The sequence below is a fragment of the Mycobacterium sp. NGS51 genome (assembly GCF_059812525.1).
The window spans coordinates 1-54,552 of the sequence record NZ_JCALCV010000010.1 but is presented as its reverse complement, the minus strand read 5'-3'; the positions used below and the strand labels follow the sequence as shown (position 1 = coordinate 54,552).

The following is a 54,552-nucleotide window of genomic DNA, read 5'->3' as shown; positions in this document are numbered from 1 at the left end:
GTCCGATGTGACACTGGTCGGCAGCGATACCGGAGGAGGGTTGTGTCAGCTGGTGGTCGACGACTATCCGGACCGAATCGGCCGCCTAGTGCTCACCAACTGCGACGCCTTCGACCAGTGCCCGCCCTACCCGTTCGACATCGCGTTCGGCCTGCTTCGCGGACCGATGTCGATCAAGTCGCTGTTCGGACTAATGCGGTTGCAGACGCTGCGCCATTCGCCACTCGGCTTCGGCCTGCTGTCCAGCCAGCCCGATCCACACCTCACCTCCGCATGGCTGCAACCCTGCCTGCGGGACTCACGCATCTGCCGCGACCTTGCGGCGCTGCTGCGTCAGGTGGCCACCGCCGATCTCACCGACGTGGCGACGCGCCTCCCCCGGTTTACCGGGCCGGTGACGCTGGTGTGGGGCCAGCGGGACCGCTGCTTCACCCCGGACCTGGGTCGACGCCTGGCCGGGCTATTCAGCAATGGCAAGCTGATCGAGGTTCCCGACGCGAAAACCTTTGTTGCCCTCGATGATCCCTCCGCAGTCATCGAGGCGATTGCCGCGAGCGCTGCCTAGAAATCCGACTCCTCAACAAAGCGCTACAGCAGACCCGGCAAAGAGTCGGCCCCATTCATGACGAGCCGCTGACTGGGCATCGATGAAGCTGTGAGACGATTTTCCGCCGCCACCCGCGAGATGGACCAGCGCCCAAGCCATCGCGAACACCGGCATCTGATGACGTTGTGCCGCACCGAGCAGTTCGTGCAATGCCGTCTCCGAAGTGCACCGGCGAAGGCCGATCAGGATCCCTTGCGCCGTGTCCAGGATACGACCGCTCTGCAGATCAGAAGTCATTTGGGGGTGAGCCCAGTTCGTCATCATGCCGTGCTTACCTCCTGTTGATCCGTTCTGATGTCTGCTACCCGCATTGCGGACGAAGAATCCCCGTGCACGCCTGTCCCTCGCGCGCATGCCGCTATTGCACCCTGTGCCATGATTTGGGTATCGATGCCGTTGCGCCAGATCACCGTACGCATCGGTATGTACCTGTGATCGCCTTGAGACGTACCGGCAGCATCAGATAGGCCACACCTCGCGCCGCCAGGCGGCGTCCCAGAACATCCACTCATAGCGGACGGTGGTGGCGAAATGTGCCCGGGCGCGGGCTTCTTCGGTAGTGCATAGGGTCTGACCGACGTCGTCGGCCAGCGCCAGCACCTCGGCGACGGTGGTCCGATACTCGTCGTCGGCGTAGGTGTCGATCCAGCGCTGGTAGCGCGGATCGGGCGAGCCGCGCTTGACCAACTCGGACCCCACCTCCGCATAGATCCAGTAGCACGGCAGGACTGCGGCGAACCCCTCGGCGAAGGTGCCGCCGTACGCGGTGGCGAGTAAATAGCTGGTGTAGGCGCGGGTCGTCGGTGCGACCGGCATGGCGTCGAGGCTTTGGAGGCCCAGCTCGGGCAACAGCGATTCGTGCAGAGCGAGCTCGACGTCGACGATGCTGGCGGCGTGCCGCGCAAACATGCCGACACGATCGTGGGTCGGCGCCTTGCTGCCCACGATGGTCAGCGCGCGGGCAAAGTCGTGCAGGTAGTGCGCATCCTGGGCGACGTAGTGGGCGAAGATGGCCGGGTCCAGGCGGCCGTCGGTAAGCCCCGTTAGGAACGGGTGCTCCAGGATCGCCGCATAGGTACCGGCTGCCTCGGCCCACAGCCTTTCCGTCCAACCATTCCGCATCACAGCCCCGCTTCGGGTGGGTCAATCAATGTCCGAAAGCTCGCCGCCGGATAGACGGATGCGCCTGAGTTTCGGACTCGATCGGCCAACGCGATGTCCGATGTCACGACGGTGATTTCCTGGGGTTGACCGTCGCCGCGGACCAGCCGGACGATCTCGTCGTCACCGGAGTTCGCGGCCGCTTTGGGTGCGTGGGCTACCTCGATCACCGATGAGCGAATCGGCGGTGTGGTCGGGCGCTCGAAGACCACCGTCACCTGGTGGTCTTCCGCCGAGGCCCATCGCTCGAGCTGCTCGACGAGCCGGGCCATCGCCCGGGGGCGGTCCTTCCACCAACCGTCCGGGCGACTCCCGATCACGTTCATGGCGTCGACGATCCACCGCATCTGTGCGACGGTACGGGCAAAGGCTTTAACGCACACCCAATGCGCCGCTGAGGTATTCAGCGCGGCACGCTCGTCGAGCCAGTTTGCCGCTGGTCGTGCGTGGGATGGCACCTGCCGGACGTAAGCGCACATCGGCGGCGGCTAGCCCATGGCGGTCCGATACCGCCGCCCTGATCGCGTCGATCGCCGGCTGCGGATCAGCGCGGCTGGTTCCCACCGCGCGTTCGGCGATGATGACCAGGCGCGGGCCGGTGTCGCCGGTATCGGCTCCCGGCAATTCAATGGCCGGTGCGGAAAACGCCGCGACATAGCCACGTCGCACCATCGGCGAAGCCTCCGCGGTAGTGGCCTCGATGTCCTGCGGGTAATGGTTGCGGCCGTCAACGGTCACCAGGTCCACAATTCGGCCGGTGACGTAGAGCTGCCCGTCGAGATACATCCCCAGGTCCCCGGTCCGCAGCCAGGTGCCTTCGATCGGTGAGCCATCGGCGTGGCTGCCTTCCCTGAGCCGCAACTGCAGCTTGGCGCCGAACGCCTGCCGGGTATCGTTTGGACGCTCCCAGTAACCGCGACCAATGTTGTTGCCTTGCAGCCAAATTTCGCCGACCCGACCGTCAGGCAGTTCCTCGTCGGTGTCGTGGTCGACGATCACAGCCCACTGGCTGCGAGCGACCCGACCGCACGACACGTGTGCCACGGCGTTCTGGGCGTCCGCCGGCACACGCGTGGCGTGCCCGGCGGTCAGTTGCTCGCGGTCGAAGTAGGCAACGGTCGCCTCGGCAGTGGGGTCGATAGTCGAGACGAACAAGGTCGCCTCTGCCATGCCGTAGGAGGGTTTGATCGCCGTGGGTGGCAGCCCATAGGGGGCGAACGCATCGCGGAATGTGGTTATCGCATCGATGCTGACCGGCTCGGATCCGATGATCATCACGACATTGCTCAGGTCGACATTCTCCCCGGGTGCGGGCAGACCGCGCTGCGCCGTCCACTCGTAGGCGAAGTTCGGTGCGGCGGTGACCACACGCCCATGTCGCGATTCAGCGGCCAACGCGTGAATCCACCGCTGCGGCCGTCGGACAAAGGCAGCGGGTGACATTAGGGTGGAATGTCCGCCATATACCGCCGGGAAGCCGATCATCGACAGACCCATGTCGTGGTAGAGCGGTAACCAACTGACGCCATGGGTGTTTCGGTCAAGCAGGTCGATCGACAGGATCATCTGCAGCAGGTTGGTGCCAACCGCGCGGTGGGTGATTTCCACGCCCACCGGGGGCCGGGTCGAGCCCGACGTGTATTGCAAGTGGGAGATATCGTCGAGGCCCAACTCGACATCCACGAACGCATGCCCCGCGGAGTCGGGAATCTCGTCGATGACGATGACTTCGGGCCTTCGAAGATGCGAGAGCTTCTGCAGAAACGTCTGGACGGCTTCGATCGCCGCCGTTGTCGTGAGGACCACCGCGGGTTCTGAATCACGCAGCGCTGTCTCGAGCCGTTCGGCGTGGCCGGGTAATTCCGGCGCGAACAACGGCACCGCAATGGCGCCCGCCTTGACCGCTGCGAAGAAGCCGGCGACATAATCGATGCCCTGCGGTGCCAGGACCGCTACCCGATCACCGCACGCTGCCACGTGTTGCAGGCGTGCACTGATGGCTTGCAGTCGGACGCCGAATTGGGACCAGGTCACTTCGACGGCATGCCCGTCGACGGCGCCGGTGTAGTCCAAGTAGCGATATGCCACCGAATCGCCGACGTGGGCGATGTTGCGGTCGATCAGAGAGATCAACGTGACGCCTGGCGGCAACACAATGCCGCCTTGGGCATCCAGGCAGTCCTCGATCTGTAGCAGCCCCATGACCCGCAGTCTAGGAGCCCGAGCCGTCAGCCCCTGCTAGCTGCGAGGACCATGTGGCGCTTCACAGCGCCGACTCGTGGAGGACCAGACTGATGAAGACATAAGCCATGCACATGAGCAGGTTCATCGAGGCGAGCACCAAGCCGGCGACGATGAGCCACTGAATAGCGCTGCGCCGGCCGCGCGTGACCTTTGCGTGGCGCTGCTGGCGCTCTATCTCTGTTGCGGCCAGCGCGAAGTTCACATCGACGTACTCATCAGAAACCAATGGCGCACCGGCCGCGATTTCCAGCAGGCGCGTCGCTGGGATTCCAACTCCCACACCGGCGAAGCTCCGGCTCATTCGCCGCGCTTGTCTGCGGCTGAGCATTCGGTGTCGTGCGACGTGGCGTTGCGGCGGACTATCCCATTCGTCACCCCAGAGGTTCGACGAGACCGTCATGAGGGATGACTTTAACCGGGTTGGTCCGCAACGGGCTCGTTCACGGAGGACAAGTCGGGAAAACTGTCGGATCGGTCGACACATCCGCCACTTTGGCGTCCTTCTGTCTAATGCCGCCCCTCGCGAACCTTGTATGTGGCAGGCCACGACTTTCGAGACTCGTCTCCCACCAGCGGGGTTCCCAACCCGCCGACCTTGACGTCGTAGGCCTCCTTACCGGAACCGACTTCGCGGTTGGCGTGCTGCTGAGCCAGGTAGTACAGCTCATCAATGGTGGCTTCGTCGTAGGCGACGAAGGTCGTCTTACGGGGCGCGTTGTCGACCTCGGCGCCGAGTCGGTCGGTCAAGATTCTCGACGTCAGCGCTCCCAGCGCCAACAGCGAGAACGGGACCACCCAGTAGCAGGTGAACGCTCCAGTCGTCGTCGCGTCGAGAATCGTGGCGCCGCCGTGCACGATCGGCGGGATCAATGACGACACCGTCATGGCGCCGAAAATCGCGATCCAAATCCACGTCAGCAGCGTCGTTACCCGAACGAAGGGTTCGCTTTTGACCGCGTCGGCGGGCTGGTCAATCTCGGCCAACTCGCGCGCGAAGGGCTTGCCGACCAGCGCCCCGGCAATGGCCACCAGGAAGATCCCGGCGCTGCTCAGCGGCTGAATCCATCGCTCCAGGAACGGCTGACTGGACGTAAACGTCACAACCGCTAACACCAGAAATATGGCGACAGTGCCGATTTCGAACGTGCGCACCGGCATGCGTCGTCCCCATCCGGCCAAGACAGCGACAAGCGCGATGGCCAACGCAACCAGTACAGACGTACCGAAAGGGACGTTGCCGACAAGCACCCAATAGACGATCCACGGCGCAAAGCCATACAGAATGCCCACGAGGGGTCAGTGTATGGCCAGGCGTGAGCGCCCCATCGGGTGCGCCGGATATGGTTGGTCGGAGACGAATCAACTGTGGGGCGGTGACTGTCCATGCGCTACAACCCTCCGCCGAACTGGCCCAAGCCGCCTGAGGGTTGGGTACCGGCACCTGACTGGTCGCCGGACCCATCCTGGCCGTCTCCCCCGCCCGGTTGGAAACTCTGGATCGACGATGCCGGCAGCCCCCAGCGAACGAAGTCCGCGTTGAATCGGATTGAGCGGAGCGGCGACGATGTGGAGTATTTCGGCGATGACCGCGCCTGGTCGGAGGCTGCTGAGTCCGAGGCTTCGGAGCAGTCACTGTCTGCCGAGCAACTGAACGCGGAGCAGCCATCGGCGTCGTCGCGTCCTGTCGAGGTCGCGCCAGAGGACTTATCCGCGCATCACCTGGGCTGCCACACCGCGATCAGGTGGGACGATGAACACCGTTACGACATCGGGACGATCATGGCCATATCGGCAAATTCAGACGCGATCAGCGTCAAACTGGCCGGACTCGACTCGCCGGTGTCGTTCGTACGAGACGCGCAGCGCCGTGACTCCGCCAATCCCCGCCTGTACGTATGGCTTTGAATTTGACCCGGGATTAGCACGGGCCGTGATGGCATCATCGCCATATGGGCTTGCTGTTCCGGCTGGCGGAGCTTCTCATCGTGATATTGCCGCTGGCCGGCGTGGTCATCGCTGCAGTCAAAGCGTTCTCAGCCAACCAGCGGCGCGCCCGAACCAGATCGCCTGAGACCGGCGCCGCCGTCGAGCCTGCAGGTAACAAGGCCGGCAGCCAAGCCGCCCAGTGGGCGTCGATCAAACGCGTCATCGAAGAGCACAGCCGAACCGACGAGCGCTGGCTGGACTACGAACTCGACTTGAGCAAGCTGCTGGACTTCCCGCTCATGACCGACATGCGCAATCCGCTTACCGCGGGCTTCCACAAGGCCAAATTGAAAGCGGACTTCCTGCGGCCGGCAAAGGCCGAGGATCTCCTCGAAGATCGAGAAGCTGCAACGCAGTACCTCGCCGCCGTCCAAGAGTACGTAACCGCGTTCGACGTTGCCGAGTCCGAGGCCGTCCGCCGGCGACGCAACGACTTCTCCCAAGCTGCACAGCAGCGGATCGCCCGCGCGCAGAGCCTGTTTCGGGTGGCGTCGGACTCGGCCGCCACTGCGCAGGAGCGGCAACAGGCCTATGACGTTGCCCGCAAAGAGCTCGACGGCCTGATCGTGTTACCGGCCGCGGCGCAGAAAACGATCGAGCGCAGAATCTCCGGCGAGATCGACGGCTAGGTTTCAACCCGCTCGGGTTCGCTGATCTTGACCAGCATCTTGCCGATGTTGGCGCCGGTGAACAGCCCGTTGAGCGCGTCGACGCACGACTCGACGCCTTGGCACACCGTCTCGCGGTGCGCGAGGCGGCCCTCCTGCTCCCAGCGGCGAAGGTCAGCGAAGGCGTCGTCGAAGCGCCCCCACATGTCGAGGGCGTTGAACCCTTGCATGCGGGCGGTTTTGGCGAGCAGGTTCACGTAGTTGGCCGGCCCGGGATGCTCGCCCGTCAGGTAGCTGGAGATGACGCCGCACAGCACGACCCGCGCCTTGGGTGCCAGCCGGCCCAGCACTGCGTCGAGGATCCAACCACCCACGTTGTCGAAATAGACGTTCACCCCTTGCGGACAGTGCTGTTTGAGGGCGGCCGGTAACTCGCCGTCCTTGTAGTCGATGCACGCGTCGAACCCGAAATCCTCGACCACCGCACGGCACTTCACCGGACCGCCCGCGATACCCACCACGCGGGCACCGGCGATTTTGGCGATCTGGCCGGCCACCGAGCCGGTGGCACCTGCCGCCGCCGAGACCACCACCGTCTCACCCGGCTGGGGCTGGCCGATGTCGGTCATCCCGAAGTAAGCGGTGGCGCCTGTCGGGCCATAGACCGACATCACCGCCAACTGGTCGACCGCCGGCCCGGGAACCGGTGTGGTGAACACATCGTCTCGGACGATGACATATTCCTGGAAGCCCGACAGCGTAGTGACCACATCGCCGACCGCGTACGCGTCGCAGCGTGTTGCCACCACCTCGCCGATCCCGGCTGCCCGGATGACCTCACCCACCTGCACCGGCGGCAGGTAGCCCGGCTGGTCGTTCAGCCAGGTCCGTACGGCCGCGTCGATTCCAACGTAGGTATTGCGGACCAGCGCTTCACCCTCGGCGGGCTCGGGCGCCGGCGTGGTGACCAATTCGGTGTCACCGGGCTGCACCAGCCCGTTCGGGCGACGACGCAGCAGGATCTGGCGGTTGGTGAGGTCGGGCACGATGTGAACCTACCGAAGGCGGCGGTCGCATCGGCACCCGAACCGCGATCAGCAAGCCAGAATTTCGTCGTTTTGCTGCAGTGACAGCCGGGTACTGCGAGCAGGAATGAACGATATGGACCGACTCACGCGAACCGGCGCGCCTCAGCGTGGCCTTACGGGGTGTATCCCTTGTCTACCAAGGGTTTTGCGCACCAAGGCCGAACGTGGTCGATCCCGTCGCTACCGCCGTGACCTAGGCGCACAGGCGTCTATCACCGAAACAATCGCACCGCAATCCACCCGGGCTAGACTTCAATCGTCGGGGGGAATCGCGCTGGACAGGAGCGTAAAACCATGGCCACCACAGTCGAGACGGACGCAGAGACCCGCTCACCGTTCGAGCAGGATATTGCCGCTACGCAGCGATACTTCGACAGTCCGCGCTTCGAGGGGATCATTCGGCTCTACACGGCCCGCCAGATCGTAGAGCAGCGCGGCACGATCCCCGCCGACTACATCGTGGCACGAGAGGCCGCGACGGCGTTTTACCAGCGCCTGCGCGAGCTGTTCGCCGAACACAAGAGCATCACCACCTTCGGTCCCTACTCCCCGGGGCAAGCGGTGACGATGAAACGGATGGGCATCGAAGGGGTCTACCTCGGTGGGTGGGCGACCTCGGCGAAGGGCTCCACGACTGAGGATCCGGGGCCTGACCTGGCCAGCTACCCACTGAGCCAGGTGCCGGAGGAGGCTGCCGGCTTGGTGCGCGCTCTGCTCACTGCCGACCGCAATCAGGAGTACCTGCGTCAACGCATGACCGAGGCGGAGCGTGCGGCCTCTCGGGCTGTCGACTTCCGGCCGTTCATCATTGCCGACGCCGATACCGGCCATGGCGGGGATCCGCACGTGCGCAACCTGATTCGCCGCTTCGTGGAGGCCGGAGTGCCCGGATACCACATTGAAGACCAGCGTCCCGGCACTAAGAAATGCGGCCATCAGGGCGGTAAAGTTTTGGTTCCGTCGGATGAACAGATCAAGCGGCTCAACAGTGCCCGGTTCCAGCTTGACGTGATGGGTGTGCCCGGGATCATCGTCGCTCGCACGGATGCCGAAGCCGGCAACCTCATCGACAGCCGCGCCGACGAGCGCGACCAGCCGTTTTTGCTCGGCGCCACCAACTTGAAGATTCCGTCGTATAAGTCCTGCTTCCTGGCGATGATGCGGCGCTTCTACGAGTTGGGCGTCACGGCGATCAACGGTCACCTGCTCTACTCGCTTCCCGACGGCGAGTACGCCGTCGCGGACGCCTGGTTGGAGCGCTATGGCATCTTCGATTTGATCGGCGAGGCAGCCGCGTCCTGGCGGGACGACGGGGACCAATCGATCGACGCCCTCTACGACAAAGTCGAGGCCCGGTTCGTCGACGCCTGGGAAGACGCCGCCGGACTGATGACCTACGGCGAAGCCGTCGCGGAGGTGCTCGAATTCGGCGAGAGCGAGGACGAACCGCGCGACATGAGCGCCACGGAGTGGCGCCAGTTCGCCGAGCGGGCGTCGCTGTACACCGCCCGGGCCAAGGCCAAAGAGCTGGGCGCTGATGCCAAATGGGATTGCGAGCTGGCCAAGACGCCCGAAGGGTATTACCAGGTTCGCGGCGGCATCCCCTACGCGATCGCCAAGTCGCTCGCGGCGGCACCGTTCGCCGATCTGCTCTGGATGGAGACCAAGACCGCCGATCTCGCCGACGCCCGCCAGTTCGCCGAGGCCATTCACGCCGAATTCCCCGACCAGATGCTGGCCTACAACCTCTCCCCCTCGTTCAACTGGGACACCACCGGCATGACCGACGAGGAGATGCAGGCCTTCCCCGCGGAACTCGGCAAAATGGGCTTCGTCTTCAACTTCATCACCTACGGCGGCCACCAGATCGACGGCCTGGCCGCCGAAGAGTTCGCCACCGCGTTGCAACAGGACGGCATGTTGGCGCTGGCTCGTCTGCAGCGTCAGCTGCGCCTGGTCGAGTCGCCCTACCGCACGCCGCAGACCCTGGTCGGCGGGCCGCGCAGCGATGCCGCGCTGCTTGCCTCCTCCGGACGCACCGCCACCACCAAGGCGATGGGCAAGGGCTCCACCCAGCACCAGCACCTCGTGCAGACCGAGGTGCCGCGCAAGCTGCTCGAGGAGTGGCTGACGATGTGGAGCGAGCATTACCAGCTCGGCGAGAAGCTGCGCGTGCAGCTACGGCCGCAACGCGCCGGCTCGGAATTGCTCGAGCTCATCATCTATCGCGATGGCGGCGACGCCGAGGACAAGCTCGCCAACGTGATCTTCGGCCAGTTCCAAGACCGTCACGAAACCACCATCCTTACGGTCCGCGACCAGAACACCTTCGAAGAGAAGTTGCGTCAGAAGCGCCTGATGACCCTGATTCACCTCTGGCTGGTGCACCGCTTCAAAGCCGACTGGGTGCACTACGTCAGCCCCACTGAGGACAACCTGTATCAGACCGAGAAGATGAAGTCGCACGGCATCTTCAGCGACGTTCATCAAGAAGTCGGTGAGATCATCGTTGCCGAAGTGAACCGTCCGCGCATCGAGGAGCTCCTTGCTCCCGATCACGAGGCGCTGCGGCGGCTGATCGCCAAAGAAGACTAAGCGGCGATCGCAAGCGCGGCGCAGCGGGTCGCCGCCGATGGCCGCGGATTTGAAAGCCGGTTAGCCGGAACCGATTTCGCCCTGATATTTCTTGGTCATGTGGTCGATGGCCTGAAGTTGGGTCTGCGCGAGGTCATCTCGCACTTCGGTGGCCCGCGCAGCGGCGTCAATTGTCGGTTGCGCCTGGCCTTGGAAGTGGGGCATCACCTCAGCGGCGAACAGTTCGGCGGACCGCTTGGTCGCCGCCGGGTTCGCCCATTCGTGGCCCATCTGCAGCATGCAGCCGAAGCCGCCGGACTGATCCCACAGCCGCTGCACCTGCGCGCGCGCCCGCTCGGGCGTGCCGATCACGCCGGCTCCGTTGTCGTTGATCATGTCGATCATCTCGTCGAGCCGATCCCCCGGCATGGTCATCTGCGGGAAGGCCGCCACCTTCTGGAAGTAGTGAAACCACGGCTCGATACCGAATTTCACGTCGGCGCGGGCCTGCTCGTCGGTCTCGGCGATATGCATCGGCCCAACGAGGCTCCAGTTGGTGCGGTCGACGCGAGTGCCGAAGGCCGCGGCACGCTCTTCGACGATGCCCCAGTGATAGGCGAGCGCGTCGAAGCCTTCGATTGTCAGCGTCGCACCGATCGACAGCAGGCCGATGCCGTGTTTGCCGGCCAGCCGCGCGCCGGTGGGTGAGGCGACCGCAGCCACGGCCAGTGGTATCCCGCCATCGGAGTACGGCGCTAACTGCAACCGGGCATCGAACAACTCGTGGGTCGCGGTTTTTGCCGTCACTGTCTCCCCCGCCAGCAGGCGTACGACGATGTCGAGGTTGGTCTCCAGCAGCTCGCGGGTGTCGGTCGGATTGAGTCCGATCATCGCCGAATCGGTGGGCAGCGAGCCCGGCCCCATTCCGCCGATCACCCGGCCGTGCGTGAGGTGATCGAGCAGCATCAGCCGGTCGGCGACCCACAGCGGGTTGTGATACGCCAGCGAGATGACACCGGTGCCGAACCGGATCCGTTTCGCCCGTTGCGCGGCGGCGGCGATGAAGATTTCCGGCGAGCTGATGATCTCGCTGCCCGCCGAGTGGTGTTCGCCGAGCCATACTTCGTCAAACCCAAGGGCGTCGAGATGTTCTACGAACTCCAGGTCGCGCTGCAATGCCAGGGTCGGGTTGGTGCCGGCGCGGTGAAACGGTGCGATGAAGTATCCAAACCTCAGCTTGGCCATGACGAGTCCCCTTGCAGTGGAGTTGCCCGAACCTTAGACCGAGCGTCCAATGCAAGGGGACGTTTCGCCGGTAGCTCAATTCACTTGCGGCGTGCGATCACGGGTACCCGCCGCAGCCCACGCCGGGCACACAGCCGCCGCCACCACCGGGTCCGCCGCCGCCGCTAGGTCCACCGGGGATCTGGCCCCAACCGCCGCCGGGGCCGCCACCGCCGCTTGGCCCACCGGGAATTTGGCCGCCGCCGCCGCCGGGGCCGCCGCCGCCGCTTGGCCCGCCAGGAATACCGCCGCCGCCGCCGCCCGGTCCGCCGCCGCCGCCCGGTCCGCCGGGGACACCGCCACCGCCGCCGCCGGGGCCGCCGCCGCCGCCCGGTTCGCCAGGGGGCGGTGCGGGCGCCACGCTGGTCGTAGTCGTCGTGGTGGTCGTGGTGGTCGTCGTCGGACCGCCTTTTTCGCCCCCGCCACATCCGACCGCGAACGAAAGCATGGCCGCACCGCCGACGAGTGCGATCGCGATCCTAGGTTGGGATTTCATCAGACCCTCACTTTCATCTCAGCTGCGCACTGCCACTTCAAAAACTCGCGTGTTTGTACCCAGGATGTGTTACCGCAAAACCTGTGTCGTCAGCGGCCGGCAACCGCATCCGGGCAGCCCATAGCGCTCAAGGCAATTCGCGCCGCTGCACAATCAGTGTCGGCGTAGTCTCGCCCACCCAATCGCCAGCGCCATGCCCGGCGAACCCAACAACAGTTGCAAGGCCTGTATCGGATGTACTGCAGACCTTACTTTGAGGTAGCCGTAGAGGCGCTGGTCGAGTACTTTGCCGTGACAGTCGAAACGCCAGATCTCGATGCCGCAACCGTCGCGACGCCCTTCTGGTCCACCGCGCCACTCGTTGACGATGATGTCGTCGGTTGCGGCCACCAGGCGCTTCACGACCGTGCACGTCGGGATGCAGGGTTTGGATGTAGCAGACATCCGGGTGCGTCAAGGCATCCAGTCGTTCGACGCTGGATGCCGCCCACACCTCCCGAAATCTCTGCACGAAGGCTGCTGCATTATCTGCAGCAGTAGTCGTGGATTTGCTTGTCATGCGTCTCCTGTGCCGTGAAACAAACTGCCACTCAGGTCTTTTCGGCGGACGCAATCGCGAGCCAGTCGTCACCGGCCAGCCTGCTCAGATGCGCCGGGTCATAGCGCTGCAAAAGCGTGGAGACAGTCTCGTGTCCGCGACGAGCGAAGCCATGGGCGGCCAGCAGCGCCTCCAGACCGGCTTCGGTGAAGCCGCTTCGGTACGGTTCGCCGCGACGCGCGACTGCCCGGGCCACCCGGCGTGCGCTTTTCCACGGGGTCTTTGCGTTGACGACGTCGGCATCGATGTAGTCGACGATGAGTCTGCTGCCGCGAGCGCTTAGTGCCGCCAGGTCGGTCAGCGTGTTGTCGATCGCCTCGCCGATCGCGGCACCGACATCCTGGCTCAATTAGCGTTCGCAGAATTGATCGAGTCGGGGGCTCTCGACCGGCACATTCGCCGGATGCGGCGGCGCTATCGGCACCGCCGGGACGCGTTGATCGCCACCGTCGAACGCTATGCGCCTGCGATACCGGTGCATGGCGTTGCTGCGGGTCTTCATGCCGTCGTAACGCTGCCTGAAGGGGTTTCGGAGACCGATGTCCTGGCCGCCGCCCGCAAGCAACGCGTTGCCCTTACCGGGTTGGCGCCGTTTTGGCATCCCCAACATCCATGTCGCGCAGAAGGTCTCGTGCTCGGTTACGGAACACCGCCAGAGCCGGACTATCCGACGGCGCTTGACCGCCTCGGCCAGCTGCTGCGCCCCTTCTAGCACCCTCGCTCAGGGGGTGTGGATTTCCGACTTGAGCATCCACGCGTGCTTTTCCAGCGCATCGATGACCGCGTGCAGCAAGTCAGCGGTCGAGGGATCCGCGGCGTCGACGCCGTCATGCACGCTGCGCATGGTGTCGACGGCGGCATAAATCCGGCTGGCTATCATCTCGACCGCTTCCGCGCTGCTCAGTAGGCCGGGCGTTGCGACGGGAATAGTCGTTGTCGCCACCACCGTGTCGGAGCGGCCGTCCGGGACGGCGTCGAGGGCCCGCATGCGCTCAGCAATCGTGTCGCTGGCTTCGCGGGCGGTGTCGACGATGGTGTCGAGTTGCAGATGCAGGTCTCGGAAGTTTGTCCCAACCAGGTTCCAGTGCGCTTGCTTGCCTTGTAGATGCAACTCGATCAAGTCGACGAGTACCTTCTGCAGATCTTCCAGCAAGCTCGCCGGAGCTTGGAATGCCCGTACCTCGTGGACGTTTCGACGGTTGGCTGACAGCGAAGTTGTCATCGTGGATTCCCTTTCGTTGCGTTATTCGGGCCAGGTGTTGTTGAGGATCATCTCGACCAGATCGTCGCGGACGAACGACTCGTCGTAGTGTTCGAGGACGTCGGCGTTCATGGTGCCGAAGGTGGTGCGAGGGCGGTCCTTCATGCCGTCGGTGAAAGCGGCCAGGATGCGGCGCTTGAAATCGGGCCGCGGGTGTGCGGCGGTGACGGCCGCCAGCGCCTCAGGTGAAAGATCATCCCGACCGATGCCGACCACGTCGGTTTCGACGCCCGCGGTGACCAAAGCGATTTCGGGTTCGAGGAATTCAGTCACACCGGGCGTGGTGTGTAATGCGATGCTCAGCCATACTGTGCGAGCATCGCTTTCATCGACGCCGTGCTGCAGTAAAAAGTCGCGTGCTGCATTCGCGCCGTCTACCTCGAAGCGCAGAGTGGAAGAACGGTAGCGCGCGGTTAGGCCGAGGTCATGGAACATCGCGGCGACGTAAAGCAATTCCAGATCGGGCTGTATCCCCCGACGGCGACCCTGTAGCGCCCCGAAGAGGAACACCCGCCGGGAATGGTCGAACAGCACGTCGTCTTCGGCATCGCGAATGAAGTCGGTGGCGTCGCGTACCAGGGCGGTATCGGGGATCGCGATGCCGGCAATTCGTTCGATCGACTGAGTGTCCACGATGAACCTCCTTGGTTGGGTGCAGCCAGTTTGCCTGCTTGATGGCTATTCCGACCGTGGCCATTGAGCCGTGCTTCCCACAAAAAGCGACACAATGAGGTCTGTGAACGAAGCCAATTCGCGGGTGGTGGTGATCGTCGTCTTCGACGAGGTGACGCTGTTGGATGTCGCGGGCGCGGCCGAAGTCTTTGCCGAAGCCAACCGGTTCGGGGCCGACTACCGGCTCAAGATCGCATCGGTGGACGGACGCGACGTGACGACCTCCATCGGGACCCGGTTGGGCGTCACGGACAGCGTTTCGTCGATCGATTCGGCCGACACCGTCATGGTCGCCGGCAGCGACGACCTGGCCAGGCGAGCCGTCGATCCCACGCTCGTCGACGCCGTCAGATCAATGTCGAGCCGGACGCGGCGGCTGGCGTCCATTTGCACCGGGTCTTTCATCTTGGCCCAGGCCGGTCTGCTCAGCGGCCGGCGTGCCACCACGCACTGGCGAGATATCCGGCTGCTCGCCCGCGCCTTTCCTGATGTCACCGTTGAGCCAGATGCGATTTTCGTCCGCGACGGTGACGTCTTCACGTCGGCCGGGATCTCCTCGGGCATCGACCTTGCGCTGGCGTTAGTCGAATTGGATCACGGCACCGAGCTGGTTCGCGACGTGGCTCGGTGGTTGGTGGTCTACCTCAAACGGGCGGGCGGCCAATCACAATTCTCGGTGTTGGTCGAAGCGGACCCACCGCCGCAATCGGCGCTGCGCCCGGTCACCGATGCGATCGCAGCCGACCCGGCCGCCGACCACAGCATGAAAGCCCTTGCGGCACGGGCATCCTTGAGCACCCGGCAGCTGACCAGACTGTTTCAGTCCGAACTCGGCACGACGCCGGCCCGCTACGTCGAAATGGTTCGAATTGACGCTGCCCGCGGCGCACTCGATGCCGGCCGCAGTATCACCGACGCCGCGCACTGGGCAGGCTTTGGCAGCACCGAAACGCTCAGGCGAGCATTCGTCACCCACCTCGGCGTGTCACCGAAGGCCTACCGGGACAGATTTCGTACCGCATCCCGCGGTTGACCGCAGGTCACTTGCGCTTGGGCAGTTGGGCGCGGATCAACGGGGCAATCTTGTCCGCCATGTAGGCGTGCCCGGCGTCGGTGGGGTGTACACCGTCGGCGCCGATCAGATCGGGTCTGTCAACGAACCAGTGGTCGTTGATTGGGTCCACGAATGTCGCCCCGACGGCTCGCGCCTGGTCGGCGACCACGTCGCGCACTTCCAGTACTCCGTCGGGCGGGTCGGTCGTCGGCCACGGCGGCCCGATCACCAAAAGTTTTGCGGACGGTGCGATGTGGCGGGCCCTATCGAAAGCGTCACGGGTCAATTGGGCCAACAACTCGGAGTTGACACCCTGGTCATTGCGGGACCCGAAGAACACCACCAGCACATCATTGGGGTGGACGGCCCGGGCGGTGAGATCCCGAAAAAGGCTGCCATGGTCGCCGGGCACGCCATAGCCCGCTCGGCCTTCGGATGCCACGTCGGGAGCGACCTGCAGACCCTGGCGACCAAGTGTTAGCCAGGTGCGAGCGGTCCATGCCTTGGAGCCAAGGCCGCCCTCGTCGGTTCCGTTGGTGTAGGAATCGCCGATCACCGCGACGTGGTTCACCGGCGAACCGATACTGCGTGTCTGGTAGCGCGGCGGCGCGCCCGGTGCAGTGAGAATGCCGAACGCGAATGCGAGTGCGACGACCAACGAGGTCAGACGACCCACTGCTACCTCCACTGTTCACAAACGCCGTCTTAGCGGCATCGTACGAGCAAACGCAGAAAATTGCGGCCCGGGTGGCCGCGAAACCGTTCGGCATCCAGCAGCAATGACTCCTAGCCCGCGCGTACCGAAAGCGGGGCGCTGTGCTCTTCCCTCGGGCCGCCGACTGGTTGGAGCCGCGCCTTCGCCGGGTCGGCACGTAGGTCGACTCGCGTTCCAGCGCTCGGCTCCCCCACGTCGATCATCCTGCGCATCCACCGCCGAGCCGGCTCCTCCACGAAGTGAAACAGCACCGCGGCGATACCCGTGGCGAGCACGAGCAGACCGATGACGGTCAGTTTTCCGCCATAGCCGTGCAAGGTGAGCTCAAACTGCTGGGTGGCCCATATCCAGGCCGTGTGCACCAGTTCATGCACCATGTACAGGCAAAACGAGATTTGACCGCCATAAACCATCGCCCGGACCGACAGCAGACCCGGCAGACTGCCGGCGCCCATCGCCAGCGTCATCACCAGCGGCACGAACAAAATGTCGACCAGCCCGCCGCTGTCGATGACCCCGGGCACCGGGTAGGCGTCGAGCAGGTACAACAGCCCGACGATCGCCGCGATCAGCAAGCCGGAAAGGTAGCCGGCGCCGCGGCGTGCACGATCGGTCGGGCGCAACCTGATCACAGCGGCGGCAACCAGTGCGCCCGCCGTGAATTGCATGACAATGCGGGGCAGCCAGCTCCACGGCGTATAGAACTGGCCGCTGGCCAACAACAGCAGCACCGGCGGCAGCGATGCGCCGAACGCCAGCCAGATCAGGTTTCGTGCTCTCGTCGCATGCGCCATGCGGAAGATCACCAATATCAACGCACCGAACATCAGGTAGGCCAGCCACTCAGCGCTGATCGACCACGCCGGACCATCCCAGCTCGATCCGTCGAAGAACGGCTGAAACCACAGCTGCACCAGCAGGACTTGGCGCACATAGCTGACCGCGGTGAGCTGATTCACCGCCTCCGACGGCACATGGCCGACGTGCAGCGTGAAGATCAGCCACGCTGCGGCCAGGTGCAAGGTGACCAGGTAGACCGGCCACACCCGGGCCAGTCGCAGCCAGAGGAAATTGAGGGTGGCGCGGGTGGACCATGACCAGCCCATCCGATCGAGGTAGTTCCAGGTCAGCACAAAGCCGCTGAGGATGAAGAACAGGTCGACGCCCTGGGCGCCGCAGTTGAGGACCGGAGCCATTGCGTCGCTGAAGCCAGGTGCCGCATCTCGCAACAGCGGCCGGAAATGGAACAGCACTACCCAAACGGCGGCGATGATGCGAAGACCGGTAAGGGCCTTGATGTCTCCGCTGCGCACAACACTCTTTCCGGGAAGCCACTGCTGTTTCGGTCGCGCCACTGCGTCGATTGGCCGTGCGGGCCGCCTTCACGCGGCAGCGTTCGGAGGGTACCAGTGCAAGCCCCCCAATGGCCTGTCGGCAAGGCGGTGTGGCTGCGGAAAACTCAGGCGCGACACGGCCAACCAAACTATTGACTCATTCCAGAAAAAGGGGTCATATTGCTTGCGTGTCCTCGACGGCAGAGCTCGCGGAGCAACTGCGGATGGCCGATCTACGCGTCACACGTCCTCGCGTCGCGGTGCTGGAGGCGGTGCACGAACACCCGCACGCCGACACCGACACGATTTTCTCGGCCGTGCGGTCCGGCCTGCCCACGGTCTCCCGGCAAGCCGTGTACGACGTTTTGCACGCGCTGACCACCGTCGGTCTGGTGCGGCGCATTCAGCCGTCCGGCTTCGTCGCGCGCTACGAGTCTCGGGTCGCTGACAACCACCATCACGTGGTCTGCCGATCGTGTGGGGCCATCGCCGACGTCGACTGCGCCGTTGGCGAGGCACCCTGTTTGGCACCCGCTGACGACAGTGGCTTTCTCGAAGGCTTCACCCTCGACGAGGCCGAGGTCATCTATTGGGGTCAATGCCCCGACTGCTCGACTGCAGATTGAAGGATCACAGCCGTGATCACAGCCCGATTCACCACCATATGGAAGGAATATTGTGTCATCCGATACATCTCAAAGCCGTCCGCCGCACCCAGACACCAAGACGGCTAGCACTAGCGAGAGCGAAAGCCCGGCGATCCCTTCGCCCAAACCAAAGGCGAATGCTCCTTTGACGAACCGGGACTGGTGGCCCAACCAGGTGGATGTCTCGAAGTTGCATCCGCACTCACCTCAGGCCAACCCGCTCGGCGAGGACTTCGACTACGCCGCGGAATTCGCCAAGCTCGACGTCGACGCGCTCAAGGCCGACATGATCTCGATGATGACCACCTCGCAGGATTGGTGGCCCGCCGACTACGGCCACTACGGCGGCCTGTTCATCCGGATGAGCTGGCATTCCGCGGGCACCTACCGCACTCACGACGGCCGCGGCGGAGGCGGCCAGGGTATGCAACGCTTCGCCCCGCTCAACAGCTGGCCCGACAACGCGAGCCTGGACAAGGCCCGCCGGCTGCTCTGGCCGATCAAGAAGAAGTACGGCAACAAGATCTCCTGGGCGGACCTGATTGTCTTGGCCGGCAACGTGGCCATGGAGTCGATGGGGTTCAAGACCTTCGGTTTCGCCTTCGGTCGCGAAGATGTCTGGGAGCCCGAGGAAATCCTCTGGGGTGAAGAGGACGAATGGTTGGGCACCGACAAGCGCTACTCCGGTAAGCGTGACCTCGCGCAGCCCTACGGGGCGACGACCATGGGCCTGATCTACGTCAACCCGGAAGGCCCCGAGGGCAAGCCCGATCCGATCGCCGCGGCGATCGACATCCGCGAGACGTTCGGCCGGATGGCGATGAACGACGAAGAAACCGCCGCACTCATCGTCGGCGGCCACACCTTCGGCAAGACCCACGGCGCCGGCGACGCCGATCTGGTCGGTCCCGAACCGGAAGGTGCCCCGATCGAACAACAGGGACTGGGCTGGAAGAGCTCCTACGCCAGCGGTTCGGGCAAGGACGCCATCACCAGCGGCCTCGAAGTGGTCTGGACGCCGACACCGACCAAGTGGGACAACAGTTACCTGGAGACCCTGTACGGCTACGAGTGGGAGCTGACCAAGAGCCCCGCCGGAGCCTGGCAGTTCACCGCCAAGGACGGCGCCGGCGCGGGCACGATTCCCGACCCGTTCGGCGGTAAGGGGCGCGCTCCGACGATGCTGGTCACCGACCTCTCGATGCGGGAGTCACCGATCTATGCCGACATCACCCGGCGCTGGCTCGACCACCCCGAAGAGCTGGCGGACGCCTTCGCCAAGGCCTGGTACAAGCTGCTGCACCGCGACATGGGACCGATCAGCCGCTACCTGGGCCCGTGGATCGGCGAGCCGCAGCTGTGGCAGGACCCGGTTCCGGCGGTGGACCACAAGCTGGTCGACGACAAGGACGTCGCGGCGCTGAAGAAAAAGGTGCTCGATTCCGGTCTGTCGGTTCCCCAGCTGGTCAAGACGGCGTGGTCGGCGGCGTCCAGCTATCGCAACACCGACAAGCGGGGTGGCGCCAACGGGGCACGGCTGCGCCTCGAACCACAGAAGAACTGGGAGGTCAACGAGCCCGCGGAGTTGGACAAGGTGCTGCCGGTTCTCGAGCAGATCCAGCAGGACTTCAACGGCTCGGCGTCCGGCGGCAAGAAGATCTCGCTTGCTGACCTGATCGTGTTGGCCGGTTCTGCGGGGGTGGAGAAGGCGGCCAAGGACGCCGGCTATGAAGTCTCGGTGCCGTTCGCGCCGGGCCGGACCGACGCGTCGCAGGAGAGCACCGACGTGGAGTCCTTCGCGGTGCTCGAGCCGCGCGCCGACGGGTTCCGCAACTACATCCGTCCCGGCGAAAAAGCTCCGCTGGAGCAGCTGCTGGTGGAGCGAGCCTACCTACTGGGTGTGACGGCTCCAGAGATGACGGTGCTTGTCGGCGGGCTGCGTGCTCTGGGGGCCAACCACGGCGGCAGCGAGCACGGTGTGTTCACCGACAAGCCGGGCACGTTGACCAACGACTTCTTCGTCAGCGTGGTGGACATGGGTAATGAGTGGAAGGCATCCGGGTCGGCGGAGAACGTCTACGAGGTTCGTGACCGCGCCACCGGGAAGGTCAAGTGGACCGCGACCGCGAATGACCTTGTTTTCGGCTCGAATTCGGTGCTGCGTGGATTGGTCGAGGTCTACGCCCAGGACGACAACCAGGGAAAGTTCGTGCAGGACTTCGTCGCGGCGTGGGTCAAGGTGATGAACCAGGACCGGTTCGACCTCGTTTGATCAACGTTGACAACAGCGCATCGGCACCCCGCAGCCCAACACGGACTGCGGGGTGCCGTGCGTCCGAAAGCGACTGGAGGAGTGCGGTATTCATGGCTGATCGTCCCGATGTTTCGATGAACCCTGCGATTGTCGACGAATTTCGCGCCAACGGCGGCAGGGTCGGTGGACCGTTCGAGGGCGCGACGTTGCTCCTGCTGCACACGACCGGCGCAAAGTCGGGCAAGACCCGGATCAATCCGGTGATGTACTTCCGCATCGACGGCACGTTGAGCGTTGTCGGTTCCTATGCCGGAGCCGACGTCGACCCCGCGTGGGTGCACAACTTGCGCGCCCATCCGCGGGCGCACATCGAGATCGGCACCGAGTCCTACGACGTCGAGGCCCGCGAGATGGCGCGCGACGAACGCGACGCAGCGTTTCGGCACGTGGTGACGGCGGCACCGGGCTTCGGCGACTACCAATCCAAGACGGACCGCGTCATCCCCATTTTCGAGTTGCGGAAGGTATAAAGCTCGGCTCGCCGGCGACGGCTGGCCGGCCGGTGAATTGACGAACCAGACGTTGTCCTCGCGAAGGCTTCGGCTGCGCCAACCGTCGGCGGTGCGCACCAGCTCGTGGTAGTAATAGCCGCCGCAGTAGCTCAAATCGGTCATACCCGGGAGCTGCATCGGGTTGTAGAACATCGCTCGCACCTGCGCGGTATCGCGGTGGATATCGGCTTCGATGTTGGTGATGTAGTGCATGCTCATCGGGATCGCGGCAAAACCCTGCGCCAGCCACTCGGCGACGTCGTCGCGCGACCCGGCGAGGGCTCCGGCCGATGAATAGTCGATGTGCGCGTCGTCGGTGAATACCGACCGGTACAAGTCCCAGTCCCTGGTGTCGACCGCGCGTGCGTATCGGCTGAGCAGTGCGGCGATCTCGAGTTCATCGCTGATCCGCTGGGTGTCCATGCACGCTCCAAAATTGTTTCTTAGCAAAGTATTAAACGCTGCTCCCGGTGACCTTAGAGTAGCCAATTACCGTCGTGAGCAGGTTGAGGTAAACCCTGACCCGCAATGTCAGCAACGTGATCGAGAAATGAGGCCGACGTGACCGAGTCGATCGACACCGCAGCTTTGTTCGCCAGCCCGCGCCGCGCGACTGCCACCTTCGACTGCGGCGGTGCCCATGTCAGGGCCCAGTGGCGCCACCTGGCGACCGTGGTCACGATCAGTGGGGCAATCGATGCGCTGAACATCGACCGGGTCAGCGAGTACAGCAGGCATTTCGTTCTGCCGGACCAGCCCATTGTCCTGGACATGAGTGGCGTCGATTGCCTGGGAGCCCAGGGTATTCGCCTCCTGTACCGCATCGACGAAGACTGCCGCGCCGCGGGAGTGGAGTGGGTACTGATCGCCAGCCCCGCAGTCAGCCGTCTGCTGGGCGTCACCGGTGACGAGGACATGTTCCCCGTCGTCGGTTCTGTGCCTGAGGCGCTGCACTACTTCGCCGACGCGATCTCGGCACGCCGCCGGATGCTGATGCCGCTACTGACTAAGACGGCCTAACTACCCGGTACGCCAGTTACCCGTATGCTGCTTCTCATGAGGTCGAAGCCACTAGCAATCGCCGCGGCGACGCTGCTTTGTGCCGGCTTGGGTGCGTTCTCCGGAGTGGCGAGCGCCGATCCCCCGGCTCCTCCTGCCCCGCATACTCCCGGGCCGGCGCCGGGGCCCGGGCAGACCGCACCTGCGCCGGCGCGGACCGCACCTGCGCCGGGGCAGACCGCACCCGCGCCGCAGGCGGCGGCGGGACAACCCAAGACGATCATCGACGCCGACGGCACCTATGCGGTCGGAACCGACATCGTCCCGGGGATTTATACCTCGGCCGGCCCCACCGCAAAGACCACGTGTTACTGGAAGCGGGTCGGTGGCATCGAGGGCAAAGAGATCCTTGACAATGCGATGACCAAGAAGCCGCAGGTCGTGGAGATCCAGCCGACCGACAAATCTTTCAAGACGGACGGCTGTCAGCCGTGGCAGAAGAACGACTCGGCAACCGTCGATCCGGGCAAGTCGATGGCGGAAGCCAAGCTGCAGTTGGGCATTCTGAACGGGATAGTCGAGCAGCATCGCAACGAGCAACCGCCCACGCCGTGACCACCCCGTTCACGTCCTAGCCGGTGCCGGCTTCGCCGAGCAGTTGGTCCGCCGGCAGGTCCCAGCGATCGAGGTTCACCTTTTCGCCGAGTGGCCGGCGGCGGACCGGTCCATGCCGGCCCTTGGGCCAACCGACTACCACGTGTCCGGCCAGCATCCAATCCGCGGGTACGCCCACCGCGTCGCGCAGCAATTGCTCACCGCCATAGGAAGCCCAGCTGGTAAGGCACGCACCGAGCCCTTGGGACCGCGCAGCCAGCAGGAAGTTCTGCATTGCCGGGAAGATCGAGCCGCCAAGCAGGAGTTCCGAGGCCGTTGGATAATGCTGCTGGGCGAACAAGACTGACGTGAATTCTCCTGCCCGATCGTGCAATTCGTACGTTGCGCGGTGTGTACGGGCTTGCCTGCTGTGGTCGTCGTCGGCCGGCCGGGTCATGCCGTAGACCGGCTCGATGACCGCCAGCGCCTGGGCGGCGGCTTTGGCAACGACGGTCCGTTGTTCCGGTGATTGCAAAACAATGAACCGCCAGCCCTGCGCATTGGCACCCGAAGGCGCCCAGGTGGCAGCTTGCAGGCATCGAGTGAGCGTGACGTCATCAACCGGCTCATTGGTGAACCGCCGGATTGTCCGAGCGGTCGACAGCACCTCCCAGACATCACTGCTTGCCGCGCTCATGGGGCTCCTTCCCGGCATGTTCACCGCAAAACCTACTGCGTTACAACCCGCGTCGCTCGGGCACACTTGCGGTATGCAGACCGTTGAATATGCCCCCGGTCGGCTGGTCGACCTGGTCGGTGAGCCGGCACCACGAACCGTGCTGCTGTGGCACGGTCAGCAGAGCAACGCCCGCACCGCCGTGCGGCCGCTCGCCGAGCTGGTGGCCGGCCACGGGCTGGCCGTTGTCGCGCCCGATTGGAATTCCCACGCTGACGACGGTGGGCGCGAGGATCTGTTGCGATCGGTGGATTTCGCGCGGGAGCACGCCGAGGACCCCGACAAGCTGGTGCTGGTCGGTTGGTCGTTGGGCGGTGCGGCAGCGGCGGGGCTGACGACGCAGGCAAGCCAGTACGGTCTCCGGTTCGCTCATACCGTGTGTTTGGCCGGAGCCTTCATGGCACCGGACCCGATATCAGGGCAGCTTCCGACTGCGAGGCTGCACGATGCGGAGCATCGCACGCCATTCACGCTGCTCCACGGCGTTGCCGACGACGCCGTTCCGGTCGCATGGAGCCGGGAATTTGCGTCGGCGCTCGACCAGAACGGCTGGCCGGTGGAGTTGGTTGAGCTCGGTGCCGACCACGGCTCGATCGCCGGCGCAACGTACGACGCGGTCGCCGACCGCTACTCAGCTGCCGAAGATGGCGCCACCTTGAGCATCGCAGCCGACGTGGCTGCCCGCATCGCCGCCGACCCATGATTTGAAGATCAGTATACAAGTGTTTACTGTGCTCATGGCGCCGCTACGCAGGCACGGCTGACAGGAGCAGTTATGGACGCATTCTCATTGAAGTTGCCCGAGGAAGTCGCCCACGTCCGGGACTGGGTGCACGAGTTCTCCGAGTCCGTCATCCGGCCGGCGGCGGCTGAATGGGACGAGCGTGAAGAAACGCCGTGGCCGATCATTCAAGAAGCCGCCAAGGTCGGGCTGTACACGCCCGACCTCTTCGCGCAGATGGCGGGCGAACCCAGCGGGCTGGGTCTGCCGGTGGTGTTCGAGGAAATGTTTTGGGGCGACGCCGGGATAGCACTGTCCATCCTGGCCACGGGACTTGCCGCGGCCGCATTGGCGGCCAACGGCACTCCCGAGCAACTCGGCGAGTGGCTGCCGCAGATGTTCGGTACCCCGGACGACCCGAAACTCGCAGCCTTCTGCTCATCTGAACCCGGCGCCGGCTCGGACGTCGGGGCGGTGCGCACCCGGGCAAAGTACGACGAGGCCACCGACGAATGGGTGCTGAACGGAACCAAGACGTGGGCCACCAACGGCGGCATCGCCAACGTGCATGTGGTGGTGGCGTCGGTGGATCCGGACCTGGGCACTCGCGGCCAGGCGACTTTCATTGTGCCGCCTGGGACCAAAGGTCTGACGCAGGGACAGAAGTTCAAAAAGCACGGTATTCGCGCATCGCACACCGCCGAGGTGGTGCTCGACGACGTTCGCCTCCCCGGCGAACTGATTCTGGGTGGCAGGGAGCGTTTCGAGCGTCGACTCGCCAAAATCCGGGCGGGCGAACGGACGTCCAGCCAGGCGGCGATGATGACGTTCGAACGCACCCGGCCCGTGGTCGGTGCGATGGCACTGGGCATTGCCCGCGCTGCCTACGAATACGCGTTGGATTACTCGTGTCAACGCGAGCAGTTCGGGCGGAAGATTGCCGAATTCCAGGCCATCGCGTTCAAGCTGGCGGACATGAAGAGCCGCATCGACGCCTCCCGGCTGCTGGTCTGGCGGGCCGGCTGGATGCAACGGAACGATCAGCAGTTCACCTCGGCCGAAGGATCGATGGCCAAACTGTTCGCCAGTGAAACCGCGGTGTATGTCACCGATGAGGCAATCCAGATTCTCGGCGGCAACGGCTATACGCGGGACTATCCCGTCGAGCGCATGCATCGAGATGCCAAGATTTTCACTATTTTTGAAGGCACCAGCGAGATTCAACGGCTCGTCATCGGCAGGGCACTAACCGGACTGACCATCCGCTGACTTCGTCGGGCCAGCGTCGGGCTTTCGGTTGGTCCGGGGCTAGTCACCGACGGTATGAACATGGGGGGCCATCGCGCCGGGATCCACCGGTGTGTGGTTGCCGCTGCTGTGGGCGGCGTGGATCTTGCGCACCCACGCACACAGCGCATCGATGGTGTCCTGGCGCGTTTTGGACAGGGCAAGCACTGGTGATCCGGCACGGGCGGCCATGGCGTCGGCGACCATCCGGTCGACGTCGACGTCGACGTGCGGTGCCAGATCGGTCTTGTTGATCACCAGCAGATCGGCGCGGGCAATGCCCGGGCCGCCTTTGCGAGCGACGTCTCCGCCTCCGGCGACGTCGAGGACAAAGATCTGCGCATCGACGAGGCCCGGCGAGAAGGTAGCGGTGAGATTGTCGCCGCCGCTCTCGATCAACACGAGATCCAGTGGGGCATAGTCTTCCTCCAGGTCTTCGATTGCGATGAGGTTCATTGTGATGTCATCGCGGATCGCGGTGTGCGGGCAGGCGCCGGTCTCGACGGCGCGAATCCGTTCGGCGGGCAGCACTCCGGCAGCGCGCAGGAACCGCGCATCTTCATCGGTGTAGATGTCGTTGGTGATCACTCCGATGTTGAACTCCGCGGCCATGTTCCGGCACAACGTGGCAATGATGGAGCTCTTGCCCGTTCCCACCGGCCCTGCCACGCCAAGCCGCAAGGACCGCGTCGACTGCTCTGTATCAACCATGAAGGCCTCCTTCTGTCATGACCTCAGTTAGCCCGGCTGAGCCCAGGAAATCAGCCGGGAAAGCGCCTGATTAAGACCGCGCCGCAGTTCCAGGGTGTCGGCTGCCAATGCCGTGACCACCACGGCCGGCCCGGCGAGCGGCAGGATCGCGAGGGTATCTGCCAGCGGACCGCCCGGCGGAAGATCATCCACCCACGCGGGATCGACGACGAGCATCGAGCCGAGGGTTCGATGCTCACCGACCACGGCAGGCGTGTCCCAGCCGGCCGAGGCTGGGCCGACGCCCAGTTGCTGGTGATAGAGCGGTGCACCGTCGCGCCGTACTCGAATACTTTGGCGGACGTCGCCTGCACGTTCGCCGTGACGACCGAGCAGCAACTCCTCGCGCATCAGCAGTCGGGCGCCCGCTTCGAGTTCGACGCGCACGTCGTGGCGGTGATGACACCCTGCTGCGGCGATGATCGGTTCGGGCAGCCAGATCAGCGTGGCGCCGTCGGCGACGCGGATATCGATTGCCATAACTGATTGTTCGCCACCTGGTCCGGGCAGCAGTACCGTCGACGAGACATCTGCCAGGACCAGCGCGCTGTGCGCGCCGACGTCGACGCTGAGGCTAAGTTGATCGCCGCCAACCGGCCCGGCGGCTGCGGCGGCGATACAGACGTAAACCGCATCAGGGTTTTCGCTCGCGCACTGCTCGCGAGCCTTCGGCATGGTGAGTCGAAGGCTCAATGGTGCCTCGCAACATAATTCGGAGACGAAGCTGCCGCTCGCGTCGCGTGCGGTGGCGAGGCGAGCGTGGGCAACCATGCCGCGGCAGTGATACCGGTCAAGAAGCAAACAGCCGCACCGCCTCTCGAGCATGGTGTTCCGCGGCGATGTCAAGCAGCGGCGCATTGGCCGCCGGTAAGTCGGCCACCGGGGCGTCGACGTAGTGGATTGCCTGATCGGCTAAATCGTTAAGCAGCCCGGTGAGGTTTGCCAAAATGGCATGCACGTGGAATGGGTCGAGGCTCAGCAGCCGCACCGCCGCGGTGGCCGGACCGACCACATTTTCGTGCAGCGTCCACAATCCGGCCTGGCGCGGATCCAGCGCGAACAGTGTTGCGGCAACGCCGATCACGATGGGTTGATGCGTATTGTCGTCGAGTCCGTCGAGCCCGGAATGCGGTCGGACGCGATGGACGGCCCGGGCCAGTTGACGGCCGAGGGCGCGCGAAACTGCGCGCACCGCCGGCGACGGTAAGCGGGCATCGAGTTCGAGATCCAGTCCTCGCAGGCGGCTGGAGTCGGTAGTCGCGCAGGCCGCCGCGGCGAAGGCGGCGGCCACCACACCTGAGGTCGCGGCACGACCGCGCAAGAATGCTTCCAGACTCGAAATGTCGTGTGCGCGTCCGGCCAGAATGCTCGGTTCCACGCCGCCGGAATGCGCGTATCCCCCGGACGGGAACCGGCCGTCGGCCAGCAGCAAAAGCGCCGCGGAATTCGTCGGCATGATCAATAGAGAAAGTAGCGCCGGGTCATCGGCAGTTCGCTGAGCGGCGAGTGGTTGGCCGGTTGGCCGTCGATGCGGACCTCAAACGTGTTGGGGTTGACCTCGATTGCCGGCAAGGCATCGTTGAGGGGCAGGTCGGCTTTGGACAGGTCGCGCATGTTCTTGACCGGCACCAGTTTTCGGTCGATGTTCAGCCGGTCTGCCAGGCCGTCCTCCAGCGCGGCCGGCGCGACGAACGCGACGCTGGTGGCCGCCGCAGCGCGGGTATGGGCGTTGTAACCCAACCGCGGCAACACCGGCTGAGGTGTCGGCACCGATGCGCTCGGGTCGCCGAGCAATGCCATCGCCGCCATTCCACCCTTGAACACCACGGTCGGCTTGACCCCGAACAGCGCGGGTGTCCACAACACGAAGTCCGCCAGCTTGCCCGGCGCGATCGACCCGATCTCGTCATCGAGGCCATGGATCACCGCCGGACAGATGGTGGTCTTGGCGACGTAGCGGCGGGCGCGATCGTTGTCGGCCAACTCATTTGGCGACAGCGGGCCGCGTAGCTGTTTCATCGCGTGCGCCGTCTGCCAGGTACGCAACACCGTCTCGCCGAGCCGTCCCATGGCTTGGGCGTCCGACTGCATCGCGGAGATCGCGCCAATGTCTTGCAAAATGTCTTCGGCGGCGATGGTGCCGGCGCGTACCCGACTCTCGGCGAACTGCAACTCCGCGGGGATCTTTGGGTTGAGTTGATGCGCGACGAGGACCATGTCGAGTTGCTCGTCGACGGTGTTGACGGTGAACGGGCGGGTCGGTGTCGTCGACGACGGCAGCGCGTTGGATTCGCCGGCGAGCCGAATGATGTCGGGCGCGTGTCCGCCACCAGCGCCCTCGGTGTGGAAACTGTGAAAAGACCGTCCAGCCACCGTTTCGATGAGTGTCTCGACGAACCCAGTCTCGTTGAGGGTGTCACTGTGGATGGCCACCTGCACGCCGGCGTCGTCGGCGACGCGCAGTGCAGCGTCGATCACGGCCGGGGTGGCTCCCCAGTCTTCGTGGACCTTGAAGCCGGCCGCCCCGGCGCGCAGCTGTTCCCACAGCGACTCTTCCGAGATTGTGGTGCCGCGACCCAGGAACGCCACATTGACCGGCCACGGGTCGAAGCCCTCGAACATCCGTGCCAGCCACCAGGCACCCGGGGTGGCCAGGGTCGCCTTGGATCCGTCGGTGGGTCCGCTGCCGCCGCCGACAAACGTGGTGATCCCGGCCTGCAGCCCGACCAAGCACATGTCGGGGGAAACGGTGTGCACATGGGTATCGATTGCGCCGGCCGTCATGATCATGCCGGTGCCGTTCATGATTTCGGTGGACGGACCGATGACCAGGTCAGGATGGACATCATCCATGATGTCGGGGTTGCCCGACTTGCCGATCGCGGTGAAGCGGCCGTCGCGAACGCCGACGTCGGCCTTGATGATCCCCCAGTGGTCCAGAATCACCACGTTGGTGATCACCAGGTCGGGAGTGCCCTGCGAACGCGGTGTGTGCGATTGGCCCTGAGACTCCCTGCCGGATTTGCCGCCACCGAAGACGACCTCGTTGCCGCCGACGCAGCGGTCTTCTTCGATTTCGATGAACAGATCGGTATCGGCCAGGCGAAGCCGGTCCCCTGCGGTGGGGCCGAGCATTGACTCATAGAGCGGCCGGGGAACTTCAGCCATCCAGCGCTCCCCCGCATTCGTTGCGGAAGCCGGCGGCAATTCGCCTGCCGCCGAAGGGAATCAGCTCGATTTCCTGGGTGACGCCGGGATCGAAGCGGGTCATACCGCTGGAGATGATGTTCTGCCGTTTACCCCACGCCGCCTTGCGATCGAACTCGAGTGCGGGGTTGACCTCGGCGAAGTGATAGTGCGACCCGACCGAGATCGGGCGATCGCCCGTGTTGACCACTTTGATCGTGGTCACCTCGCATCCGACGTTGATCGGCACCGGCTCACGGCCGAAGATGATGCAACCGGGCGCACCAGGTTTCATGCTGGAGTCCGCCCCAGGCTGCACGAGGGCGATCGCGCCGCCTTTGCCCGACCCCAACGGAACCGTCTTGCCGGTGCCCGGACGCTTGCGGCTTGGCGGCGGGGCATGCCGATCCACAGTCTCAACGACTCTGTCCAGAATCGGAGTGCGCGCAAGTATCCGTTGGCCGGCGGCAACCGCTTTGGTCGCGACCCCTTGCCCCTTCCCGGCGGCCAGGGCCCGTTGCATCTGGTTGGTGACGGTGTCTTTGATCTTGTCGGTGAAGCGGCTCATCGTGTCCTCAATGAATCGGCTCGGGAACGGTGATCAATTTGGTGCCGTCGGGAAAGGTTGCTTCCAAATGGAGTTGCTGGAGCATCTCCGGCACGCCGTCCATGACATCTTCGCGCTTGAGCACACTGCGCGCGGCATCCTGCAAATCGGCCTTTGTGCGCCCGTCGCGAGCGCCCTCGAGCAAAAACTGAGTGATCACCGCGGTGGCTTCCGGCAGGTTGAGCTTGAGGCCACGCTTGCGCCGTTTCAATGCCACTTCGGCTGCGACGTGAATCAGCAGGCGTTCCTGCTCCCTGAGTGTCAGCAGCATGACGAAGTGCTTTACCCGTTCCGACGACCGCCAAAACGCCACGTCGAGCGGGGTCGGTCTGGTGTCAGACGGTGACGGACTCGCCGCGGCCCACCTCGACGATGCGGTCGGCCGGTCCGCGTTGCTTCATTTCGTCGATGAAATCCGAAAGAGGCGAAGCGAATACCGTGTAGTCGTCGAAGTGAATCGGAGCCACCTTGGGCAGCTTCAGCCGGTCAACCACCTCAGTGCCTTGGCGTCCGTCCATGGTCACCGTCAGACCGGGCAGTCGGGGGCCGGCCGGCAATCGACTACCCGCATCACCTGGGTTCAATCAATCGATTGGTCAGGGCGCTGCTGCTGCCTCGGGCTCATGCTCTGCGCCGTTGGTGGCCGCCGCATCATCCCAACCGTTGGCATGCGGCTCGGCCGGCTGGGCGAGGTCTTCCGAGCTGGTCACCTCGCGAAGCGCGGCGATCAGCTGGTGGACTTTGACCACCTCTTCCTCGGTCGGAATGGCGCCGGCCTCGAGTTCGTCGGGCAACTCGGCCCGAAGGCCCACTCCGTTGGCCGCCTCTGCCGCCGACAACTTGGCGCGGATGCGCGCGGTGTAGAGCTGCTGGCCCAGTGTCGATCCGGGGGCGGCGGCAGCGCGCTCCATCAGGTCGTCATAGCGTCGCCGGACGTCGCTGAGCGCCACGATGACGGTGGAGGTGGATCGGCTCTGTGTTGCCGCGTTACTCAGTGCCGCGCGGAGTTTACGCAGACCGGAAAGAACCACTTCGGCCCGTTTCTGGAACTTCTTGTCTTCGGGGAACGGCAGCGAATCAATGGCGGCCCCGTACATGTGCATGGCCGCCTCGGCGAGACTGACAATGACTTGCGCTTCGCCTTCATTCGGATCGAATTCGCCCATGGCCCCTCAATTCTGTGCTGGTTCAGCTTTCGTCGCTTCGACTGCACCGAAGAGAGTATCGGTAAGAGGCGCATAACAATAGCGGTGCTGCAGGCTGGGCTGGTCTCGTCGGCTGTTAGCCGCGCGAAACTCTGCGGACCTCGAGCCGGCCGTCGTTTTCGCGCACCTCCAGTGCCGGCTGGCTGACGATCGCCGGCCCCTGCAGCAAGGTGCCGTCGCGGATGTCGAACCGCGAGCCGTGGCAGGAGCAGGTGATGACGTGGCCGTCGAGGTCGCCCTCGCTGAGCGGGCAGCCGCGATGGCTGCAACGGTCGTGGATGGCATAGATGCGTCCGTCGCGACGAACCAGCAGGACCGGCGTGTCGTCGACGTCGGCGGAATGCGGTTGCCCATCAGCCAGATCCGCGCCTGAATCGACCGCCGTCCAGTCCTCAGGACCGGGATTAAAGGCGGTCTGGTTGACGCCGACACCGCGTACGTAGGCCATGTGCCCACCCAGGTAGCCGCTGCCGCCGAGCACCCCTGCCCCGGCCAGTGCCAGGAATGCGCCCCGAATCCGGGCTCCCCGTCGACGGGCCATCAACGACGCGCCGTAGAGCAGCAGCGCGACGGAGTTCGCTTCGGCATGGATCAACCCGACCCGGCGGACGCCCTCGTCGGACAGCTCGGTGTCGGCCCAGTCGCTGAGCCCGGTGACCGCGGTGGGTACCGCTGCTGCAATGCCGATTGTGATCAACCGCTGCGCCGCTCGGGCGCCCGCGCGTGGGGCGAACAGATCCAGCAGGGATGCCGACAGGAATGATCCGATCACCAGGTCGGTCATCGGCGGGTGCGCCGGGTGACCTAGCCACGTTCCGCTGATCGCGTCTTTGAGCGGTTCGGCGCTCAGCAACCCGCGGGCCTTTTTGGCGATCCACTGTGCCGGAACGTCGAGGACGCTGGTGCGCTCGAGCGCATCGATCAGCGGTCGGCCTGGCGTGGAGACGGACACGGCGGGACCTCCCTTGAGCGGCGATCCCCCTGCAGTACCCGGCTGCTGCTGGCTCTACACGCCCTTCTGAGCGCGTCCGCCAGAAATCGAGTAGTCGCCTACTCTAGGTGCCCGTCTGCTTCGCGCCCGAGACTGCGCACAGCCGTTGTCACGTCAACCGCGCGAAAGGGCATGAACCGATGATTCCGGAGGGGTTCGAGACGGGCTCGTTGTACCAGTCCAACGTGCGCAGCGCAGACAAACTGGAAGTGATCGACAAGGGTGTTTGCACGCCCGCGCATCCGGTGCCGCTGCTGTTCGTGCACGGCGCCTGGCATGGCGCGTGGTGCTGGGACGAGTACTTCTTGGACTTCTTCGCGGACAAGGGCTTTCGGGCCCTCGCGGTCAGCCTTCGCGGCCACGGAAAGAGCCCGGCGGCCACACCGCTGCGCAGTTGTTCGTGCGCAGACTATGTCGACGATGTCCGTTCGGTCGCCGACGACTTGCCGACCCGGCCGGTGGTCATCGGCCATTCGATGGGCGGTTATGTGGTGCAGAAGTATCTGGAATCATTCTCCGCGCCGGCCGGCGTCCTGGTCGCCCCCATGTCCCCACGGGGTACGTACGGTTTAATGTTCCGGCTGGCGCGACGACACCCGTGGCTCTTGACGCAAGCCCTGCTCCTCGGCAAATCGTTGCCGTTTGTCAACACTCCTGACCGTGCGCGTGAACTGTTGTTCTCAGCGCAGACTGCCGACTCCCACGTGGTGGGTTACGCGACACGGCTGGTGGAAGAAAGCCAACGAGCCATATTCGACGGGTTGCTGTTAAATCCGCCCAGGCCCAAGCGGGTGACCACGCCGCTGCTCGTCGTGGGCGCCGAAGATGACGGTTGTTTCATCGTCGACGACGTACGCGCACTGGCGCGCGCTTATCGCACCGAAGCAGAGATCATCCCCGGTTTGGGCCACGACATGATGCTGGAACCCGAGTGGGTGGTCGTTGCCAACCGAATTCACGAATGGCTGGACAGTCGAGGGTTGTGAGCTGACACCATTGACCGGTGAGCATCGACTATGTGCCCAACGGCCACATCGTCACGATCACCATCAACCGTCCCGAGACGCGTAACTCACTGGACATGGCGCATTTCCGCGACCTTGCCCACGCCTGGGCCACGTTTCGCGACGATGCCGACGCCTGGGTCGCCGTCGTCACCGGTGTCGGCCGAGACTTCTGCACCGGAGCCGATCTCAAAAAGTTCATCCCGGAGCTGACCGGTGAGCTGCCGCGGCCCGACGGCTGGGACGCCAACGATGCCATCCACGCCGTCTTGCACCGCTTCCCGGTCTACAAGCCGATCATCGCCGCGGTGAACGGCACCTGCGTTGCGGGCGGCTTCGAGATGTTGAGCTGCACCGACATTCGCGTAGCCGTGCCGGAGGCGCGGTTCGCGGTAATGGAGCCCAAGCGGGGTCTGTTCGCGGGCGGCGGCAGCACGGTTCGGCTGCCGCGGCAGTTGCCCTACGCGCTGGCGATGGAGTTGCTGCTGACCGCCGACATGGTCGACGCCGAGCGTGCGGTGGCGATGGGTCTGATCAATCGCGTCGTCACGCCCGACCGGTTGATGAATACCGCCTATGACTACGCCGAGCGCATCGCTGCCAACGCGCCGCTTGCGGTCTGGGCAACGAAACAGTCGGCCGTCGAAGGGCTGGCACTTGACCTGCACTCGGCATACGACAACGAAACTCGGCACAGCGACCGTGTTTTCGCGACCGAGGACGCCAAGGAAGGGCCGCGCGCCTTTGCGGAGAAGCGACCGCCGAACTGGCGATCGCGCTAGTTCAAACCATAGAAGCGTTGCGCGTTCAGTCCGGCGATCTTGGCGCGGGCCTCGTCGCTGATGTCGGGACGCGAGCGTAGGTGCTTGGTGCTCTCCGGCCACTCGCCGTCCCAGTGCGGGTAATCGCTGGCGAACATGATGAAGTCGGCGCCGAGCACATCGATGACGCCCGGCAGAATCGGCTCCTCGGGTTCACAGGTCACCCAGATGTTGCCGGCCTGGACATACTCCTGCGGATCCCGCTGCCAGCCACCCTCGATCCAGTCGCCGCGCTTTTCGTAATGCTCGTGTAGCCGGTCGATGAAGAACGGCACCCAGCCCACGCCAGCCTCCAGGAAGGCCACCCGCAAGTCTGGGTGGCGATCGAAAACGCCGCCTGACACCAGTGCCGTCATGGCCGTCATCTGGTCGAACGGAAAGCTGATGCAGTGCACCTGGATGTAGTTGGTGAACCGGTCGACGCCGATTTTCGGTAGATGGAAGCCGGGAACGCCGTGGATGCCCAGCGGCATCTCGAGTTCGACCGCCGCGGCGTAGAACGGGTCGAGGTCGGGGTGATCGAGGTTGCGAGTCTTCAGTGCCGGCGGCAGCAGTGTGGCGGCCAGCCCCAGATCCTTCGCCTCGCGCATGATGTCGATCGCGACCTGCCCGTGCTCGATCGGTGTGACCGCCACGCCGCGCAGCCGACCGGCCGTCGGTTCGCAGTAGTCGGCGATCCATTGGTTGTAGAGGCGTCCGAACCCGGCGGCGAATTCGGGATCCTCCAGAGTTGGGGCGCAAAGCCCGAGACTGGGGTAGAGCACCATCGCGTCGATGTGATCGCGATCCGCGTCGCCCAGCACACCGTCGGCAGAGGAGCAATTGATCCCGACCGCTCTGGTGAGGCCGTGCTCGACCGGCACACCGGCGCCGGGACCGTGGTCCTCCGGGTAGTGGCGGCCCTCGATCAGCAGCCTCGGGCGGCCGTCGGTACTGGGTGTGACGTGCTGCGGCCAGCGCTTCATTGCTTCGATCGCCAGGGTGGGGCTCTCGGCGACGTGGCCGTCGGCGTCGATGATGCGCATGTCCCGAACCGTAACCGCTCGTGAAACACTCTCGTCATGGTTATCGCGATTGCTCGGCCCAAGCTGGAGGGCAACATCGCCGTCGGCGACGATCGTCAGCTCGGCTTCGCCGAGTTCGGCGACCCGCAGGGACGGGCCGTCTTCTGGCTGCACGGCACCCCCGGCGCGCGCCGGCAGATTCCGACCGAGGCTCGCGTCTACGCCGAGGAGAACAACATCCGGCTGATCGGCGTCGACCGGCCCGGGATCGGCTCGTCGACGCCCTACCAATACGACACCGTCGTGGCATTCGCCGACGACCTGCGCACCATGGCCGACACGCTCGGCGTCGACAAAATGACGGTCATCGGCTTGTCCGGCGGTGGCCCGTACACCCTGGGGTGTGCTGCGGCGATGCCGGATCGGGTCGTAGCGGTCGGAGTGCTCGGCGGCGTCGCACCGACGCGCGGCACGGACGCGATCGGCGGCGGAGTGATGGCACTGGGTTCGCTGGTGGCGCCGCTGCTCACCGTGGCCGGCTGGCCGATCCGGATGGCAGCGATCGGTTTCATTCGGATGATCCGTCCGGTCGCGGAACCGGCGTTGTACGTCTATGCGCACGTATCGCCGGAGGGCGACCGGCGGCTGCTGGTGCGACCCGAATTCAAGGCCATGTTCCTCGACGACCTGCTTAATGGCAGTCGCAAGCAACTGGCCGCCCCATTCGCCGATGTGGTGGTCTTCGCCCGGGACTGGGGTTTTCGGCTCGACCAGGTCAAGGTGCCGGTGCACTGGTGGCACGGCGACCGCGACCACATCGTCCCGTTCTCCCACGGTCAGCACGTGGTCGAAAGGTTGCCCGATGCCAAGCTGCACCCGATACCCGGTGAAAGCCACCTGGCCGGGCTGGGCCGCGCAGAGGAGATTTTGCGGACCATGATCGAAGTCTGGGACCGCGCCGAGCAGAAGTGACTCGACAACGGCTCACCAGTGATCAGCGGAATGCTTTCGTCGCGGCGCTACTGGGCTGGACGATGGATGCCTTCGATTACTTCCTTGTGGTCATGGTGTATGCCGATATCGCAGAAACCTTCCACCACACCAAGACCGAAGTCGCGTTCCTCACCACCGCCACGCTGATGATGCGCCCGGTGGGGGCGCTGCTGTTCGGTCTGTGGGCCGACCGGGTGGGACGGCGACTACCACTGATGGTGGACGTGACGTTCTACTCCGTGGTCGGCTTTCTGTGCGCCTTTGCCCCCAATTTCACCGTGTTGGTGATCCTGCGGCTGTTGTACGGCATTGGGATGGGTGGCGAATGGGGACTGGGTGCCGCGCTCGCGATGGAGAAGGTGCCCGGCGAGCGCCGCGGCTTTTTCTCCGGCCTGCTGCAGGAGGGCTACGCCTTTGGCTATCTGCTGGCAACCGTGGCGTCGCTGCTGTTGATCGACTGGCTGGGGTTGTCGTGGCGCTGGCTGTTCGGTCTGTCCATCATCCCGGCACTGGTCAGCCTGATCATCCGGTACCGGGTGCGCGAATCCGAGGTATGGGAGTCGGCGCAGCAACGAATGCGCCTGACGAACACTAGGATTCGCGATATTCTGCGCGACGCCAAGGTCATCCGTCGGTTCATCTATTTGGTGGTGCTGATGACTGCGTTCAACTGGATGAGCCATGGCACTCAAGACGTCTATCCCACGTTCCTGTCAGCTTCCGACGACGGCGGCGCTGCGTTATCGGGCGGGACAGCGAAGTCGATCGTGGTGATCTACAACGTCGGCGCCATCCTCGGCGGCCTGGTGTTCGGCACGCTCTCCCAGCGGTACGGTCGCCGTCACACCGTCGTCTTCTGCGCAATCCTCGGGCTACCGATCGTGCCGCTCTTCGCCTACTCGCGCAGCGCGGCGATGCTGTGTCTTGGCGCTTTTCTGATGCAGGTCGTCGTGCAGGGCGCCTGGGGCGTCATCCCGGCGCATTTGACCGAGATGTCGCCGGACGCGATCCGAGGCCTCTACCCCGGCGTCACCTATCAGTTGGGCAACCTGCTAGCTGCGTTCAATCTGCCGCTGCAGGAGGCGCTGGCCGTTTCCCATGGCTACCCCTTTGCGTTGGCCGCCACGATCACGCCGGTGCTGATTGCGGTCGCGCTGCTCACGGCGATCGGCAAAGATGCCACCGGAATCAGGTTCGGCACGCAGCGGACTGTTGTCGGTGGCGTGAACTAACCTGTGGCCGTGGCGCAGGTTCCGCGAACTCGCTACGCCAACACCGGCGGCATCGACATCGCCTACCAGGTCTTCGGCGACGGCCCGACAGATCTCCTCGTGCTGCCCGGACCGTCGATTCCGGTCGACACCATCGACTCCGAGCCGTCGATGCATCGCTTCCATCGGCGCTTGGCGTCGTTCAGCCGAGTGATCCGGTTCGACCTGCGTGGGATGGGTCTGTCGTCGCGGGCGCCCTCGGTGGATGCGCTCGGGCCGCAGTTTTGGGCCGAGGATGCCATCGCCGTCATGGACGCGGTCGGGTGCGCCCAGGCGTCGATTCTCGCACCGAGTTTCAACGCGATGATCGGCTTGGTCCTGGCCGCCCGTTATCCCGAGCGGGTGCGCAGTCTGGTCATCGTCAACGGTGCAGCGCGTGTGCTGCAAGCAGCGGACTATCCGGTGGGCGCCACGCCGAGCACCGCCGAATCGTTCATGACCGTCGGCATCGAGGCCGACGCCGTGGAGCGGGGTTTCGACATGCTGGGCATCGTCGCGCCCAGCGTTGCCCGCGATGATGCTTTCCGCGCGTGGTGGGATCTTGCCGGTAACCGGGCGGCGTCGCCGAGCATGGCCCGTATTGCCACCAAGGCCGTGATCGACTCCGACGTACGCGACACTCTGGCTTGTGTCGCGGCGCCGACACTGATCCTGCATCGCAGCGGGGTGGACTTCATTCCAGTCGGTCACGGCCGCTACCTCGCCGAGCACATCGCCGGATCGCGCTTCGTGGAGTTACCTGGCGCCGATTCGCTGTATTGGGTCGGCGACGCCGCGCCGATGCTCGATGAGATCGAAGAATTCATCACCGGCGTGCGAGGCGGCTTCGAGGCCGAACGGGTGCTGCTCACCGTCGTATTCACCGACATCGTCGGCTCCACCGAGCATGCCGCTGCGCTCGGCGACGATCGCTGGCGCGACCTGCTCGACAATCACGACAACATCGTCCGCCACGAACTCGAGCGGTTCGGCGGCCGTGAGGCCAACACAGCCGGCGACGGATTCGTCGCGACGTTCACCAGTCCGAGCGCTGGACTTGCCTGTGCGGCCGCCCTTGTCGACGCGGTGCAGACGCTCGGTATCGAGGTACGGATCGGCATTCACGCCGGCGAGGTGGAGGCGCGAGGTACCGACGTCGCCGGGATGGCCGTGCACATCGGTGCGCGGGTAGCCGCACTCGCCGGACCAAGCGAAGTGCTGGTGTCCTCGACGGTGCGCGACATCGTCGCCGGCTCGCGTCGCAGATTCGTCGACCGCGGCGAGCACGAACTCAAAGGCGTGCCCGGCCGCTGGCAGCTGTGCGCGCTGGTGCGCGACGAGGCAACGATCCGGCAGTAGCCAACCCGCAACGCTTTGACCACCTACCGTCGTAGCCTTGCCAGGGGACCAGCAGGCCCGCCATCGACCGAGGAGCGGCAATGAGTTCGCCCCCCAGCGCAGCCCTACAAGCGCTCCGTCATGCCGTTCTCGACAGCGGGACTGACACCTCGAACACGCAGGTTCTGCTGCCGGGTGTATCGGTGCACCGGCATAACGGGGATGTCGTCACCATGCCGAGCATCCAGGCCCCGTTCGTGTACCTCGTCCTTGACGGAACGCTCACGCTGCACCAGTACGGCGGGATCCGCCAGATCGCACCGGGACACTTCGTCGTGTCAGAGATCGACACCCCGGCGTCGGGGTATGTCACCCGGCGGCCTTTCGTGGCTTTGATGGTCGAGTTCGCCCTCGACGAAGTCGCTTCCGTGCTCCTGGAATTCGACGCTGGCCTGCCCGGCAGCGTCTTCACCGGCAATGGCGACCCGGGTGACGAAGAGGGCTTCGATGAGCGGCTGCTGGAGAGCCTTGGCCGATTGGTCGGCCTGCGTGAGCACTCCGACGATGTCGAATTCATGGCGCGGCATCTGAAGCGGGAGATCATCTACCGATTGGTCACCGGTGCGCAGGGACGGGCGATGGTCAGTGCGGTGACGAATCTTTCAGACGCTGCGGAGATGTACTATGTCAACGCCTGGATCAAGCGCAACTACCGTAAGGCGTTCACGGTGGAGGCATTGGCCCGGCAAAGTGACATGAGCCCGTCCGCGTTCCACCGCAAGTTCAAGAACGCCGTGCAGATGGGTCCGCTGCAGTGCCAGAAGCAGTTGCGCCTGACCGAGGCGCGCCGGCTGCTGCTGGAGGGGACGATGAGCGTCACGGATGTGGCTGTGCAGGTCGGGTACGACAGCGTCTCGCAATTCAGCCGGGAGTACCGTCGTGAGTTCGGCAGCCCGCCCCGGCAAGACATCGCGCGTCTGCAGGAGCGTCTGCGCCGCCTCGCAGATAACCCTGAGCGCGAAATCAACTGACGGTCTCGGCGCAGTCCTGAGCCCCAGCGGCAGGATCGTGCATTCTTCGGCCAGGAACAGGCAACCATGCTCGGCCCACGGAGTGGGACCGTCGAGCGCGGTCGACCCGGCAGGCCGCGAGAGCAAGGAATAGCGACGATGACAACGATGAAAGCAGTCCAGGTTCCCGTGCAGGGACATCCATTGGAGCTGACCGAGGTTCCGGTGCCAGAGCCCGCCGCTGCGCAGGTGCGCATCAAGGTCGAGGCGTGCGGGGTCTGCCATGGTGAGGCCAAGATCGTGGATGGCGAGGCGTCCTCCTACCCGCGAATCCCCGGACACGAGGTTGTCGGTGTGATCGACAAGCTCGGTGAGCAGGTGCAGGGCTGGGCGGTCGGTCAGCGGGCGGGCATCGGCTGGCACGGCGGGCATGACAATACGACGGGCATGACCATAGACGGCGGGTACGCCGAGTACATGGTTGCGTTCGCCGATGCTCTGGTCGAGATTCCCGAGGGCATCTCCCCGGAAGAAGCCGCCCCGATCTTGTGCGCCGGTGAGACCGTGTTCAGCGCGCTGAAGAACAGCAAGGCCCGCATCGGTGACGTCGTCGCCGTGTCCGGTATCGGTGGGCTCGGTCACCTCGCCGTGCAGTACGCGCGCAAGGCTGGTTATGAGGTGGTCGCAATCTCCCGCGGTGCCGACAAAAAACAGCTCGCCCACCGGCTCGGTGCACACCACTACACCGATGCGGAGGCCGGCGATGTCGCCGAGCAGTTGACGGCCCTCGGTGGCGCGACGGTCATCATCGCCACTGCACCGGATCCCGATGCCATTGCGCCCCTCATCGGTGGTCTGGCTCCCCACGGCGAGCTCGTCCTCGCCGCGGTGTCCGACGACCCCATCGGCTGGTCGGCGCTGGACTTCCTCGGCGGACAGGTGACCGTCAAGGGCACCTTCACCGACGTGAACGCGATGGCCGATGCCATCAAGTACAGCGTCCTGACCGATGCGCGCCCCATGATTGAGGTCTTCCCGCTCGAGAAGGCGCGGGATGCCTACGACAAGATGATGAACGCGACGGTCCGCTTCCGTGCCGTCCTATCGATGGCCTGAGCCACCCACCATCACGTAACAGGCCGACATTGAGAACGCGGAATTCTGGTTCAGAGAATCGTCAGCAGCTCAACGTCGCTTCCCTGCGCGAGTGTGATCACGGCGGCATCGAACGTGACGAGCCGAACACCCGAGCGCTGGGCAAGTGTCAGCAGATGTGCGTCGGTTACTTGACGGTGACCGGTAATCCGCGGAACGTCGTCGTCGACAAGCGACACATCGTCGAGCAGGAAGTCGTGTCCCTCGGTCGCTCGCAATGCCGCAAGGACATGCCGCGCGTCGGCAACGCCGATCGGGGTGGGCAGCACTCTCGGGTTGGTCGACACGCGAACGAATCCGCTTTCGGTGATCGGGCAGGTAGCCCAGCCCCCGGATGCATTGGCGGCAAACCATTCACGCATTCGTGCGTGATGGATATGAGTGTCCCACGCCAGTGCGATCAAGGCGTTAACGTCGAGCAGCGCCATCGCTGAGGTCAGTCCTCATCAAGCGCACGCCGAACCATTTCGGGCGTGATCGGCGGTGTGCCGGCCGGAACACGGATCACCGGCAACCCGTTACCGGTCTCCACGCGTGCGGGCGTGAGACCGCGTCGGGCCAACTCGGAGATCACCGCGCCCAGTGACCGCCGCTCGCTGGCGGCGAGCTCACGTGCCGCCGCGACAACGTCCTCGTCGATGTCCAGTGTCGTACGCACATGCTGATGCTATCGCATCAACGCATCATCAGTCAGCGCTCAGCACGTGCCGCAGCAGGTGCATGGCCACCGTCGTCGAGCGCTCCCGAATGTCGGCGCGGTTGCCGGGCAGCTGCACCGTGCGGGTCAGCGACCGGCCGTCGGCCAGCGCGACCGTAAAGCAGACCGTGCCGACCGGCTTGTCCTCGGTTCCGCCGCCCGGCCCGGCGATCCCGGTGATCGCTATTGCGGTGTCGGCCCCGAAACGGCGCAGCGCACCTGCGGCCATCGCTTCGGCCACCGGCTCGGACACCGCCCCGTGCGCGTCGATCAGCGCCGAATCCACACCCAGCAGCTCGGTCTTGGCGTCGTTGGAGTAGGCCACCACCCCACCGGCGACATAAGCCGACGAACCGGCCAGATCCGTCAACCGTGCTGCAAGCAGCCCGGCGGTACACGACTCCGCTGTCGCGAGCCGCCGGCCTGCCAGTAGCTGTGCGACCTGATCGTCCACCCGCGAGCCATCTTCGGAAAAGATTTGCTGCCCATGCTTTTCGCGCAGCAACTCGAGCAGTTGCCGGTACACGTCGGCGGCGTCGGGCTCGTAGCGCGTGACCATTTCAACCTCCCCGCGCCGCAGGCAGGTGGTGATCTCCAGCGAGCCGAAACCGGGAAGGCGCTCCTCGGCGTCGCGCAGTGTCTCGGCCAGTCCGGATTCCGGTAACCCGAACATCCGCACGGTGTCCTGGCGATACACCGTCCGCCCCGCGAGGGCCTCCTGCACAGCGGACGTCTGCACCGCGGTCCGCCACATCGGCTGCAGCTCCCGCGGCGGCCCGGGCAGCACCACCACGGTGGGCGCGCCGGGCACGATGACGCCCGGCGCGGTCCCCACCGGGTCCATCACCACCGCCCCGACCGGGATCATCGCCTGCTTGCGGTTGGCCGCGCGCACCGCGTCGAAATCCCCGCCGCCGACACGCTTCATCAGCGATTTCAGGATCGCGGCGATCTTGCCCTCCAGCTCCGCGTCCAACACCAGCTCACGCCCGCAGAACCGGGCCACCGTCGCGACGGTCATATCGTCGGCCGTCGGCCCCAATCCCCCGCTGGTCACGATCAGGTCCACGCCTTGATCGGCCAGGAACCGCAACTGCGCCTCGATGTCCTGCTGCCGGTCCCCGCAGATCGTGATGTGCGCCAGTTCGACACCCAATTCGAGCAGCCGATCGGCGATCCAGGGGCCGTTGCGGTCCTGTACCCGTCCGGTCAAGACCTCAGTTCCGGTGACGACAATGCCCGCACGTGCGCTCACTGGTATGACCTTAAAGTGTGGAAGTTGAGGTACTTCAAGCCGACGTGACCAAGCTCGAGGTTGACGCAATCGCCAATGCGGCCAATACCCAACTGCGTCACGGCGGCGGCGTGGCCGCGGCCATCTCCCGCGCCGGCGGACCGCAGGTGCAGCGCGAGTCGAACGAAAAGGCGCCAATCGGCCTCGGCGAAGCCGTCGAAACTACCGCCGGCGACATGCCGGCACGCTTCGTAATCCACGCGGCCACGATGGAACTCGGCGGGCCGACATCGGCGGCGATCATCACCAACGCCACCCGCTCGACGCTACGCAAGGCCGACGAGCTTGACTGCCGCTCGGTGGCGCTGGTGGCTTTCGGCACCGGAGTCGGCGGGTTTCCGCTCACCGAGGCGGCTCGGCTGATGGTCGCCGCGGTTCGGGAGCACACGCCGAGCTCACTGCGACGGGTGGTGTTCGCCGTCCATGGCGACGAGGCCGAGCAGGCGTTCCGCGCGGCGGCGCAGGCCTAAGCCTCCGGCGAGAGGTACCGCTCCACCGATTCGGTCTTGTGCGTCATCGCATCGCTGACGCCCGACCGCCAATCCGCTTTGATCACCACACTGACTCGGGTAGCGCGGGCGGCTACCGCCTCGACGGCGCGCTGCACCACCGCCATCACCTCGTCCCAGGAATCGCCTTCGACCACGGTGAACATCGCATCGGTCTTGTTCGGCAACCCGGAGTCGCGGACTACCCGCACGGCTTCGGCGACCAACTCACCGACTCCCTCACCGACACCCAATGGGGTGACGGAGAACGCGACGAGCACTGACACAACTCAAGTTTAAAGCGCGGCGCATGGCAGCATCGGCCTCATGCGGGTTCTGGTGCAACGGGTCTCATCGGCATCGGTGACAGTGGACCGGCAGGTCGTGGGCGCGATCCGGCCAGAGGGTCAGGGGCTGCTCGCCTTCGTCGGTGTCACCCACGACGACGACGTCGACAAGGCGCGGCGACTTGCCGAAAAGCTTTGGCAACTCCGCATACTCGACGAGGAACGGTCCGCCGCTGATATCGACGCACCGATCCTGGTGGTCAGCCAGTTCACGCTGTACGCCGACACCGCCAAGGGCCGGCGGCCGTCGTGGAACGCCGCCGCGCCGGGGAGTGTCGCCGAACCGCTGATGACGGCATTCGTGGAACAGTTGCGCAGATTGGGTGCCTCGGTGCAGACCGGGACCTTCGGAGCACACATGGAAGTCGAACTGGTCAACGACGGCCCGGTGACCGTATTGCTGGAATTGTGATGCCTGTTTTCGGCGGCGGCGGTGAAGCGTAGCGTGACTTGACGTAACCAACGCACCGATCGATCACCATGCCTTCGCGCACCCGGCGCTGTTTTATCGCACCGCCGGGGAGTACCGCGACTGCTTGCTGCCGTTCGTCTCGGATGGGCTCAACGCCGAACAACCCGTGTTGGCCGCGGTTCCCGAGCCCAATATGAAGCTGTTGCGGGACGGGTTGGGGCCGGCTGCTGCCCAGGTGACGATGGTCGACATGACCGAAGCGGGACGCAATCCCGGCCGGATCCTGGGCGAAGTATTGAGTGGCTTCCTGGAACGGCATCCGGATCAGCGGGTCCGAATGATCGGTGAACCGGTCTGGCCCAGCCGATCTGAGCTGGAGTATCCGGCATGTGTACAACACGAGGCGTTGATCAACCACGCGTTCACCGGCCGTGATGTCACGCTGGTATGCCCATACGACGTGGCGCGCCTGGAGCCCCAAGCTCTCACTGACGCCCGCGCCACCCACCCAGTGCTCTGGCAGGCTGGATCGCCCGCCGAAGCCAGCGCCACATTCGCGCCCGACGCGGCATGGGCGCATTACAACCAACCGCTGTCGAGCCACGACGCCGCGGTCAGATACACCGCCCGCCGGCTCGCTGACCTCAGCGGGGCGCGTGCTTTCGCGGCCAGCTACGGCGAATGGTTCGGGCTATCTCCCGAGCGAATCGCAGACCTGCAATTGATCGTCAATGAGTTGGCCACCTCGAGCCTGATGCAAGCCGGCGCCTGCCGGCTTGCCCTGTGGCAGAGCGACGGTCATCTGGTCTGCGAAGCCCGCGACAGTACATATCTCGACGACCCGCTCGCCGGTCGGCGCCCGTATGACCGCGACACCAGCAGGGGGCGCGGTCTTTATGTGGTCAATGCGGTCGCCGATCTGGTGCGCACCCACACCACCTCCGACGCGACGACGATCCAGGCCTACCTTCGGATGGAAGGGGCGGCGTAATGCGCGGGCATGCTGTGCTGCATTCCGCCGCTGGATTGACGCCGTTCGGGCACTTGGCGTGGAGCTATACCGACCGCACCGAATTCCTGAACCGCGCCGCCGAGTACATCGCTGACGGGCTGCGCCAAAACCAATACATCGCCTACGCGGGCGAGGGAACGCGCGACGTACTGCTGTCCGAGTTGGCCACAATCCCGGGTATCGCCGAACATCTCGATTCCGGCCGCATCGAGGCGATTTCGGCAGACGACTACTACACCTTCTGCCCCGGCACCGACGTCATCGACGGCGATGCGGCAGTGGCTAAATATCTCAGCGCCGCCCGCCAGGCAATCGCCAACGGCTACAGCGGATTCCGGGCGGTATCCGATGTCACGTCGGTTGCGCGCACCCATGCGCAGCGCGACGGGCTGGCCCGTCTGGAGTACCTCGTCGACCAGCAGATGGCGGTGCTGCCGTTTTCGGCGATGTGCGCCTACAACGCACGTGAACTCGGTTCAGCGGCAGACGAGTTGATGTGCCTGCACCCATTCGTCAACGCAGGGACCGTGATGTTCCGGCTCTACGCCGACCCTGATACCGGCACGGACTTCACGCTGGCCGGCGAAATCGACGCCGAAACCAACGACCTGTTCGACACCACGCTGCATCGCGTCTGGCCACTGGTCCCCGGCCACACCATGCGAATTGGCGCCGATGAGTTGCAGTTCATCAGCCATCAGCAGTTGTGCCTGCTGGAAACGCGAGCCCAACAACAGAACCGCAACGTGATCCTGTCGACGAATCAACCCACGATCAGTCGACTCGTCGATCTGCTCGACCTCACCCATGTGCAGGTGACTGCCGCGCGATGACCCGCTCCGATGACGACGAGTGGGACATCGTCAGCAGCGTCGGCTACACCGCCCTGCTGGTGGCCGGGTGGCGCGCGCTGCACGCCGCCGGTGCGCAACCGTTGGTCCGCGACGACTACGCGAAGCATTTCATTACCGCGTCAGGCGATCCGTATCTGACGGGATTGCTGGGCGAACCGGGGACGTCGGAGGGCGCGACGGCGTTTCCGCGACTGTACGGCGTGCAAACCCGGTACTTCGACGAATTCTTCGTGAGCTCTACCGGTGACGGCATCCGACAAGCGGTGATCGTCGCGGCCGGTCTCGACTCCCGGGCCTATCGCCTCGAATGGCCTAGCGGCACAACCGTGTTCGAGCTCGACCGGAGCCAAGTCCTCGAATTCAAAGCCGGAGTCCTCGCTGGCCACGCAGCCGAACCCACCGCACGCCGCGCAGCGGTTGCGGCGGATCTGCGCGACGACTGGTCGATACCGTTGCGTGAAGCCGGTTTCGATCCGCGACAACGCACGGCCTGGTCGGTCGAGGGTGTGCTGCCATACCTGACCGGCGAGGCGCAAGACGCGCTGTTCACCCGTATCGATCGACTCTCGGCATCGGGCAGCCGGATCGCGATCGGTGCGCTCGGGTCGCGTCTGGACCAACGCTGGCTCGCTGACTTGGAAGCGACGTATCCCGGGCTCAACAGGTCGGGCGATGTGGACTTCTCAGCCCTGACCTACGACGACGAGGACAAGACCGATCCGGCGCAGTGGCTCGCCGATCACGGATGGAGGGTCGAACCCGTCCGCACCAACCCGCAGTTACAAGCGGACTATGGGCGCACCCCGCCACACGTCGACACACAGATCGACAGCATCATGCGCTCCCGGTATATCGCGGCAACGCGCTGAGCCTGCGCGATTCCGGTCAGAGCTTGTGCGGAACGTCGAGGATCAGGCCACCATCCATGACGTATTCGCTGCCGGTGGAGTACGACGACTCGTCGCTGGCCAGAAACAGCACAAACGTCGACACCTCGCTCGACGCAGCGGGGCGGCCGAGCGGGATGGTGAGCATGTTGTCGGGAAAGTGCTTGGTCATCGGAGTGCGGATAAAGCCCGGATGAATCGAGTTGACCCGGATGTTGTGCGGCGCCAGCTCCAATGCGGCGGATTTGGACAAGCCGCGCACCGCCCACTTGGAGGCGACATAGGGGTGCACCATTTGCGCGCCACGTAGCCCTTCGATCGACGAGACGTTGATGATCGAGCCGCCGCCCGCGGCGATCATCGGCTCGACAGCCACCCGCATGCCCAGAAACGTGCCGGTGAGGTTGACGTCGATGACCTTCTGCCACTTGGCCATATCGAATTTGTGAATCTGGCCCAGCGCGACGATGCCGGCGTTGTTGACGAGGACATTCAACGTGCCGAAGTCCTGTACCGCGGTGGCGGCGGCTGCTTCCCACTGCTCGAGTTCGGTGACGTCGAGGTGCACGTAACGCGCAGCCTCGCCGATCTCATCGGCAAGCGCCTTACCCTCGTCGTCGAGGATGTCGCCGATCACCACTTTGGCGCCCTCGTCGACAAGCATCCGGGCGTGGGCAGCGCCCATGCCGCGGGCGCCGCCGCTGATCAGTGCAACTTTTCCGTCTACGCGTCCCATGACGGGTCAGGCTACCTCAGCGGCATAGACGCCTTTTCCGGTGATCAGCGGCAGGTCCAGCGTCGTGCGGATGCCCGGATCGGCGGCCACTACCGCCGGGATGGCATTCACGATCCGGCCCGCGGCCGCGACAATTGCGGCGTGGTTGTGGTCGCCCCTGCGGCTGGACGGGCAGATGTCCACCGCGTAGGACGGCTCGCCGGTGATCTCGACGCGATACGAACCGCCGGGCTGTGCCGGCCGCGGCCAGTCGGGACGCAGGTCGTCACGCAATCTGGTGACATGCTCGATGACGATCGCGGGCCGGCCGTTGACCATGCCGCTGATTTCGAAGCGCATCGCCGCCACGCTGCCCTTGGGCACATGGCCGACAGCGATGTCAAAGGCCTCCGGCGCCGGCTCGCGTTCGTAGGTTTCGGTGATGCCGTCGACCTCGATGCCCAGCCCGGCCGCCAGCTGCCGGATGGCGGTCCCCCACGCGATGCTCAGCACGCCCGGCTGCAGCAGGATCGGCAGTTCGTCGAGCGGCTTACCGAAGCCCATCACGTCGAACATCACGATCGCGCCGTCGTAGGTGGCGTAGTCGGCGATTTCCATGCAGCGCACCTGCTCGATGTGCTGACAGGTGCCGGCGAACGCGAACGGAATCAGGTCGGTGGCGAAACCGGGGTCGACTCCAGTGATGAACAAGCTCGAATTAGCCTGTCGGGCAGTATCTTCCATCCGCGCGATGTATTTGTCGGGCATCACCTGCCACGGGTACTGCAGCAGACCAGGCGCGGAGCCGACGACGTTGACGCCGGCAGCCAACAGACGTCGGACGTCACCGATCGCCTCCACCAGGCGGTCGTCGCCCATCGCGCAGTACACCGCGCACTGCGGCTCGGTGGCCAGCAACGCGTCCAGGTCGTTGATCGCGGTGACGCCGGTGGAGACGTCAAGCCCGGCCAACTCCCCGGCGTCCTTGCCGATCTTGGCATCCGACGAGACGCACACGGCGGTCAGCTCGAACCGGGGGTCGGTGACGAGCTGGCGCAGTGCCAGCCGACCAACGTTTCCGGTGCCGATGTGAGCGACGCGGATTGCCATGCTGCCTCCCTAAACGATGGGGTCTCGCCGGGCGAAACCGTACCGCGTAGTGGCTGCCGGTGTAATCCGTACTAAACTAGAACACGTTCCAGTTCGCCTACCGTCCCCCGAGGAGCAGGCATGCACACTCCCATCTGCGACGAGCTCGGCATCGAGTTCCCGATCTTCGCCTTCACGCACTGCCGCGATGTCGTCGTCGCCGTGAGCAAAGCCGGCGGTTTCGGGGTGCTCGGCGCGGTCGGCTTCACCCCGGAGCAGCTCGAGATCGAGCTCAAGTGGATCGACGAGAACATCGGCGACCACCCCTACGGGGTCGACATCGTGATCCCGAACAAGTACGAAGGCATGGATTCGCACCTGTCGGCGGAGGAGCTGGCCGACACCCTGCGCAAGATGGTGCCGCAGGAGCACCTCGACTTCGGAAAGAAGATCCTCGCCGATCACGGGGTGCCGGTCGAGGACAGCGACGGCGACAGCCTGCAGCTCCTCGGTTGGACCGAGGCGACGGCCACGCCCCAGGTCGAGGTGGCGCTCCAGCACCCGAAGGTGAAGATGATCGCCAACGCGCTCGGCACCCCGCCGGCCGACATGATCAAGCACATCCACGACGCCGGACTCAAGGTGGCCGCACTGTGCGGCTCCCCCTCGCAGGCGCGCAAGCACGCCGACGCGGGCGTCGACATCATCATCGCCCAGGGCGGCGAGGCCGGCGGACACTGCGGCGAGGTGGGCTCGATCGTGCTGTGGCCGCAGGTCGTGAAGGAGGTCGCCCCGGTTCCGGTGCTGGCCGCGGGCGGCATCGGCAGCGGCGAGCAGATCGCGGCGGCGCTGGCGCTCGGCACGCAAGGCGCGTGGACCGGATCGCAGTGGCTGATGGTCGAGGAATCCTCGAACACCCCGGTTCAGCAGGAGGCCTACGTCAAGGCCGGCAGTCGCGACACCGTCCGCAGTCGCTCGTTCACCGGCAAGCCGGCCCGCATGCTGCGCAACGACTGGACCGAGGCATGGGAGGCGCCGGACAACCCGAAGCCGCTGGGTATGCCGTTGCAGTACATGGTGTCTGGGATGGCCGTCCGGGCCACCAACCGGTACCCCAACGAATCGGTCGACGTGGCGTTCAACCCCGTCGGTCAGGTGGTCGGGCAGTTCACCAAGGTGGAGAAAACGGCGACGGTCATCGAGCGCTGGGTGCAGGAGTACCTGGAGGCGACGAACCGCCTCGACGAACTCAACGCCGCAGCCGGCGCCTGATCGCTCGCGGCGCGTTACTCGCCGTCAGCGCGCGGACCGGTGAAAACCTCTTTGGTCCGGCCGACGGCGTACGTCGCGATGTCCAGCGAATTGTGGACGATGTCGCCGGTGCCGCCGGCGATGTCGCCGCGGATGATGTCGCCGGCATTGTCGACGATGTCCGAAACCCGCTCGACGGCGTTGGTGGTGATGTCCCGTGCGGCGGTCAGCGCGTCTCTCGGGTTGAAAGGCATCAGAACCTCCATGTGATCTGGATCGGCATTATGGGTTCGGGTTATCGGTGGTGATGCTTGTGTCTGAGGGGAACCCTCCGCTTTGAAGCGGGAACCCGCCGTTGGTCAGCTGGCCGATCTGCCAGCCGTGCTCGGTGCACATCATTGGATACCCATCCGGTGACTGGGCCGCCGATCCGCGGGGATTAGCGCACGGTGCGCCGACCTCCTGGACTCCGTTCAACGGGTAGGAAATCACCCAGTAGCCGGTCTGGGCGGCTGGGAACTGATGGGTGATGAAGTGGCATGCCTCGACCTGGCCGCCGGAAGTCCGGCCGAAGATGAAGCGCTCGTAGTTGTCGCACGGTGCGCCCATCGACGCGTCGTAGCTCATTCCCGGCACGTCACCGTCGTAGTGCGGCGGGTCGGCGGCGGCGGTCGGAGCCATGCTGATCGCGGTACCGCTGATGACTGCAGCGAGGAACAGTTGACGATTCATGATCCACCTCGGGTCCCGGTTTGGACCAAAGCATAACGAGTGGACGCCGGGCCACAAGGCCGATTGCCCCCGCCGATAGCGAGAACACGTTGCAATCCGGGACCGGCAATCCCGCGAGAAGACGTTCCATCTCCGCGGTTCCGATGCTTTACTGAGCCAGACGCGCTCGTATCAGCTCGTATCAGGTCGTATCAGGTCGTATCCAAGGAGTGCATGGTGCCTTCTCTTCACACGCACGCTCCGAATCTGCCACCCGGGTTCGATTTCACCGATCCAGACATTTACGCCGAGCGGTTGCCGGTCGATGAGTTGGCCGAAATGCGCCGCGTGGCACCGATTTGGTGGAACGAGCAGCCGCTGGGCAAGGGCGGCTTCGACGACGGTGGCTTCTGGGTGGTCACCAAGCACAAGGATGTCAAAGAGATCTCGCTGCGCAGCGACGTCTTTTCCAGCCTGAAGAAGACCGCGTTGCCGCGGTATAAAGACGGCACGGTCGGTGAGCAGGTCGAACGCGGCAAGTTCGTTTTACTCAACATGGACGCGCCCCAACACACCCGGCTGCGAAAGATCATCTCGCGGGCCTTCACGCCCCGAGCGGTGGAACGCCTGCGCGACGACCTCAACGAGCGTGCCCAGCGCATCGTCGAGGCGGCGGCCGCACAAGGTTCCGGCGACTTCGTCGAACAGGTTTCCTGTGAGCTGCCACTGCAGGCCATCGCCGGGCTGATGGGCGTGCCGCAGGAAGACCGCAAGAAGTTGTTCCACTGGTCGAATCAGATGGTGGGCGACCAGGATCCGGAGTTCGCCTCCAACGACGCCATCACCGCGTCGGTGGAGCTGATCATGTACGGCATGCAGATGGCCGCCGAAAAGGCCAAGAACCCCGGGCAGGATCTTGTCACCACGCTGATCCAGGCCGACGTCGACGGCCACAAACTCTCCGAGGACGAGTTCGGGTTTTTCGTCATCCTGCTGGCGGTCGCCGGTAACGAGACCACCCGGAACTCCATCACCCAGGGCATGATGGCCTTCGCCGACCATCCGGATCAGTGGGACCTGTTCAAACGTGAACGTCCGGCGACCGCTGCCGACGAGATCGTCCGGTGGGCCACTCCCGTCACGTCGTTCCAGCGCACCGCGCTGGAGGACTACGAACTGTCCGGTGTGCAGATCAAGAAGGATCAGCGGGTGGTGATGTTCTATCGCTCCGCCAACTTCGACGAGGACGTGTTCGACGATCCGTTCACCTTCGACATTTTGCGTAATCCCAATCCGCACGTCGGATTCGGTGGCACCGGCGCTCATTACTGCATCGGTGCCAATTTGGCCCGGATGACGATCGACCTGATGTTCAATGCGATCGCCGACCAGATGCCCGATCTGGAATCCGCGGGCATACCCGAGCGACTGCGGTCGGGTTGGCTCAATGGCATCAAGCATTGGCAAGTCGATTATCAGAGCGATGCTGCGGCGAAATGCCCTGTCGCGCATTGACTCTGATATACATAACGCATGGCGACTCATCGCGCAGTCCACGTCAATACCGTTGGCGGCCCCCTGGAAGTAGTCGACGCCGAGACGATCCCGCCGGGCCGCGACGAGGTACGAATTGCGGTGTCCGCGTGCGGCGTATGCGGCACGGATCGTGCGTTCGTCAATGGCGGCTTTCCGGACATGTCGTGGCCACTGACGCCGGGCCATGAAATAGCCGGAACCATCAGCGAACTCGGTGAGGCAGTCACCGAGTTTGCCGTGGGTGATCGCGTCGCAGTCGGCTGGTTCGGCGGAAACTGCAACCGCTGCGTCCCCTGCCGGCAAGGCAATCTCATTCACTGTGAGAACGGCAAGGTGCCCAGCTGGCATTATCCCGGCGGCTACGCGGAGACGGTCACGGTGCCGTCCAGTGCGCTGGCCCGGATACCGGCCGAGCTATCCTTCGCCGAAGCCGCCCCGATGGGGTGTGCCGGCGTCACCACCTACAACGCGCTTCGGCACACGAAAGCCCTGCCCGGCGACCGGGTCGCCGTTCTCGGTGTGGGCGGCCTCGGACATCTGGGCGTTCAGTTCTGTCGAGCGATGGGTTTCGAGACCATTGCGGTTGCGCGGGGCACCGACAAGGCCGAGGATGCTCGCAAACTGGGCGCGCATCACTACATCGACTCCACCAAAAACGACGTCGCCGAAGCTCTCCGGGCGCTCGGCGGCGTCTCGGTAGTCCTTGCCACAGCAGGAAACTCACAGGCCATGGCCGACACGGTGGGCGGGTTACTCCCTCGCGGTGAACTAATCACCATCGGCGTCACCGCCGAACCGTTGCCGATCAGCCCGGCCCAGCTGATCATGCCTGGCCTCAGCGTCACCGGGCACCCGTCGGGCACCGCGCGCGACGTCGAGGAAACCATGGCTTTTGCGGTGCTGTCCGGCGTGCGGGCATGGATCGAGGAACGCCCCCTTGCCGAGGCCGCTGACGCTTACGCAGCCATGGAGCAGGGCCGGCCGCGTTACCGCATGGTCCTTACCACCTGACCGCACCCGGTCGATACGGTGAGGTGTGACCGCCGAAACCTGGACCCTGACCGCCGCCGACGGCGAACTGCTGGTCCACACCGGGGTCACCGGCCGGGCCGCGAAAATGGGTCACCGTCTCACCATCGCGATGCGGCATTGGCAGGCCGCCGTGAAGTGGACCGACGGCGAACCCACGGCGGCGGAAATTGTGGTCGACGTGCGGTCGCTCGACGTATTGCGAGGCGACGGAGGCGTCACACCGCTGTCCGCGCCGGAGAAGACGCTGGTGCGGTCGAATGCCTTGAAGTCGTTGCACGCTGAGCGATTTGCCGACATCGGCTTCACCGCCGATGCAATCGAGAAAAGCGACGCCGGCTACCGATTGGGTGGAAGGCTCCGGATCCACGGAAAGACGCGCGGGCAGGTAATCGACCTGTGCACAGCGGATCTCGGCGAGTCGTGGCGAATGTCGAGTAATACCACCGTTCGCCAATCCGACTTCGGCGTCAAGCCGTACGCACTGCTGCTGGGTTCGATGAAAGTCGCCGACGAGGTGACCGTGTCGTTTACCGCGCAGCGCGCCAAGAAGAAGCCCAAGGAATAGGAGCTGCCATGCGCATTGGAGTGGTATTCCCCCAGACCGAGATCGGTGCCGACGCCGGTGCGGTGCGGGCCTACGCCGAGCATGTCGAAGGGCTCGGATTTGCCCATCTGCTCGCCTACGACCACGTGGTGGGCGCCGATCCGCAAATCCATCAGGGTTGGAACGGGCCGTATGACCTGCACAGCACCTTCCACGAGCCGTTGGTGACCTTCGGCTACCTCGCGGCGGTCACCACCTCGCTCGAGCTGGTGACCGGCATCGTGATCTTGCCCCAGCGGCAGACCGTTCTGGTGGCCAAACAGGCCGCGGAGGTCGACCTGCTCAGCGGTGGCCGGTTGCGGCTCGGCGTCGGCCTGGGTTGGAACGCGGTGGAATACGAGGCGCTCGGCCAAGACTTCTCCAACCGAGGCAAGCGCTCCGAAGAGCAGGTGGAGTTGATGCGCCGACTTTGGACCGAGGAGACCATTACCTACCGCGGCACCTTTCACCAGGTCACCGGAGCCGGGTTGGCCCCGCTGCCGATACAACGGCCGATCCCGGTGTGGTTCGGCGCATCCTCGCAGCGCGCCTGCCGGCGTGCCGGACGCCTCGCCGATGGTTGGTTTCCCATGGTTGGGCCCGGACCGAAACTTGACCAGGCGTTGCAGGCGGTACAGGAAGCGGCGACCGAGGCCGGCCGCGACCCCGCCCAGATCGCCATGGAGGGCCGGGTCTCCTGGCAGGGCAACCCCGACGAATTCGTTGCCGCACTGCGCAGTTGGGTCGACGCCGGCGCCTCACACGTGTCCATCAATACGATGGGCGCCGGGTTGGCATCGGTCGACGACCACCTGACCGCGTTGACGACTGCCGCTCAAGCCGCCAAAGCAGTCGCGCC

63 protein-coding genes and 2 pseudogenes (1 of these 65 only partly in view) are annotated in these 54,552 nt (G+C 64.9%); 30 read left to right on the top strand and 35 right to left on the bottom strand.

Annotation, left to right across the window (positions count from 1 at the left end; genetic code table 11):
- A protein-coding gene (locus tag AC5Y5W_RS14030) for an alpha/beta fold hydrolase (RefSeq protein ID WP_500010228.1) crosses the window boundary here: on the top strand, window positions 1-565 show its 3' portion. It extends 269 nt beyond the left edge of the window; the window shows 565 of its 834 coding nt (coding positions 270-834); its start codon lies off the left edge, out of view; its stop codon occupies window positions 563-565.
- 12 nt (window positions 566-577) lie between these two features.
- On the opposite strand, the gene AC5Y5W_RS14025 is transcribed toward AC5Y5W_RS14030, so the two are convergent.
- The 6 genes from AC5Y5W_RS14025 to AC5Y5W_RS14000 form a co-directional block, all read right to left on the bottom strand.
- Entirely contained in the window at window positions 578-871 is a 294-nt protein-coding gene (locus tag AC5Y5W_RS14025; protein WP_500010227.1) for an ANTAR domain-containing protein, read from the bottom strand.
- 195 nt (window positions 872-1,066) lie between these two features.
- Complete coding sequence (gene tenA / locus AC5Y5W_RS14020; protein WP_500010226.1) at window positions 1,067-1,729, bottom strand: thiaminase II; 663 nt, start codon at window positions 1,727-1,729, stop codon at window positions 1,067-1,069.
- Window positions 1,729-2,115: an NYN domain-containing protein gene (locus AC5Y5W_RS14015; protein ID WP_500010225.1), complete on the bottom strand. Its 387-nt coding sequence runs from the start codon at window positions 2,113-2,115 to the stop codon at window positions 1,729-1,731. The genes tenA and AC5Y5W_RS14015 overlap by 1 nt, the downstream gene beginning before the upstream one ends.
- Window positions 2,116-2,140: 25 nt before the next feature.
- The gene (locus AC5Y5W_RS14010; protein WP_500010224.1) at window positions 2,141-3,970 is read right to left on the bottom strand and encodes a fatty acyl-AMP ligase; all 1,830 of its coding nucleotides are present in this window, start codon (window positions 3,968-3,970) and stop codon (window positions 2,141-2,143) included.
- A gap of 61 nt (window positions 3,971-4,031) precedes the next feature.
- Window positions 4,032-4,412: a hypothetical protein gene (locus AC5Y5W_RS14005; RefSeq protein WP_500010223.1), complete on the bottom strand. Its 381-nt coding sequence runs from the start codon at window positions 4,410-4,412 to the stop codon at window positions 4,032-4,034.
- A 107-nt stretch (window positions 4,413-4,519) separates the two neighbouring features.
- Window positions 4,520-5,302 (bottom strand): DUF3159 domain-containing protein, encoded by a 783-nt coding sequence (locus AC5Y5W_RS14000; RefSeq protein WP_500010222.1) that lies wholly within the window; start codon window positions 5,300-5,302, stop codon window positions 4,520-4,522.
- Between the two features lie 246 nt (window positions 5,303-5,548).
- On the opposite strand from AC5Y5W_RS14000, the gene AC5Y5W_RS13995 reads away from it, so the two are divergent.
- Window positions 5,549-5,917, top strand: coding sequence for a hypothetical protein (locus AC5Y5W_RS13995; RefSeq protein WP_500022379.1), 369 nt, complete (start codon window positions 5,549-5,551; stop codon window positions 5,915-5,917).
- A gap of 44 nt (window positions 5,918-5,961) precedes the next feature.
- Entirely contained in the window at window positions 5,962-6,627 is a 666-nt protein-coding gene (locus AC5Y5W_RS13990) for a hypothetical protein (protein ID WP_500010220.1), read from the top strand.
- Here AC5Y5W_RS13990 and AC5Y5W_RS13985 read toward each other — a convergent pair.
- A complete protein-coding gene (locus tag AC5Y5W_RS13985) occupies window positions 6,624-7,652 on the bottom strand; it encodes an NADP-dependent oxidoreductase (protein WP_500010219.1) in 1,029 nt (342 codons plus the stop codon). The genes AC5Y5W_RS13990 and AC5Y5W_RS13985 overlap by 4 nt on opposite strands.
- Before the next feature lie 336 nt (window positions 7,653-7,988).
- Between AC5Y5W_RS13985 and aceA the strand changes: the two genes are divergently transcribed.
- Window positions 7,989-10,289, top strand: a complete 2,301-nt coding sequence (gene aceA / locus AC5Y5W_RS13980) for an isocitrate lyase ICL2 (protein WP_500010218.1) — start codon at window positions 7,989-7,991, stop codon at window positions 10,287-10,289.
- A 60-nt stretch (window positions 10,290-10,349) separates the two neighbouring features.
- Here aceA and AC5Y5W_RS13975 read toward each other — a convergent pair whose 3' ends face one another.
- The 4 genes from AC5Y5W_RS13975 to AC5Y5W_RS13960 all read right to left on the bottom strand — a co-directional run bounded on the left by AC5Y5W_RS13975 (window position 10,350) and on the right by AC5Y5W_RS13960 (window position 12,995).
- On the bottom strand, window positions 10,350-11,513 hold the full coding sequence (locus AC5Y5W_RS13975; protein WP_500010217.1) for an LLM class flavin-dependent oxidoreductase: 1,164 nt from the start codon (window positions 11,511-11,513) through the stop codon (window positions 10,350-10,352).
- A 97-nt stretch (window positions 11,514-11,610) separates the two neighbouring features.
- Entirely contained in the window at window positions 11,611-12,048 is a 438-nt protein-coding gene (locus AC5Y5W_RS13970) for a hypothetical protein (protein ID WP_500010216.1), read from the bottom strand.
- A gap of 153 nt (window positions 12,049-12,201) precedes the next feature.
- Entirely contained in the window at window positions 12,202-12,450 is a 249-nt protein-coding gene (locus AC5Y5W_RS13965; protein ID WP_500010215.1) for a hypothetical protein, read from the bottom strand.
- A 188-nt stretch (window positions 12,451-12,638) separates the two neighbouring features.
- A complete protein-coding gene (locus AC5Y5W_RS13960) occupies window positions 12,639-12,995 on the bottom strand; it encodes a hypothetical protein (protein ID WP_500010214.1) in 357 nt (118 codons plus the stop codon).
- A 15-nt stretch (window positions 12,996-13,010) separates the two neighbouring features.
- Between AC5Y5W_RS13960 and AC5Y5W_RS13955 the strand changes: the two genes are divergently transcribed.
- Window positions 13,011-13,358 carry a hypothetical protein gene (locus AC5Y5W_RS13955; RefSeq protein ID WP_500022378.1) on the top strand — a complete coding sequence of 116 codons (348 nt, stop codon included), beginning with the start codon at window positions 13,011-13,013 and terminating at the stop codon, window positions 13,356-13,358.
- Between the two features lie 9 nt (window positions 13,359-13,367).
- Here the strand turns inward: AC5Y5W_RS13955 and AC5Y5W_RS13950 are convergent, their stop codons facing one another.
- Both AC5Y5W_RS13950 and AC5Y5W_RS13945 read right to left on the bottom strand, forming a co-directional pair.
- Complete coding sequence (locus AC5Y5W_RS13950) at window positions 13,368-13,868, bottom strand: Dps family protein (protein WP_500010212.1); 501 nt, start codon at window positions 13,866-13,868, stop codon at window positions 13,368-13,370.
- A 21-nt stretch (window positions 13,869-13,889) separates the two neighbouring features.
- A complete protein-coding gene (locus AC5Y5W_RS13945; RefSeq protein WP_500010336.1) occupies window positions 13,890-14,543 on the bottom strand; it encodes an HD domain-containing protein in 654 nt (217 codons plus the stop codon).
- A 121-nt stretch (window positions 14,544-14,664) separates the two neighbouring features.
- Between AC5Y5W_RS13945 and AC5Y5W_RS13940 the strand changes: the two genes are divergently transcribed.
- Window positions 14,665-15,612, top strand: a complete 948-nt coding sequence (locus tag AC5Y5W_RS13940; protein ID WP_500010335.1) for a GlxA family transcriptional regulator — start codon at window positions 14,665-14,667, stop codon at window positions 15,610-15,612.
- Between the two features lie 7 nt (window positions 15,613-15,619).
- Here AC5Y5W_RS13940 and AC5Y5W_RS13935 read toward each other — a convergent pair whose 3' ends face one another.
- Window positions 15,620-16,309 (bottom strand): Rv0518 family GDSL lipase, encoded by a 690-nt coding sequence (locus AC5Y5W_RS13935; RefSeq protein ID WP_500010211.1) that lies wholly within the window; start codon window positions 16,307-16,309, stop codon window positions 15,620-15,622.
- A gap of 110 nt (window positions 16,310-16,419) precedes the next feature.
- On the bottom strand, window positions 16,420-17,661 hold the full coding sequence (locus tag AC5Y5W_RS13930) for an acyltransferase family protein (protein WP_500010334.1): 1,242 nt from the start codon (window positions 17,659-17,661) through the stop codon (window positions 16,420-16,422).
- A gap of 245 nt (window positions 17,662-17,906) precedes the next feature.
- Here AC5Y5W_RS13930 and AC5Y5W_RS13925 point away from each other — a divergent pair, with 245 nt between their 5' ends.
- The 3 genes from AC5Y5W_RS13925 (at window position 17,907) to AC5Y5W_RS13915 (ending at window position 21,113) form a co-directional block, all read left to right on the top strand.
- Window positions 17,907-18,308, top strand: coding sequence for a Fur family transcriptional regulator (locus tag AC5Y5W_RS13925; RefSeq protein ID WP_500010333.1), 402 nt, complete (start codon window positions 17,907-17,909; stop codon window positions 18,306-18,308).
- Window positions 18,309-18,360: 52 nt separating this feature from the next.
- Window positions 18,361-20,601 carry a catalase/peroxidase HPI gene (gene katG / locus AC5Y5W_RS13920; protein WP_500010210.1) on the top strand — a complete coding sequence of 747 codons (2,241 nt, stop codon included), beginning with the start codon at window positions 18,361-18,363 and terminating at the stop codon, window positions 20,599-20,601.
- A 92-nt stretch (window positions 20,602-20,693) separates the two neighbouring features.
- Window positions 20,694-21,113 carry a nitroreductase family deazaflavin-dependent oxidoreductase gene (locus AC5Y5W_RS13915; protein WP_500010209.1) on the top strand — a complete coding sequence of 140 codons (420 nt, stop codon included), beginning with the start codon at window positions 20,694-20,696 and terminating at the stop codon, window positions 21,111-21,113.
- Between the two features lie 24 nt (window positions 21,114-21,137).
- On the opposite strand, the pseudogene AC5Y5W_RS13910 reads toward AC5Y5W_RS13915, so the two are convergent.
- Window positions 21,138-21,557 (bottom strand): annotated as a pseudogene (locus AC5Y5W_RS13910) (nuclear transport factor 2 family protein); the annotation flags it as partial.
- A gap of 138 nt (window positions 21,558-21,695) precedes the next feature.
- Between AC5Y5W_RS13910 and AC5Y5W_RS13905 the strand changes: the two are divergent.
- Together AC5Y5W_RS13905 and AC5Y5W_RS13900 are read left to right on the top strand one after the other, a co-directional pair.
- Complete coding sequence (locus AC5Y5W_RS13905; RefSeq protein ID WP_500010208.1) at window positions 21,696-22,154, top strand: STAS domain-containing protein; 459 nt, start codon at window positions 21,696-21,698, stop codon at window positions 22,152-22,154.
- Window positions 22,155-22,190: 36 nt separating this feature from the next.
- Window positions 22,191-22,748, top strand: coding sequence for an Rv1352/Rv1906c domain-containing protein (locus AC5Y5W_RS13900; RefSeq protein WP_500010207.1), 558 nt, complete (start codon window positions 22,191-22,193; stop codon window positions 22,746-22,748).
- A 16-nt stretch (window positions 22,749-22,764) separates the two neighbouring features.
- Here AC5Y5W_RS13900 and AC5Y5W_RS13895 read toward each other — a convergent pair whose 3' ends face one another.
- Window positions 22,765-23,424 (bottom strand): nitroreductase family protein, encoded by a 660-nt coding sequence (locus AC5Y5W_RS13895; RefSeq protein ID WP_500010206.1) that lies wholly within the window; start codon window positions 23,422-23,424, stop codon window positions 22,765-22,767.
- 73 nt (window positions 23,425-23,497) lie between these two features.
- On the opposite strand from AC5Y5W_RS13895, the gene AC5Y5W_RS13890 reads away from it, so the two are divergent.
- Window positions 23,498-24,166: an alpha/beta hydrolase family protein gene (locus AC5Y5W_RS13890; protein ID WP_500010205.1), complete on the top strand. Its 669-nt coding sequence runs from the start codon at window positions 23,498-23,500 to the stop codon at window positions 24,164-24,166.
- A gap of 72 nt (window positions 24,167-24,238) precedes the next feature.
- Window positions 24,239-25,453, top strand: a complete 1,215-nt coding sequence (locus AC5Y5W_RS13885) for an acyl-CoA dehydrogenase family protein (RefSeq protein ID WP_500010204.1) — start codon at window positions 24,239-24,241, stop codon at window positions 25,451-25,453.
- A 39-nt stretch (window positions 25,454-25,492) separates the two neighbouring features.
- Here the strand turns inward: AC5Y5W_RS13885 and ureG are convergent, their stop codons facing one another.
- The 9 genes and pseudogenes from ureG to AC5Y5W_RS13840 all read right to left on the bottom strand — a co-directional run bounded on the left by ureG (window position 25,493) and on the right by AC5Y5W_RS13840 (window position 32,171).
- On the bottom strand, window positions 25,493-26,182 hold the full coding sequence (gene ureG, locus AC5Y5W_RS13880; protein ID WP_500010203.1) for an urease accessory protein UreG: 690 nt from the start codon (window positions 26,180-26,182) through the stop codon (window positions 25,493-25,495).
- Between the two features lie 27 nt (window positions 26,183-26,209).
- Complete coding sequence (locus AC5Y5W_RS13875; protein ID WP_500010202.1) at window positions 26,210-26,992, bottom strand: urease accessory protein UreD; 783 nt, start codon at window positions 26,990-26,992, stop codon at window positions 26,210-26,212.
- A gap of 19 nt (window positions 26,993-27,011) precedes the next feature.
- Window positions 27,012-27,677, bottom strand: a complete 666-nt coding sequence (locus AC5Y5W_RS13870; protein ID WP_500010201.1) for an urease accessory protein UreF — start codon at window positions 27,675-27,677, stop codon at window positions 27,012-27,014.
- 2 nt (window positions 27,678-27,679) lie between these two features.
- Window positions 27,680-29,389: an urease subunit alpha gene (locus AC5Y5W_RS13865; RefSeq protein WP_500010200.1), complete on the bottom strand. Its 1,710-nt coding sequence runs from the start codon at window positions 29,387-29,389 to the stop codon at window positions 27,680-27,682.
- Complete coding sequence (ureB, locus tag AC5Y5W_RS13860; RefSeq protein WP_500010199.1) at window positions 29,382-29,975, bottom strand: urease subunit beta; 594 nt, start codon at window positions 29,973-29,975, stop codon at window positions 29,382-29,384. The genes AC5Y5W_RS13865 and ureB overlap by 8 nt, the downstream gene beginning before the upstream one ends.
- Before the next feature lie 7 nt (window positions 29,976-29,982).
- The gene (locus tag AC5Y5W_RS13855; protein ID WP_065016075.1) at window positions 29,983-30,285 is read right to left on the bottom strand and encodes an urease subunit gamma; all 303 of its coding nucleotides are present in this window, start codon (window positions 30,283-30,285) and stop codon (window positions 29,983-29,985) included.
- A gap of 64 nt (window positions 30,286-30,349) precedes the next feature.
- Window positions 30,350-30,580: pseudogene (locus AC5Y5W_RS13850) on the bottom strand (MBL fold metallo-hydrolase); the annotation flags it as partial.
- Between the two features lie 30 nt (window positions 30,581-30,610).
- Window positions 30,611-31,180: an XRE family transcriptional regulator gene (locus AC5Y5W_RS13845; protein WP_500010198.1), complete on the bottom strand. Its 570-nt coding sequence runs from the start codon at window positions 31,178-31,180 to the stop codon at window positions 30,611-30,613.
- Window positions 31,181-31,295: 115 nt separating this feature from the next.
- Window positions 31,296-32,171 (bottom strand): Rieske (2Fe-2S) protein, encoded by an 876-nt coding sequence (locus AC5Y5W_RS13840; protein WP_500010197.1) that lies wholly within the window; start codon window positions 32,169-32,171, stop codon window positions 31,296-31,298.
- Between the two features lie 179 nt (window positions 32,172-32,350).
- Between AC5Y5W_RS13840 and AC5Y5W_RS13835 the strand changes: the two genes are divergently transcribed.
- Window positions 32,351-33,196: an alpha/beta hydrolase gene (locus AC5Y5W_RS13835; protein ID WP_500010196.1), complete on the top strand. Its 846-nt coding sequence runs from the start codon at window positions 32,351-32,353 to the stop codon at window positions 33,194-33,196.
- 17 nt (window positions 33,197-33,213) lie between these two features.
- Window positions 33,214-33,996 (top strand): enoyl-CoA hydratase/isomerase family protein, encoded by a 783-nt coding sequence (locus AC5Y5W_RS13830; RefSeq protein WP_500010195.1) that lies wholly within the window; start codon window positions 33,214-33,216, stop codon window positions 33,994-33,996.
- On the opposite strand, the gene AC5Y5W_RS13825 is transcribed toward AC5Y5W_RS13830, so the two are convergent.
- Window positions 33,993-35,060, bottom strand: a complete 1,068-nt coding sequence (locus tag AC5Y5W_RS13825) for an amidohydrolase family protein (RefSeq protein ID WP_500010194.1) — start codon at window positions 35,058-35,060, stop codon at window positions 33,993-33,995. The genes AC5Y5W_RS13830 and AC5Y5W_RS13825 overlap by 4 nt on opposite strands.
- Window positions 35,061-35,096: 36 nt before the next feature.
- Between AC5Y5W_RS13825 and AC5Y5W_RS13820 the strand changes: the two genes are divergently transcribed.
- The 5 genes from AC5Y5W_RS13820 to AC5Y5W_RS13800 all read left to right on the top strand — a co-directional run bounded on the left by AC5Y5W_RS13820 (window position 35,097) and on the right by AC5Y5W_RS13800 (window position 40,746).
- Window positions 35,097-36,011 carry an alpha/beta fold hydrolase gene (locus tag AC5Y5W_RS13820; protein WP_500010193.1) on the top strand — a complete coding sequence of 305 codons (915 nt, stop codon included), beginning with the start codon at window positions 35,097-35,099 and terminating at the stop codon, window positions 36,009-36,011.
- Window positions 36,008-37,264 (top strand): MFS transporter, encoded by a 1,257-nt coding sequence (locus AC5Y5W_RS13815; RefSeq protein ID WP_500010192.1) that lies wholly within the window; start codon window positions 36,008-36,010, stop codon window positions 37,262-37,264. Before AC5Y5W_RS13820 ends, AC5Y5W_RS13815 begins: the two co-directional genes overlap by 4 nt.
- Before the next feature lie 9 nt (window positions 37,265-37,273).
- Complete coding sequence (lipJ, locus tag AC5Y5W_RS13810; RefSeq protein ID WP_500010191.1) at window positions 37,274-38,641, top strand: bifunctional lipase/adenylate cyclase LipJ; 1,368 nt, start codon at window positions 37,274-37,276, stop codon at window positions 38,639-38,641.
- An 80-nt stretch (window positions 38,642-38,721) separates the two neighbouring features.
- A complete protein-coding gene (locus tag AC5Y5W_RS13805; RefSeq protein ID WP_500010190.1) occupies window positions 38,722-39,651 on the top strand; it encodes a helix-turn-helix transcriptional regulator in 930 nt (309 codons plus the stop codon).
- Window positions 39,652-39,789: 138 nt separating this feature from the next.
- Window positions 39,790-40,746 carry a zinc-binding dehydrogenase gene (locus AC5Y5W_RS13800; protein ID WP_500010189.1) on the top strand — a complete coding sequence of 319 codons (957 nt, stop codon included), beginning with the start codon at window positions 39,790-39,792 and terminating at the stop codon, window positions 40,744-40,746.
- A gap of 50 nt (window positions 40,747-40,796) precedes the next feature.
- On the opposite strand, the gene AC5Y5W_RS13795 is transcribed toward AC5Y5W_RS13800, so the two are convergent.
- Genes AC5Y5W_RS13795 through AC5Y5W_RS13785 form a run of 3 tightly spaced genes read right to left on the bottom strand, consistent with a single transcriptional unit; the run spans window position 40,797 to window position 42,737 of the window.
- Window positions 40,797-41,213, bottom strand: a complete 417-nt coding sequence (locus AC5Y5W_RS13795) for a TA system VapC family ribonuclease toxin (RefSeq protein ID WP_500010188.1) — start codon at window positions 41,211-41,213, stop codon at window positions 40,797-40,799.
- A gap of 8 nt (window positions 41,214-41,221) precedes the next feature.
- Window positions 41,222-41,443: an antitoxin gene (locus AC5Y5W_RS13790; RefSeq protein ID WP_500010187.1), complete on the bottom strand. Its 222-nt coding sequence runs from the start codon at window positions 41,441-41,443 to the stop codon at window positions 41,222-41,224.
- Window positions 41,444-41,471: 28 nt separating this feature from the next.
- Window positions 41,472-42,737: a competence/damage-inducible protein A gene (locus AC5Y5W_RS13785; RefSeq protein ID WP_500010186.1), complete on the bottom strand. Its 1,266-nt coding sequence runs from the start codon at window positions 42,735-42,737 to the stop codon at window positions 41,472-41,474.
- A 17-nt stretch (window positions 42,738-42,754) separates the two neighbouring features.
- Between AC5Y5W_RS13785 and AC5Y5W_RS13780 the strand changes: the two genes are divergently transcribed.
- Window positions 42,755-43,246, top strand: a complete 492-nt coding sequence (locus AC5Y5W_RS13780) for a macro domain-containing protein (protein WP_500010185.1) — start codon at window positions 42,755-42,757, stop codon at window positions 43,244-43,246.
- On the opposite strand, the gene AC5Y5W_RS13775 is transcribed toward AC5Y5W_RS13780, so the two are convergent.
- A complete protein-coding gene (locus AC5Y5W_RS13775) occupies window positions 43,243-43,551 on the bottom strand; it encodes an MTH1187 family thiamine-binding protein (protein WP_500010184.1) in 309 nt (102 codons plus the stop codon). The genes AC5Y5W_RS13780 and AC5Y5W_RS13775 overlap by 4 nt on opposite strands.
- Window positions 43,552-43,591: 40 nt before the next feature.
- Between AC5Y5W_RS13775 and dtd the strand changes: the two genes are divergently transcribed.
- From dtd to AC5Y5W_RS13755, 4 genes are all read left to right on the top strand, one after another.
- A complete protein-coding gene (dtd, locus tag AC5Y5W_RS13770) occupies window positions 43,592-44,023 on the top strand; it encodes a D-aminoacyl-tRNA deacylase (protein WP_500010183.1) in 432 nt (143 codons plus the stop codon).
- Between the two features lie 124 nt (window positions 44,024-44,147).
- On the top strand, window positions 44,148-45,014 hold the full coding sequence (locus AC5Y5W_RS13765) for an anti-sigma factor RsbA family regulatory protein (protein ID WP_500010182.1): 867 nt from the start codon (window positions 44,148-44,150) through the stop codon (window positions 45,012-45,014).
- Entirely contained in the window at window positions 45,014-45,868 is an 855-nt protein-coding gene (locus tag AC5Y5W_RS13760; RefSeq protein ID WP_500010181.1) for an MEDS domain-containing protein, read from the top strand. Before AC5Y5W_RS13765 ends, AC5Y5W_RS13760 begins: the two co-directional genes overlap by 1 nt.
- A complete protein-coding gene (locus AC5Y5W_RS13755; protein WP_500010180.1) occupies window positions 45,865-46,758 on the top strand; it encodes a class I SAM-dependent methyltransferase in 894 nt (297 codons plus the stop codon). The genes AC5Y5W_RS13760 and AC5Y5W_RS13755 overlap by 4 nt, the downstream gene beginning before the upstream one ends.
- A 16-nt stretch (window positions 46,759-46,774) precedes the next feature.
- Here AC5Y5W_RS13755 and AC5Y5W_RS13750 read toward each other — a convergent pair whose 3' ends face one another.
- Together AC5Y5W_RS13750 and AC5Y5W_RS13745 are read right to left on the bottom strand one after the other, a co-directional pair.
- A complete protein-coding gene (locus tag AC5Y5W_RS13750) occupies window positions 46,775-47,512 on the bottom strand; it encodes a glucose 1-dehydrogenase (protein ID WP_499883967.1) in 738 nt (245 codons plus the stop codon).
- A 6-nt stretch (window positions 47,513-47,518) separates the two neighbouring features.
- Entirely contained in the window at window positions 47,519-48,601 is a 1,083-nt protein-coding gene (locus tag AC5Y5W_RS13745; protein ID WP_500010179.1) for an NAD(P)H-dependent amine dehydrogenase family protein, read from the bottom strand.
- A gap of 120 nt (window positions 48,602-48,721) precedes the next feature.
- Between AC5Y5W_RS13745 and AC5Y5W_RS13740 the strand changes: the two genes are divergently transcribed.
- Window positions 48,722-49,852, top strand: coding sequence for a nitronate monooxygenase (locus tag AC5Y5W_RS13740; RefSeq protein ID WP_500010178.1), 1,131 nt, complete (start codon window positions 48,722-48,724; stop codon window positions 49,850-49,852).
- Between the two features lie 14 nt (window positions 49,853-49,866).
- On the opposite strand, the gene AC5Y5W_RS13735 is transcribed toward AC5Y5W_RS13740, so the two are convergent.
- Window positions 49,867-50,085 carry an Rv1893 family protein gene (locus AC5Y5W_RS13735; protein ID WP_500010177.1) on the bottom strand — a complete coding sequence of 73 codons (219 nt, stop codon included), beginning with the start codon at window positions 50,083-50,085 and terminating at the stop codon, window positions 49,867-49,869.
- Between the two features lie 28 nt (window positions 50,086-50,113).
- Window positions 50,114-50,563, bottom strand: a complete 450-nt coding sequence (locus AC5Y5W_RS13730; RefSeq protein WP_499883963.1) for a hypothetical protein — start codon at window positions 50,561-50,563, stop codon at window positions 50,114-50,116.
- A 216-nt stretch (window positions 50,564-50,779) separates the two neighbouring features.
- On the opposite strand from AC5Y5W_RS13730, the gene AC5Y5W_RS13725 reads away from it, so the two are divergent.
- The 4 genes from AC5Y5W_RS13725 to AC5Y5W_RS13710 form a co-directional block, all read left to right on the top strand.
- Window positions 50,780-52,057: a cytochrome P450 gene (locus AC5Y5W_RS13725; RefSeq protein ID WP_500010176.1), complete on the top strand. Its 1,278-nt coding sequence runs from the start codon at window positions 50,780-50,782 to the stop codon at window positions 52,055-52,057.
- Between the two features lie 18 nt (window positions 52,058-52,075).
- Entirely contained in the window at window positions 52,076-53,089 is a 1,014-nt protein-coding gene (locus AC5Y5W_RS13720) for an alcohol dehydrogenase catalytic domain-containing protein (RefSeq protein ID WP_500010175.1), read from the top strand.
- A 25-nt stretch (window positions 53,090-53,114) separates the two neighbouring features.
- A complete protein-coding gene (locus AC5Y5W_RS13715) occupies window positions 53,115-53,675 on the top strand; it encodes a YceI family protein (protein WP_500010174.1) in 561 nt (186 codons plus the stop codon).
- An 8-nt stretch (window positions 53,676-53,683) separates the two neighbouring features.
- Window positions 53,684-54,552: LLM class F420-dependent oxidoreductase (locus AC5Y5W_RS13710; protein ID WP_500010173.1), on the top strand; the 869-nt coding region annotated here is incomplete at its 3' end.

Bases quoted from the DNA above. Each gene is read 5' to 3' on its own strand.
- AC5Y5W_RS13730 (WP_499883963.1), bottom strand. From the start codon at position 50,563: ATGAATCGTCAACTGTTCCTCGCTGCAGTCATCAGCGGTACCGCGATC.
- AC5Y5W_RS14010 (WP_500010224.1), bottom strand. From the start codon at position 3,970: ATGGGGCTGCTACAGATCGAGGACTGCCTGGATGCCCAAGGCGGCATT.
- AC5Y5W_RS13990 (WP_500010220.1), top strand. From the start codon at position 5,962: ATGGGCTTGCTGTTCCGGCTGGCGGAGCTTCTCATCGTGATATTGCCG.
- AC5Y5W_RS13925 (WP_500010333.1), top strand. From the start codon at position 17,907: ATGGCCGATCTACGCGTCACACGTCCTCGCGTCGCGGTGCTGGAGGCG.
- AC5Y5W_RS13740 (WP_500010178.1), top strand. From the start codon at position 48,722: ATGCACACTCCCATCTGCGACGAGCTCGGCATCGAGTTCCCGATCTTC.
- ureB (WP_500010199.1), bottom strand. From the start codon at position 29,975: ATGAGCCGCTTCACCGACAAGATCAAAGACACCGTCACCAACCAGATG.
- AC5Y5W_RS14025 (WP_500010227.1), bottom strand. From the start codon at position 871: ATGATGACGAACTGGGCTCACCCCCAAATGACTTCTGATCTGCAGAGC.
- AC5Y5W_RS13875 (WP_500010202.1), bottom strand. From the start codon at position 26,992: ATGGTTGCCCACGCTCGCCTCGCCACCGCACGCGACGCGAGCGGCAGC.
- ureG (WP_500010203.1), bottom strand. From the start codon at position 26,182: ATGGTTGATACAGAGCAGTCGACGCGGTCCTTGCGGCTTGGCGTGGCA.
- AC5Y5W_RS13735 (WP_500010177.1), bottom strand. From the start codon at position 50,085: ATGCCTTTCAACCCGAGAGACGCGCTGACCGCCGCACGGGACATCACC.
- AC5Y5W_RS14005 (WP_500010223.1), bottom strand. From the start codon at position 4,412: ATGACGGTCTCGTCGAACCTCTGGGGTGACGAATGGGATAGTCCGCCG.
- aceA (WP_500010218.1), top strand. From the start codon at position 7,989: ATGGCCACCACAGTCGAGACGGACGCAGAGACCCGCTCACCGTTCGAG.
- AC5Y5W_RS13915 (WP_500010209.1), top strand. From the start codon at position 20,694: ATGGCTGATCGTCCCGATGTTTCGATGAACCCTGCGATTGTCGACGAA.
- AC5Y5W_RS13900 (WP_500010207.1), top strand. From the start codon at position 22,191: ATGAGGTCGAAGCCACTAGCAATCGCCGCGGCGACGCTGCTTTGTGCC.
- AC5Y5W_RS13870 (WP_500010201.1), bottom strand. From the start codon at position 27,677: ATGCCGACGAATTCCGCGGCGCTTTTGCTGCTGGCCGACGGCCGGTTC.
- AC5Y5W_RS13885 (WP_500010204.1), top strand. From the start codon at position 24,239: ATGGACGCATTCTCATTGAAGTTGCCCGAGGAAGTCGCCCACGTCCGG.
- AC5Y5W_RS13820 (WP_500010193.1), top strand. From the start codon at position 35,097: ATGGTTATCGCGATTGCTCGGCCCAAGCTGGAGGGCAACATCGCCGTC.
- tenA (WP_500010226.1), bottom strand. From the start codon at position 1,729: ATGCGGAATGGTTGGACGGAAAGGCTGTGGGCCGAGGCAGCCGGTACC.
- AC5Y5W_RS13795 (WP_500010188.1), bottom strand. From the start codon at position 41,213: ATGGCGCTGCTCGACGTTAACGCCTTGATCGCACTGGCGTGGGACACT.
- dtd (WP_500010183.1), top strand. From the start codon at position 43,592: ATGCGGGTTCTGGTGCAACGGGTCTCATCGGCATCGGTGACAGTGGAC.
- AC5Y5W_RS13745 (WP_500010179.1), bottom strand. From the start codon at position 48,601: ATGGCAATCCGCGTCGCTCACATCGGCACCGGAAACGTTGGTCGGCTG.
- AC5Y5W_RS13950 (WP_500010212.1), bottom strand. From the start codon at position 13,868: ATGACAACTTCGCTGTCAGCCAACCGTCGAAACGTCCACGAGGTACGG.
- AC5Y5W_RS13760 (WP_500010181.1), top strand. From the start codon at position 45,014: ATGCGCGGGCATGCTGTGCTGCATTCCGCCGCTGGATTGACGCCGTTC.
- AC5Y5W_RS13975 (WP_500010217.1), bottom strand. From the start codon at position 11,513: ATGGCCAAGCTGAGGTTTGGATACTTCATCGCACCGTTTCACCGCGCC.
- AC5Y5W_RS13890 (WP_500010205.1), top strand. From the start codon at position 23,498: ATGCAGACCGTTGAATATGCCCCCGGTCGGCTGGTCGACCTGGTCGGT.
- AC5Y5W_RS14015 (WP_500010225.1), bottom strand. From the start codon at position 2,115: ATGCGGTGGATCGTCGACGCCATGAACGTGATCGGGAGTCGCCCGGAC.
- AC5Y5W_RS13865 (WP_500010200.1), bottom strand. From the start codon at position 29,389: ATGGCTGAAGTTCCCCGGCCGCTCTATGAGTCAATGCTCGGCCCCACC.
- AC5Y5W_RS13825 (WP_500010194.1), bottom strand. From the start codon at position 35,060: ATGCGCATCATCGACGCCGACGGCCACGTCGCCGAGAGCCCCACCCTG.
- AC5Y5W_RS13970 (WP_500010216.1), bottom strand. From the start codon at position 12,048: ATGAAATCCCAACCTAGGATCGCGATCGCACTCGTCGGCGGTGCGGCC.
- AC5Y5W_RS13720 (WP_500010175.1), top strand. From the start codon at position 52,076: ATGGCGACTCATCGCGCAGTCCACGTCAATACCGTTGGCGGCCCCCTG.
- AC5Y5W_RS13845 (WP_500010198.1), bottom strand. From the start codon at position 31,180: ATGGGCGAATTCGATCCGAATGAAGGCGAAGCGCAAGTCATTGTCAGT.
- AC5Y5W_RS13895 (WP_500010206.1), bottom strand. From the start codon at position 23,424: ATGAGCGCGGCAAGCAGTGATGTCTGGGAGGTGCTGTCGACCGCTCGG.
- AC5Y5W_RS13855 (WP_065016075.1), bottom strand. From the start codon at position 30,285: ATGCTGCTGACACTCAGGGAGCAGGAACGCCTGCTGATTCACGTCGCA.
- AC5Y5W_RS13835 (WP_500010196.1), top strand. From the start codon at position 32,351: ATGATTCCGGAGGGGTTCGAGACGGGCTCGTTGTACCAGTCCAACGTG.
- AC5Y5W_RS13805 (WP_500010190.1), top strand. From the start codon at position 38,722: ATGAGTTCGCCCCCCAGCGCAGCCCTACAAGCGCTCCGTCATGCCGTT.
- AC5Y5W_RS13800 (WP_500010189.1), top strand. From the start codon at position 39,790: ATGACAACGATGAAAGCAGTCCAGGTTCCCGTGCAGGGACATCCATTG.
- AC5Y5W_RS13755 (WP_500010180.1), top strand. From the start codon at position 45,865: ATGACCCGCTCCGATGACGACGAGTGGGACATCGTCAGCAGCGTCGGC.
- AC5Y5W_RS13750 (WP_499883967.1), bottom strand. From the start codon at position 47,512: ATGGGACGCGTAGACGGAAAAGTTGCACTGATCAGCGGCGGCGCCCGC.